The organism is Methylobacterium sp. CM6241, from assembly GCF_054817845.1.
This window is the reverse complement of the sequence record NZ_CM139246.1, coordinates 3,875,507-3,931,567: the sequence shown is the minus strand read 5'-3', so window position 1 is coordinate 3,931,567 and position 56,061 is coordinate 3,875,507. Positions and strand designations below refer to the sequence as shown.

General features: G+C 66.5%; 52 protein-coding genes (1 of these 52 running past the window's edge). 25 read left to right on the top strand and 27 right to left on the bottom strand.

What is annotated here, in order from left to right; translation table 11 throughout:
- Window positions 1-64: 64 nt before the first annotated feature.
- Both ACYQR9_RS18455 and ACYQR9_RS18450 read left to right on the top strand, forming a co-directional pair.
- Window positions 65-244 carry a hypothetical protein gene (locus ACYQR9_RS18455; protein ID WP_056427336.1) on the top strand — a complete coding sequence of 60 codons (180 nt, stop codon included), beginning with the start codon at window positions 65-67 and terminating at the stop codon, window positions 242-244.
- A 58-nt stretch (window positions 245-302) separates the two neighbouring features.
- On the top strand, window positions 303-677 hold the full coding sequence (locus tag ACYQR9_RS18450; protein WP_056427136.1) for a hypothetical protein: 375 nt from the start codon (window positions 303-305) through the stop codon (window positions 675-677).
- Window positions 678-690: 13 nt separating this feature from the next.
- On the opposite strand, the gene ACYQR9_RS18445 is transcribed toward ACYQR9_RS18450, so the two are convergent.
- The 5 genes from ACYQR9_RS18445 to ACYQR9_RS18425 form a co-directional block, all read right to left on the bottom strand.
- Complete coding sequence (locus ACYQR9_RS18445) at window positions 691-2,301, bottom strand: ABC transporter ATP-binding protein (protein WP_461227638.1); 1,611 nt, start codon at window positions 2,299-2,301, stop codon at window positions 691-693.
- A 2-nt stretch (window positions 2,302-2,303) separates the two neighbouring features.
- On the bottom strand, window positions 2,304-3,725 hold the full coding sequence (locus ACYQR9_RS18440) for a M20 family metallopeptidase (RefSeq protein ID WP_461227637.1): 1,422 nt from the start codon (window positions 3,723-3,725) through the stop codon (window positions 2,304-2,306).
- A gap of 44 nt (window positions 3,726-3,769) precedes the next feature.
- Window positions 3,770-4,735 carry an ABC transporter permease gene (locus tag ACYQR9_RS18435; RefSeq protein WP_419953683.1) on the bottom strand — a complete coding sequence of 322 codons (966 nt, stop codon included), beginning with the start codon at window positions 4,733-4,735 and terminating at the stop codon, window positions 3,770-3,772.
- Window positions 4,732-5,646: an ABC transporter permease gene (locus ACYQR9_RS18430; RefSeq protein ID WP_461227636.1), complete on the bottom strand. Its 915-nt coding sequence runs from the start codon at window positions 5,644-5,646 to the stop codon at window positions 4,732-4,734. The genes ACYQR9_RS18435 and ACYQR9_RS18430 overlap by 4 nt, the downstream gene beginning before the upstream one ends.
- 297 nt (window positions 5,647-5,943) lie before the next feature.
- Window positions 5,944-7,479, bottom strand: coding sequence for an ABC transporter substrate-binding protein (locus tag ACYQR9_RS18425; protein ID WP_461227635.1), 1,536 nt, complete (start codon window positions 7,477-7,479; stop codon window positions 5,944-5,946).
- A gap of 143 nt (window positions 7,480-7,622) precedes the next feature.
- Here ACYQR9_RS18425 and ACYQR9_RS18420 point away from each other — a divergent pair, with 143 nt between their 5' ends.
- Window positions 7,623-8,531 carry a LysR family transcriptional regulator gene (locus tag ACYQR9_RS18420; RefSeq protein WP_056427151.1) on the top strand — a complete coding sequence of 303 codons (909 nt, stop codon included), beginning with the start codon at window positions 7,623-7,625 and terminating at the stop codon, window positions 8,529-8,531.
- A gap of 10 nt (window positions 8,532-8,541) precedes the next feature.
- On the opposite strand, the gene ACYQR9_RS18415 is transcribed toward ACYQR9_RS18420, so the two are convergent.
- A complete protein-coding gene (locus tag ACYQR9_RS18415) occupies window positions 8,542-9,552 on the bottom strand; it encodes a 1-aminocyclopropane-1-carboxylate deaminase (protein ID WP_461227634.1) in 1,011 nt (336 codons plus the stop codon).
- Window positions 9,553-9,712: 160 nt separating this feature from the next.
- Between ACYQR9_RS18415 and ACYQR9_RS18410 the strand changes: the two genes are divergently transcribed.
- Window positions 9,713-10,177, top strand: a complete 465-nt coding sequence (locus ACYQR9_RS18410) for an Lrp/AsnC family transcriptional regulator (RefSeq protein WP_056146793.1) — start codon at window positions 9,713-9,715, stop codon at window positions 10,175-10,177.
- 58 nt (window positions 10,178-10,235) lie between these two features.
- Window positions 10,236-11,516, top strand: coding sequence for a D-serine ammonia-lyase (locus ACYQR9_RS18405; protein ID WP_461227633.1), 1,281 nt, complete (start codon window positions 10,236-10,238; stop codon window positions 11,514-11,516).
- 64 nt (window positions 11,517-11,580) lie between these two features.
- On the opposite strand, the gene ACYQR9_RS18400 is transcribed toward ACYQR9_RS18405, so the two are convergent.
- A complete protein-coding gene (locus ACYQR9_RS18400; RefSeq protein ID WP_207411930.1) occupies window positions 11,581-12,753 on the bottom strand; it encodes a zinc-dependent alcohol dehydrogenase in 1,173 nt (390 codons plus the stop codon).
- A gap of 441 nt (window positions 12,754-13,194) precedes the next feature.
- Here ACYQR9_RS18400 and ACYQR9_RS18395 point away from each other — a divergent pair, with 441 nt between their 5' ends.
- Entirely contained in the window at window positions 13,195-13,521 is a 327-nt protein-coding gene (locus ACYQR9_RS18395) for a four-helix bundle copper-binding protein (RefSeq protein WP_461227632.1), read from the top strand.
- Between the two features lie 17 nt (window positions 13,522-13,538).
- Here ACYQR9_RS18395 and ACYQR9_RS18390 read toward each other — a convergent pair whose 3' ends face one another.
- Together ACYQR9_RS18390 and ACYQR9_RS18385 are read right to left on the bottom strand one after the other, a co-directional pair.
- Entirely contained in the window at window positions 13,539-14,627 is a 1,089-nt protein-coding gene (locus ACYQR9_RS18390; protein ID WP_461227631.1) for a DUF2778 domain-containing protein, read from the bottom strand.
- A 325-nt stretch (window positions 14,628-14,952) separates the two neighbouring features.
- Window positions 14,953-15,252: a hypothetical protein gene (locus tag ACYQR9_RS18385; RefSeq protein ID WP_461227630.1), complete on the bottom strand. Its 300-nt coding sequence runs from the start codon at window positions 15,250-15,252 to the stop codon at window positions 14,953-14,955.
- A gap of 259 nt (window positions 15,253-15,511) precedes the next feature.
- Between ACYQR9_RS18385 and ACYQR9_RS18380 the strand changes: the two genes are divergently transcribed.
- Entirely contained in the window at window positions 15,512-16,501 is a 990-nt protein-coding gene (locus tag ACYQR9_RS18380; RefSeq protein ID WP_419953677.1) for an Ldh family oxidoreductase, read from the top strand.
- A gap of 87 nt (window positions 16,502-16,588) precedes the next feature.
- Window positions 16,589-17,782: an App1 family protein gene (locus tag ACYQR9_RS18375; RefSeq protein WP_461227629.1), complete on the top strand. Its 1,194-nt coding sequence runs from the start codon at window positions 16,589-16,591 to the stop codon at window positions 17,780-17,782.
- Window positions 17,783-17,800: 18 nt separating this feature from the next.
- On the opposite strand, the gene ACYQR9_RS18370 is transcribed toward ACYQR9_RS18375, so the two are convergent.
- The 10 genes from ACYQR9_RS18370 to mdcA form a co-directional block, all read right to left on the bottom strand.
- A complete protein-coding gene (locus ACYQR9_RS18370) occupies window positions 17,801-18,094 on the bottom strand; it encodes a hypothetical protein (RefSeq protein ID WP_056427179.1) in 294 nt (97 codons plus the stop codon).
- Window positions 18,095-18,172: 78 nt separating this feature from the next.
- Window positions 18,173-18,622, bottom strand: coding sequence for a GNAT family N-acetyltransferase (locus ACYQR9_RS18365; protein ID WP_461227628.1), 450 nt, complete (start codon window positions 18,620-18,622; stop codon window positions 18,173-18,175).
- A 236-nt stretch (window positions 18,623-18,858) separates the two neighbouring features.
- Window positions 18,859-19,110 carry a hypothetical protein gene (locus ACYQR9_RS18360; RefSeq protein WP_311276803.1) on the bottom strand — a complete coding sequence of 84 codons (252 nt, stop codon included), beginning with the start codon at window positions 19,108-19,110 and terminating at the stop codon, window positions 18,859-18,861.
- Between the two features lie 91 nt (window positions 19,111-19,201).
- The gene (locus tag ACYQR9_RS18355; RefSeq protein WP_461227627.1) at window positions 19,202-20,149 is read right to left on the bottom strand and encodes an ACP S-malonyltransferase; all 948 of its coding nucleotides are present in this window, start codon (window positions 20,147-20,149) and stop codon (window positions 19,202-19,204) included.
- Window positions 20,146-21,009: a triphosphoribosyl-dephospho-CoA synthase MdcB gene (mdcB, locus tag ACYQR9_RS18350; RefSeq protein WP_461227626.1), complete on the bottom strand. Its 864-nt coding sequence runs from the start codon at window positions 21,007-21,009 to the stop codon at window positions 20,146-20,148. The genes ACYQR9_RS18355 and mdcB overlap by 4 nt, the downstream gene beginning before the upstream one ends.
- The gene (gene mdcG, locus ACYQR9_RS18345) at window positions 21,006-21,677 is read right to left on the bottom strand and encodes a malonate decarboxylase holo-[acyl-carrier-protein] synthase (protein WP_461227625.1); all 672 of its coding nucleotides are present in this window, start codon (window positions 21,675-21,677) and stop codon (window positions 21,006-21,008) included. Before mdcG ends, mdcB begins: the two co-directional genes overlap by 4 nt.
- The gene (locus tag ACYQR9_RS18340) at window positions 21,670-22,404 is read right to left on the bottom strand and encodes a biotin-independent malonate decarboxylase subunit gamma (protein WP_461227624.1); all 735 of its coding nucleotides are present in this window, start codon (window positions 22,402-22,404) and stop codon (window positions 21,670-21,672) included. The genes mdcG and ACYQR9_RS18340 overlap by 8 nt, the downstream gene beginning before the upstream one ends.
- On the bottom strand, window positions 22,391-23,323 hold the full coding sequence (locus tag ACYQR9_RS18335; protein WP_461227623.1) for a biotin-independent malonate decarboxylase subunit beta: 933 nt from the start codon (window positions 23,321-23,323) through the stop codon (window positions 22,391-22,393). The genes ACYQR9_RS18340 and ACYQR9_RS18335 overlap by 14 nt, the downstream gene beginning before the upstream one ends.
- Window positions 23,323-23,634, bottom strand: coding sequence for a malonate decarboxylase acyl carrier protein (mdcC, locus tag ACYQR9_RS18330; RefSeq protein WP_461227622.1), 312 nt, complete (start codon window positions 23,632-23,634; stop codon window positions 23,323-23,325). The genes ACYQR9_RS18335 and mdcC overlap by 1 nt, the downstream gene beginning before the upstream one ends.
- A 12-nt stretch (window positions 23,635-23,646) precedes the next feature.
- Window positions 23,647-25,293 carry a malonate decarboxylase subunit alpha gene (gene mdcA / locus ACYQR9_RS18325; protein ID WP_056427207.1) on the bottom strand — a complete coding sequence of 549 codons (1,647 nt, stop codon included), beginning with the start codon at window positions 25,291-25,293 and terminating at the stop codon, window positions 23,647-23,649.
- A gap of 299 nt (window positions 25,294-25,592) precedes the next feature.
- Between mdcA and ACYQR9_RS18320 the strand changes: the two genes are divergently transcribed.
- The 6 genes from ACYQR9_RS18320 to ACYQR9_RS18295 all read left to right on the top strand — a co-directional run bounded on the left by ACYQR9_RS18320 (window position 25,593) and on the right by ACYQR9_RS18295 (window position 32,185).
- Window positions 25,593-26,261, top strand: coding sequence for a GntR family transcriptional regulator (locus ACYQR9_RS18320; protein WP_207411974.1), 669 nt, complete (start codon window positions 25,593-25,595; stop codon window positions 26,259-26,261).
- Window positions 26,262-26,429: 168 nt separating this feature from the next.
- Entirely contained in the window at window positions 26,430-27,419 is a 990-nt protein-coding gene (locus tag ACYQR9_RS18315) for a S41 family peptidase (RefSeq protein ID WP_461227621.1), read from the top strand.
- 152 nt (window positions 27,420-27,571) lie between these two features.
- A complete protein-coding gene (locus tag ACYQR9_RS18310) occupies window positions 27,572-27,934 on the top strand; it encodes a hypothetical protein (RefSeq protein ID WP_461227620.1) in 363 nt (120 codons plus the stop codon).
- A gap of 42 nt (window positions 27,935-27,976) precedes the next feature.
- The gene (locus ACYQR9_RS18305; RefSeq protein ID WP_461227619.1) at window positions 27,977-29,365 is read left to right on the top strand and encodes a PepSY-associated TM helix domain-containing protein; all 1,389 of its coding nucleotides are present in this window, start codon (window positions 27,977-27,979) and stop codon (window positions 29,363-29,365) included.
- A 25-nt stretch (window positions 29,366-29,390) separates the two neighbouring features.
- Window positions 29,391-29,801, top strand: a complete 411-nt coding sequence (locus ACYQR9_RS18300) for a hypothetical protein (RefSeq protein ID WP_461227618.1) — start codon at window positions 29,391-29,393, stop codon at window positions 29,799-29,801.
- Between the two features lie 62 nt (window positions 29,802-29,863).
- A complete protein-coding gene (locus ACYQR9_RS18295) occupies window positions 29,864-32,185 on the top strand; it encodes a TonB-dependent receptor family protein (RefSeq protein ID WP_461227617.1) in 2,322 nt (773 codons plus the stop codon).
- A gap of 80 nt (window positions 32,186-32,265) precedes the next feature.
- Here the strand turns inward: ACYQR9_RS18295 and ACYQR9_RS18290 are convergent, their stop codons facing one another.
- Window positions 32,266-34,482, bottom strand: coding sequence for a TonB-dependent siderophore receptor (locus ACYQR9_RS18290; protein WP_246747903.1), 2,217 nt, complete (start codon window positions 34,480-34,482; stop codon window positions 32,266-32,268).
- 475 nt (window positions 34,483-34,957) lie between these two features.
- On the opposite strand from ACYQR9_RS18290, the gene ACYQR9_RS18285 reads away from it, so the two are divergent.
- From ACYQR9_RS18285 to ACYQR9_RS18260, 6 genes are all read left to right on the top strand, one after another.
- A complete protein-coding gene (locus ACYQR9_RS18285) occupies window positions 34,958-35,755 on the top strand; it encodes a lytic murein transglycosylase (protein ID WP_056427226.1) in 798 nt (265 codons plus the stop codon).
- Window positions 35,756-35,909: 154 nt separating this feature from the next.
- Entirely contained in the window at window positions 35,910-36,371 is a 462-nt protein-coding gene (locus tag ACYQR9_RS18280; RefSeq protein ID WP_207411948.1) for a DUF4126 family protein, read from the top strand.
- A gap of 419 nt (window positions 36,372-36,790) precedes the next feature.
- Complete coding sequence (locus tag ACYQR9_RS18275) at window positions 36,791-37,171, top strand: response regulator (RefSeq protein WP_018043373.1); 381 nt, start codon at window positions 36,791-36,793, stop codon at window positions 37,169-37,171.
- Between the two features lie 84 nt (window positions 37,172-37,255).
- Complete coding sequence (locus ACYQR9_RS18270) at window positions 37,256-39,166, top strand: AI-2E family transporter (protein WP_461227616.1); 1,911 nt, start codon at window positions 37,256-37,258, stop codon at window positions 39,164-39,166.
- Between the two features lie 4 nt (window positions 39,167-39,170).
- On the top strand, window positions 39,171-40,559 hold the full coding sequence (locus ACYQR9_RS18265) for a pentapeptide repeat-containing protein (protein WP_420604510.1): 1,389 nt from the start codon (window positions 39,171-39,173) through the stop codon (window positions 40,557-40,559).
- Window positions 40,560-40,627: 68 nt separating this feature from the next.
- On the top strand, window positions 40,628-43,606 hold the full coding sequence (locus ACYQR9_RS18260) for a response regulator (protein ID WP_461227615.1): 2,979 nt from the start codon (window positions 40,628-40,630) through the stop codon (window positions 43,604-43,606).
- 139 nt (window positions 43,607-43,745) lie between these two features.
- Here the strand turns inward: ACYQR9_RS18260 and ACYQR9_RS18255 are convergent, their stop codons facing one another.
- Entirely contained in the window at window positions 43,746-44,078 is a 333-nt protein-coding gene (locus tag ACYQR9_RS18255) for a hypothetical protein (protein WP_056427239.1), read from the bottom strand.
- Between the two features lie 117 nt (window positions 44,079-44,195).
- Window positions 44,196-44,393, bottom strand: coding sequence for a hypothetical protein (locus tag ACYQR9_RS18250; protein ID WP_461227614.1), 198 nt, complete (start codon window positions 44,391-44,393; stop codon window positions 44,196-44,198).
- Window positions 44,394-44,666: 273 nt separating this feature from the next.
- Between ACYQR9_RS18250 and ACYQR9_RS18245 the strand changes: the two genes are divergently transcribed.
- Together ACYQR9_RS18245 and ACYQR9_RS18240 are read left to right on the top strand one after the other, a co-directional pair.
- The gene (locus tag ACYQR9_RS18245) at window positions 44,667-45,584 is read left to right on the top strand and encodes a glycosyltransferase (protein WP_461227613.1); all 918 of its coding nucleotides are present in this window, start codon (window positions 44,667-44,669) and stop codon (window positions 45,582-45,584) included.
- 42 nt (window positions 45,585-45,626) lie between these two features.
- The gene (locus ACYQR9_RS18240; RefSeq protein WP_461227612.1) at window positions 45,627-46,577 is read left to right on the top strand and encodes a rhamnan synthesis F family protein; all 951 of its coding nucleotides are present in this window, start codon (window positions 45,627-45,629) and stop codon (window positions 46,575-46,577) included.
- Window positions 46,578-47,131: 554 nt separating this feature from the next.
- Here ACYQR9_RS18240 and ACYQR9_RS18235 read toward each other — a convergent pair.
- The 4 genes from ACYQR9_RS18235 to ACYQR9_RS18220 form a co-directional block, all read right to left on the bottom strand.
- Window positions 47,132-51,343: a glycosyltransferase gene (locus ACYQR9_RS18235; protein ID WP_461227611.1), complete on the bottom strand. Its 4,212-nt coding sequence runs from the start codon at window positions 51,341-51,343 to the stop codon at window positions 47,132-47,134.
- Between the two features lie 136 nt (window positions 51,344-51,479).
- Window positions 51,480-52,235 carry an ABC transporter ATP-binding protein gene (locus ACYQR9_RS18230; protein WP_461227610.1) on the bottom strand — a complete coding sequence of 252 codons (756 nt, stop codon included), beginning with the start codon at window positions 52,233-52,235 and terminating at the stop codon, window positions 51,480-51,482.
- 7 nt (window positions 52,236-52,242) lie between these two features.
- Window positions 52,243-53,031: an ABC transporter permease gene (locus ACYQR9_RS18225; protein WP_156467756.1), complete on the bottom strand. Its 789-nt coding sequence runs from the start codon at window positions 53,029-53,031 to the stop codon at window positions 52,243-52,245.
- Between the two features lie 148 nt (window positions 53,032-53,179).
- Window positions 53,180-54,112 (bottom strand): LysR family transcriptional regulator, encoded by a 933-nt coding sequence (locus tag ACYQR9_RS18220; protein WP_056427262.1) that lies wholly within the window; start codon window positions 54,110-54,112, stop codon window positions 53,180-53,182.
- Window positions 54,113-54,211: 99 nt separating this feature from the next.
- Between ACYQR9_RS18220 and ACYQR9_RS18215 the strand changes: the two genes are divergently transcribed.
- The 3 genes from ACYQR9_RS18215 (at window position 54,212) to ACYQR9_RS18205 (ending at window position 55,882) form a co-directional block, all read left to right on the top strand.
- Window positions 54,212-54,574, top strand: coding sequence for a hypothetical protein (locus ACYQR9_RS18215; RefSeq protein WP_207411957.1), 363 nt, complete (start codon window positions 54,212-54,214; stop codon window positions 54,572-54,574).
- Between the two features lie 162 nt (window positions 54,575-54,736).
- Entirely contained in the window at window positions 54,737-54,919 is a 183-nt protein-coding gene (locus ACYQR9_RS18210) for a DUF3606 domain-containing protein (RefSeq protein ID WP_056427268.1), read from the top strand.
- A 111-nt stretch (window positions 54,920-55,030) separates the two neighbouring features.
- Complete coding sequence (locus ACYQR9_RS18205) at window positions 55,031-55,882, top strand: endonuclease/exonuclease/phosphatase family protein (RefSeq protein WP_244477999.1); 852 nt, start codon at window positions 55,031-55,033, stop codon at window positions 55,880-55,882.
- Here the strand turns inward: ACYQR9_RS18205 and cls are convergent.
- Window positions 55,773-56,061: the 3' end of a cardiolipin synthase gene (cls, locus tag ACYQR9_RS18200; protein ID WP_207411958.1), read on the bottom strand. The gene runs 1,148 nt beyond the window's last position; the window shows 289 of its 1,437 coding nt (coding positions 1,149-1,437); its start codon lies off the right edge, out of view — the gene reads right to left on this strand; the stop codon is at window positions 55,773-55,775. The genes ACYQR9_RS18205 and cls overlap by 110 nt on opposite strands.

Here is a 56,061-nt window from a genome sequence, read left to right as displayed (position 1 = left end):
CACATCGGTGTTTTTACCGGAAACAAATGTTGTCCATTGGGTGAGGCCCGGTTAAGTGCGGCTCATGCCTAAGCTCGAATCTCTCCTGGACCGTCTCAAAGCCCGCCAGCGCGCCCTCATCATGGAAGCGGCGGAGCACGAAACGATGCCGGCCGACAGCACGTTGCGCCGCATCGCGGAGCTGGAAAATGCGATCGCCGCGGTGGAAGCCATCCTCGACGAGACGCGGGCGCTTGCCCGCTAGCCCAGCCGGGCCGACGACGTATCCTCGATCAGGACGCCGAACGAGGCCTCATGCCCTGATGACCGCTGCGATCATGGCGGGCATCGCGGCATCGTCGGGTGCCATGGTTCAGGAAGTGACGGCGCAGGACGTGCCGACCGCCGGAGCCGATCTCGATCTCCTCGAACGGCGCTGGCACAAATGCGTGCGGCAGGCCTTTTCCGGGCAACCCGCCGGCCTGCCGACCCATGCCGCGCAGAAGGCGGCTCTGGCCGAGTGCAAACACCTGGAGAACAGTTACGTCTCGGCGATGCTGGTGGCCCAGGCGACCGAGGCCGAGGCCCGTCGGCAGGGCAAGCCATCGATCGGCGCGAGGGCGAGGGGCTGGGCCACCTCGCTTCTGTCCTACGTGGTCGAGCCGGTAACCTCCTTGATCGACGCCTGGCGCAAGTAACCCCTCTCGCGCCTCAGGCCCGCTCCATCTGCAATCCCGGCACGGCCGAGAGGAGGTCGCGCGTATAGGGATGGTCCGGCCGGCGGAACAGGTCGGCGGTCGGCCGCTGTTCCACGATCTCCCCCCGATGCATCACCGCGATCCGGTCGCAGATCTTGGCCGCGACGCGCAGGTCGTGGGTGATGAACAACATCGCGAGGTTCAGGCGCTGCTTCAGATCCTCGAGAAGGTCGAGCACCTGTGCCTGGACCGACACGTCGAGGGCCGAGACGGCCTCGTCGGCGACCAGCACGTCGGGCTCCATGGCCAGCGCGCGGGCGATGCCGATGCGCTGGCGCTGGCCGCCGGAGAAGGCATTGGGATAGCGCTCGGCGGCGCTGGGCGACAACCCGACGAGATCGAGCAGGTCGCGCGCCCGCGCCCTGGCCTCGCGGGCCGGAACACCATGGGCGATCGGCCCGGCGGTGATGATCTGCTCCACGGTCCGGCGCGGGTTGAGGGAGGCGAAGGGGTCCTGGAAGATCATCTGGATGCGCTTGCGCTCGGCGCGGAGCGCCCGCGGCCCCAGCGCCGTGTAATCGAGCGTGCCGAGGCGGACGGTGCCCTGGTCGGGGTCGATGAGCCGGATGGCGAGGCGCGCCGTGGTGGATTTGCCCGAGCCCGATTCACCGACGAGGCCCAGGGTCTCGCCGCGGCGGACGTCGAACGCCACCTCCTTGACCGCGTGGACGATGCGCGGCGGCCCGAACAGACCCCGGCGCGATGTGTAGGTCTTGGTGAGGCCGATGGCAGACAGAGCGATGGGCGCGCCTTCCCGTGATTCGCGCTCCGGCGGCACGATGCTGGGCACCGCCGCCAGCAGAGCCTTGGTGTAGGGATGCTGGGGTTTCCGCAAAACCTCGTCGGCGGAGCCCGATTCCACCAGCTTGCCGCGCTGGAGCACCGCCACATGGTCGGCGATATCCGCGACCACGCCGAAATCGTGGGTGATGAACAGGACGCTCATGCCCCGCCGCCGCTGCAGGTCGCGGACGAGTTTCAGGATCTGCGCCTGGGTGGTGACATCCAGCGCCGTGGTCGGCTCGTCGGCGACGAGGATCGAGGGCTCCAATGCCAGAGCCATGGCGATCATCGCGCGCTGGCGCTGTCCGCCCGACAGCTGATGCGGATAGGCACGCACGATCTGCGCCGGGTCGGGCAGGCCGACCTCGGTGGCGAGCGCGATGGCCTTGGCCCGCCGCTCGGCCTTGGTGAGAAGGCCGTGCGCCTCGAACATCTCGGCGATCTGGTCGCCGATCCGCATGACCGGGTTGAGCGCCGTCATGGGCTCCTGGAACACCATGGCGATGCGGCGCCCGCGCAAAGCACGCCAGTCGCGCTCGCCGAGGGTGAGCAGGTCCCGCCCCTCGAACACGATGCTGCCGCCGACGGGCGTGAGGGCACGCGGCAGCAGACCGGTGAGCGCATAGGCGCTCATGGATTTTCCCGAGCCCGATTCGCCGACGACGCAGAGGATCTTGCCCGGCATCAGGTCGAGGGAGAGATCCTCCACCGCATGCGGTCGGTCCGCCCCCTTCGGCAGGGCCAAGGTGAGGTTGCGGATGCTGACGACAGGCTCGCTCATGGTCAGGTCTCCGGTTTCGCGTCGCGCTGGCCCAGGATGACGGGTCCGGTCTCCCCGAGATCCCAGAACAGGCCCGCCATCAGCATCAGCGCCTCCCGGCTCATCGGCCCGAGCAGGTGCTCGTCCGGACCGTGCTGGAGGCAGGCCGGGTAGGAATGCGGCACCCACAGGGTCGGCAGGCCGAGGATCTCGGAAAAGGCGTCGTTGGGCAGCGAGCCACCGAGATTGGGCAGCAATGCCGGGCGCTTGCCCGTGCTGGCCTCGATGGAGGCCAGCGCCCAGCCGACCCAGGGATCTTCCACGGGAAGGCGGGTGGCGCGGAACACTTCCGAACGGGCCGCCCGCACTTCGACCATGGGGAAACCGTTGGCGTCGAGATGGGCGCGCACGGCCGGGATCAGGCCCTCCCAGTCGGTGCCGACGACGAAGCGCAGCTGCAGCGTCGCCTTGGCGTGGGGCGGCACCGCATTGAGCGGGCCGTCGGGGTCGCCGGTCTTGAAGGCCAGCACTTCGAGGGTGTTCCAGCCGAAGACGCGCTCGGCCGCATTGAGGCCGGGCTCGCCCCAATCCTCGTCGATCCTCGGCGCGGTGGGGTCGGTGCCCACCGCGATGTCGGCGAGCGCCGCCCGCACGCCCTCGGGGATCGCGGGTGGCCGCAGGGCATCGAGGAGGATCTTGCCGCGCCCGTCGACCAGGGTCGCGATGGCGTTGGCCAGCACCGTGCCGGGATTGCGCAGCAGGCCGCCCCAATTGCCCGAATGGTGGCTGCCCTCGCGCAGGTTCACGATGAGCTCGAACGTGTAACCGCCGCGCGAGCCGAGGAAGAGGGTGGGGCGCTCCGCGCTCACCCGTGGCCCGTCGGAGGCGATGAGCACATCGGCGGCGAGGGCGCGCGCCTCGGCCCGGCACAGGTCGCGCAGGCCCGGCGAGCCGGATTCCTCGCCCATTTCGATGAGGAGCTTGGTGTTGAAGCCGAGGCGTCCGCCTCTCGCCGCCATCACCGCCTCGAGCGCGCCGAGATTGATGATGTGCTGGCCCTTGTTGTCGGCGGTGCCGCGGCCGTACCAGCGGTCCCCCTCGACGACGATCGCCCATGGGTCGAGGCCGGCGCGCCATTGTTCGGGGTAGCCGCGCACGGTGTCGCCATGGCCGTAGATCAGCACGGTGGGCAGGTCGTCGCCCTCGTGCCGCTCGGCGATGAGGAAGGGGCCGTGCTCGCCGTCGGGATTGTCGAGGATGCGGCCGGTGAAACCCAGCGGCGCGATGGCGGGCATGAGGAAGTCGGACAGGTAGGCATGGAGCGCCGGCAATTGCCCTGTCGTCTGGCTCTCGGTGGGGCGGGCGACGGCATCCTGCAGGACGGCGCGGAACCCGCCTCCGTCGTAGTGGCGCGCGGCATGCGCGATCGCATCGTGTCGGGACATGGATCCACTCTGTGTCGGGTGAGAATGGGAGCCGAGGGAAGCGCTCAGCGCCGCCCCTCGGGTGCCGTGACGTCGCGCAATCCGTCGCCGAGGAGGTTGATGGCGAGAACGAGGACGAGGAGGGCGACGCCCGGGATGGTGATGACCCAGGGCTGGAAGAACATGTACGGCTTGCCCTCGGCGATCATCAGCCCCCAGGAGGGCAGGGGCGGCTGGACGCCGAGACCGAGGAACGACAGGGCCGCTTCCAGCAGGATCGCGTGCGCCATCTCCAGGGTCGCCACGACGATGAGCGCGTTGAAGATGTTGGGCAGGATTTCCTGGAACAGGATCCGAGCGTTCGAGAAGCCGGCGGCGCGGGCCGCCGCGACGAAATCCTGGTCCCGGATCTGACGGGTGGCGGCACGCGTCACCACGGCGAAGCGGTCCCAAAGCAGCAGGCCCAGCACCAGGACCACCACCTTCAGCGAGCCGCCCACCAGGGAGGCCATGGCCAAAGCCACCAGCACCACCGGCATGGCGAGGCGCGTGGTGACGACGTAGCTCACCACCGCGTCGACCTTGCCGCCGAAATAGCCGGCGCAGATGCCGAGGACGGTGCCGATCAGGCCGGAGATGCAGGCCGCCGCGATCCCGATGAGAAGGGAGATCTGGCTGCCGTAGATCAGGCGGCTGAGATAGTCGCGCCCGAGCTTGTCGGTGCCGAGCACATGGTCCCACGTCCCCTTCGCGTTCCAGATCGGCGGGATCAGGCGGCGCGAGACGTCCTGGGCATAGGGGTCGTGCGGGGCGATCAGGGGCGCGGCCAGGGCCGCGAGGACGATCCCGCCGAGGATCACGGCCCCGATCATGAAGCCGCCGTGATGGAGGCCGCGCCGGAGGGCCAGCGCCGTGGGCGAGCGCGACGCCGGCAGCGGCGCGTTCGCGTCGGGCACAGGACCGGCCTGAACCAGCAGATCGGTCGAGGGAAGGGTGGGAGCCACCGGGGAGGAGGACGGCTGAAGGGTCATTGGCGCAGCCGGGGATCGAGGAAAGCGTTGAGAAGGTCGGCCGCCAGCGTCAGGGCGATGTAGATCATCGCCAGGACGAGGACGATCGCCTGCACCACGGGGAAGTCGTTGCGGGCGATGCTCTCCCAGGCGAGCTGCCCGAGCCCCTGGAGCGAGAACACAGCCTCGATGACGATGGAGCCGCCGAGCATGAAGCCGAACTGCACGGCGGCGAGTGCGATCACCGGGATCACGGCGTTGCGGAGCGCATGCCGGATCAGGATTTTTCGCGGGGGCAGGCCCTTGGCCCGGGCGGTGCGGACATAGTCCGAGGCCAGCACTTCGAGCATGCCGTTGCGGGTGAGCCGCATCACGGCGGGCATGGCGTAATAGCCGAGCGCGATGGCCGGCAGCACGAAGTGCTTCCAGGTCGTGTTGCCCGAGACCGGCAGCCAACGCAGGTTCACTGAGAAGATCATGATCAGCGTCAGGCCGAACCAGAAGCTCGGCATCGCCTGACCCAGCACCGAGACCGACAAAGCGAGCCGGTCGATCCAGGTGTCTCGCTTCACCGCCGCCAGCACGCCGAGCGGGATCGCCACGAACAGGGCGACGGCCAGCGCCACCACGCCGAGGAACAGGGTGATCGGCATGCGGGAGGCGAGGAGGTCGACCACGCTTTCCCGGAAGTAGAAGGAATTGCCGAAATCGAAATGCAGCGCCTTCCACGCCCAGGCGGTGAATTGCGCCAGCATCGGCTGGTTCAGCCCGTACTGGACGCGGATCGCTTCGACCTGGGCGGAGGTGGCCTCGGGACCGGCAATGGCGGCGGCGAGGTCGCCGGAGAGGTGCAGCAGCATGAAGCTCGCCACCGACACCGTCACGGCAACCGCGATGGCGACGAAAATGCGTTGCAGCATGAACCTGAGCATGGGCCGGTTCCTTTGGTCCGTTACGGGTCGTGACGTTCGTCGTCCGGACGATTGTTCGGCTCTGCCGAGAGCGATCCGCGGGCTTCTCCCTCCCCCCTCTGCGGGGGAGGGTGGCCCTCGCGTCAGCGAGGGTCGGGAGAGGGGAGCGCGCTATCCGGAAGCGTCGCTCCCCTCTCCCGACCCGCTTCGCGGGCCACCCTCTCCCGCAAAGGGGAGAGGGGACGGCGCGGGCTGCATCCGCGATGAGTGAACGGGTACGCCTTCCATGAGCCGCGCTTCGCGCCTCGGATGCGACCCTTACTTCCAGCTCGCCGCGTAGAAGCGCGGCAGCTCGTCGGGCTGCGCCGTGAAGGTGAGGTCCGAGGTGAAGGCGTAGTTGGTCGAGTAGGAGAACAGCGGCAGGATGTAGGCCTGGGCCGCGATGCGCTTGAGCGCCTCGGCGTATTTCACCTTGCGCGCAGCCGGATCGGTGGCGCCGTCGCCGGCCTGGAGCGCCGCGATGGTCTCGGGATCCTTGGTCAGGTCCTCGTCACCGCCCTTGAGGTAGACGCCGGTGAAGGCCGAGACGTCGAGGACCGAGAACGAGCCCCAGGTCTGGAAGGCGATGGAGACCTTGCCGCTCCGGATCATGTCGCGCAGCGCCGCGTAGCGCAGGTAGTTGAGCCGGGCGGTGATGCCGACGGCGCGGAGATACCCGATGACGGCCTCGGCGTAGTCGCGCTCACGATAGGCGCCGAGATCGATCTCGAACCCGTCGGGATAGCCGGCCTCCTTCAGGAGCGCCTTGGCCTTGGCCGGATCGTAGGCGTAGCGCGGCACGCCCTCGTCGGTACAGCCGAACTGGTCGATGAAACAGGCCGCGTTCATGACGCGGCTGCCGCCGCGGACGAGGTTGTCGACCATCGCCTTGCGGTCGATGGCATAGGAGATCGCCTGGCGGACGCGGGGATCCTTCAGCGGCGAGTTTTCCTTCGCGCGGCCGAGCGTGTCGAATTGCAGGAAGCCGACTCGCATGGTCTCGGCGCTGAGCACGGTGACGTTGGGCGCGGCCTTGAGCTGGTCCGCCTGGTCGCTCGGCACGCGCCAGATCCAGTCGATGCCGCCGGTGACGAGTTCGGCCATGCGGCTGTCGGCATCGGGAATGACACGGAATTCGAGCTTGCCGATCTTTGGCGTGCCGATCGGGCTGCCGGGCCAATATTTGTCGTTCCGCTCCATCTTCACCCCACGTCCGTTCTCGACGCTGGTGATGCGATAGGGGCCGGTGCCGATGGGGGCCTTGGCAAAACCGTCGAGGCCGACCTTTTTGAAGTAAGCGGCCGGGAAGATCGGGGTCGGTCCGGCGAGGTATTCGAGAGCGGCCGGGAAGGCGGTCTTGAGGTGGATGCGGACGGTCTTGGCGTCCACCACCTCCGTCGACTTCATCCAGTCCACATTCTGCTTCGTCACCGTGCGCGCCTCGGGCGTCAGCACGTAGTTAAAGGTGAAGGCCACGTCCTCGGGGCCGAAGACATCGCCGTTATGGAAGGTCACGCCCTCGCGCAGGGTCAGTTCGAGGGTGGTCGGGTCGACCCATTTCCAGGCGGTGGCCAGCATCGGCTGATACGCGCCGGTCTTCGGATCGCGGTAGAGCAGGGTGTCCCAGACGTTGCGGGCGAGCACGACGCCCTCGCGGGCGCTGTTGTGATACGGGCTCACGTTTTCCGGCTCGGTATCCGAGGCATAGACCAGGGTATCGTTGGCCTTGCTGGCCAGCGCCGGAACGCTGAACGTCCCCAGCAGGAGAGCGAGCGCGGCGCCTGCCGCGGGAACATGTCTGCCCATGATCCGCATTCCTTCCGCTACCGGCTGCTCGGCGGCCCGTAGCCGATCTGCACTGCCGCTTTTTTCCTCGTGCCATGGTGTTGTGCATTCCACATCGCAACAAGTAGAATTTATCGATGGTTGCCGTGCCGTTTCGGCAATGGAACATGCCTATGCAGATGTCGGGCCTGCGCTACTTCCTCGCCGTCGCCAGGACCGGGTCCATCGCGGCGGCGTCGGCGCAACTCAACGTCGCCGCCTCCGCGATCAGCCGCCAGATCGCCAATCTCGAAGCGGAGCTCGATTGCGTCCTGTTCGAGCGCCGGCCGCGCGGCATGGTCCTGAGCCCGTCCGGCGAGTTGCTGGCCCAGCATGCGCGGCAGACTCTGGCGCGGGCCGAGCAGGTCGCCGCCGAAATCCAGGAACTGCGCGGGCTGGCGCGGGGCTTCATCCGCGTCGCCACCGCGGAGGGATTCGCCCTCGACCTGCTGCCGAACGCCATCGCCGAGTTCCATGCGCGCTATCCCGGCATCCGCTTCGAAATCCAGGTTCTCCCCCCGGCACAGGTCACGCAGGTCGTGGCCGCGGGCGACGCCGATATCGGCATCACCTTCGCGCTCGCGCCGACGAACCTCGTCACGGTGTTCTACGAGGCCGTGGTGGAGATGGTCGCGCTGGCCGCCCCCGACCATCCGCTCGCCGGCCGGGCGTCGATCCGGATCGGCGAACTCCAGGCCTACCCGATCGCGATGCCGCCCCTCGACACCACGGCGCGCCTCGTCTTCGACGCGGCTTGCCGGGCGGAAGGCATCGTCATCGAGCCGACGCTGACCTCCAACATCCTCACGGCGCTGCTTCCCTTCGTCCGAAGGACGAGGGGGATCGCGCTGATGTCGCCGCTTTCGGTGCAGACGCCGGTTCGGCTCGGGGAACTGGTCTGCATCCCGATCCAATCGCAGGCGAGCCTGCGGCGCGGCATTCAGGTCCAGCTGATGCGGGACCGCAAGCTGCCGCATGCGGCGCAGGCGTTCCTGCGCCAGCTCGTGGCCGCCCTGCCGCCGGCGGAGGCCGGCGGCGCATGAACCGTCCCGATCAGCCGTTCCGGAACGTGTAGCTGTAGCCGTTCAGGGCCGGCGCGCCGCCGAGATGGGCGTAGAGCACCTTCGAGCCCTTGGGGAAGAACCCCTTCCGGGTCAGATCGATCATCCCCTGCATCGACTTCCCCTCGTAGACCGGGTCGGTGATCATGGCTTCGAGCCGCGCCGAGAGGCGGATCGCCTCCACCGTCTCCTTCGAGGGCACGCCGTAGACCGGATAGGCGTAATCCTCGTTGAGGACCACGTCGTCCTCGGTGATGTCGGGGGCACCGATCAGCGCAGCGGTATTCTTTGCGATGTCGAGCACCTGCGCCTTGGTCTGGGCCGGGGTGCAGGAGGCGTCGATGCCGATGACGTTGCGGGCACGTCCATCGGCGGCGAAGCCCACCACCATGCCGGCATGGGTCGAGCCGGTGACGGTGCAGACGACGATGTAGTCGAAGCGCAGGCCCATCTCGGCCTCCTGGGCGCGCACCTCTTCGGCGAAGCCGACATAGCCGAGGCCGCCGAACTTGTGCACCGAGGCGCCGGCGGGGATGGCGTAGGGCTTGCCGCCCTTGGCCTTCACATCCTCCAAAGCCGCCTTCCAGCTCTCGCGGATGCCGATGTCGAACCCGTCATCCACGAGTTGCGTCTCCGCGCCCATGATGCGCGACAGCAGGATGTTGCCGACCCGGTCATAGACCGCATCCTCGTGCGGCACCCAGGCTTCCTGGATCAGCCGACACTTCATCCCGATCTTGGCAGCCACCGCCGCCACCATGCGGGTGTGGTTGGATTGCACGCCGCCGATGGAGACCAGCGTATCGGCTCCGCTCGCGATGGCATCGGGCACGATGTATTCGAGCTTGCGCAGCTTGTTACCGCCATAAGCCAGGCCGGAATTGCAATCCTCGCGCTTGGCGTAGATCTCGACATCGCCGCCGAGATGGTCGGTGAGACGCGACAGCTTCTCGATCGGGCTCGGGCCGAAGGTGAGGGGATAGCGCTCGAATTTCGACAGCATGGCTTGGCAACGTCCTCGCATCAGTGAGACCCGAACGCTAGCAAAACTCCCGTGAAAGGTGCTCTCGAATGACGATGAGATGTGCCACGAAATTTCATGGTTTTCCCGGTCAAGCTTGGTATGAACCATCGTTCCTGCTGGAAATACGGAAGGTTCTTCCATGTCGCCATCGCTCGATCGGATCGATCTCAAGATCCTGCGCCTGCTCCAGGCCGATGGGCGCATGAACAATGCCGAGATCGCCAAGCGGGTGAATACCAGCGCCGCCACCTGTCACCGCCGCACGCAGCGCCTGTTCGACGAGGGCTACATCCGCGGCGTCCATGCGCGGATCGCGCCGGAGAAGGTCGGGCGGGGGTCCCTCGTCATCGTCGGCGTCGTGCTCGACCGCTCGACGCCGGAGAGCTTCGCCGCGTTCGAGGCTGCCGCCCAGGCGATGCCAACCATGCTCGATTGCCATCTGGTGGCCGGGGATTTCGACTATTTCCTCAAGATCCGCGTCTCCGACATGGCGGATTTCAACCGCCTGCACAGCGAGACCCTGATCGCGCTGCCGGGGGTGCGGCAGACGCGGACCTTCTTCGTCATGAAGGAGGTGGTGGACAATGCGCCGATGGATCTCTGACGACGAGGCTTGCGCGAAGACCTCTCGCCGCCATCGCGATCACAGCAGAGTGGAATGCATGTGCATGAATGCCGACACGTCGCCCGCCCGGGCGCTCGATACCATCCCGACGAGCGTGCGGGAGGCGCGGCCCACCACCTGGCTCAATCCCCATCTCCGGCCGGCCGCCGAATTCCTGCCGAGCCTAGCTTTCTCCCTGGCCGATGTGGAGGCGGCGGAGGCACGCTGGCGCCGCTTCGATCCGCTTTTACGCCATCTCTTCGAGGATCTCGACACCGGGCGCATCGATTCGCCCCTGTTGCCCCTCTCCGACCCTGTGGCGCAGGCCATCACGGGTCCGACGGGCGGCGCGGTCTGGGTGAAGGCCGACCATGATCTGCCGGTCACCGGCTGCATCAAGGCGCGGGGCGGCGTCTACGAGGTGCTGGTCTATGCCGAGCGGCTCGGGCTCGAGAAGGGCCTGCTACGGCCGGGGGATTCCTATGCCCGGCTTGCGGAGCCGCAAGCCCGCGACGCGTTCGGTGCCCATACCGTCGCGGTCGGTAGCACCGGCAATCTCGGCTTCAGCGTCGGCGTCATGGCGCGGGCGCTGGGCTTCGCGGTCGAGGTCCACATGTCCCATGACGCCAAGGCGTGGAAGAAGCAGCGCCTGCGGGATATCGGCGCCCGGGTGGTCGAGCATCTGGGCGATTACGGCAGCGCGGTCGCGGCGGCACGCTCGGCCTTCGAGGGGCGGGCCGACGCCCATTTCGTCGATGACGAGAGCTCCGTCGACCTGTTCCTCGGCTATGCGGCAGCGGCCTTCGACCTGCGCCGCCAACTGGACGAGGCCGGGATCAGGGTCGATCCGGCCCACCCGCTCTGCGTCTATCTTCCCTGCGGCGTCGGCGGCGCGCCCGGCGGCGTCACGCTCGGCCTGAAGCTGCTGTTCGGCGACGCCATCCGCTGCATCTTCGTGGAGCCGGTCGCCTCGCCCTGCATGCTGGTGCAGCTCGCTGCCGGCCTGTCGCGCCCGGTGGACGTCTACGAGATCGGCCTCGACAATCGCACCGCCGCCGATGGGCTGGCGGTGGCGGGCGCCTCGATGCTGGTGGCGGGCACTGTGGGCCCGCTCATCGAGGCGGTGGTCACGGTCGCCGATGCCGACCTGTTTGCCTGGGTGAAACGCCTCTGGTCCGATCCGGGCCTGCGGCTCGAACCCTCGGCAGCGGCGGGGTTCGCCGCAATCCGGCCCTATCTCGACGCCGCCGCACCTGCGCAGGCGACGCATGTGGTCTGGACCACGGGCGGGGCGCTTCTGCCGGAGGCGGAGTTTCAGGACGCCCTGGCACGGGGATAGCGATGCAGGCCGAGGCCTATGACGGGACATGGCCTCGTTCCGGGCCATATCCCTGCCGATGCCGTCAGTTCGGGTGGAAGACCACCTTCACGCACCCGTCCTTCTTGTCCCGGAACGTCTTGTAGAGGTCGGGGCCGTCCGCGAGATTGGTGGAGCGGTGGGTTATCATCGAGGTCATGTCGATCTTCCCCTCCTGGATCAGCTTCGTCAGCGTCTCCAGGTAGCGTTTCACATGGGTCTGGCCGCTCTTCAGGGTCAGCCCCTTCTGCACGATCGAGCCCATATTGATGGGAAGCGGGCCACCATAGACACCGGGGATCGAGACGATCCCGCAGGGGCGCACGGCCTTGATCGCCTCCATGAGGACGTAGGGGCGCTCGGTCGAGGTCAGTTTCTCCTGCAGGGTGCTGATAATCCCTGCGACGCCGTGGCCGGCGGTGGCCTCCATGCCGACGCAATCGATCACGCCGTCGGCGCCCTCACCCTTGCTGATCTCCTTGATCCGCTCGAACACATCCTCCTTCATGAAATCGATGATGTCGGTGGCACCGTACTTCCGGGCGAGTTCGATCCGCTCCGGCACCGTCTCGATGGCGATGATGCGCTCGGCACCCATGATCTTGGCGGATTGGATCGCGAACAACCCCACCGGGCCGGCACCCCAGATCGCGATGATCTCGCCGCCCTTGATCTCGCAATGCTCGGCACCCTGCCATCCGGTGGGCAGGATATCGGTGAGGAACAGCAGCGACTCGTCGTCGACGCCTTCCGGCGCCAGCATCGGCCCCACATCGGCCATGGGTACGCGCACATATTCCGCCTGGCCGCCGGCATAGCCGCCGGTGAGGTGCGAATAGCCGAACAGGCCGGCGGTGGTGTAGCCGAACTGCGCGGCCGCCATCTCGGCATTGCGGTTCGAGCGCTGACAGACCGACCAGTTGCCGAGCTTGCACTGGCGGCACTCGCCGCAATTGATGTTGAAGGGCACGACGATGCGGTCGCCCTTCTTGAACTTGGTGAAGCCCTGGCCGACCTCGACCACCTCGCCCATGAATTCATGGCCGAGGACGTCGCCGCTCTCCATGGTCGGCATCTGGCCGTCCATCAGGTGGAGGTCCGAGCCGCAGATGGCGCAGGACGTCACCTTGATGATGACGTCGCGCGAATCCTCGATCCGGGGATCGGGCACCGTATCGCAGCGGATGTCACCCTTGCCGTGCCAACACAGTGCTTTCATTGCGCTCTTTCGAAACCGGAATGTCAGGACGAGCCCTGGACGCGCGTGGCGCAGCAGGGCAGCGGGGTCGAACCCCGAAGCAAGGGCTCCGATCGGAAACACCCCCCGAGTCCATGAGTTCCAGAGTTCCGAGCGCGTCATCTCAAGCACAATCAAGCTTGAGCTTACACTTCAGCGAACGCCGCCGATTAAATCAGGCTATTAACATCGGCGAACGCGAGCGACGAACATAAGTTATCTCTAAATCCGGCCTCCAAAGCCAGAACCCATGCGCCAGAGAATGCGTTGTCGTCGCTGATGTCCAAGCGGCGCCGGATCGACAACATCGGATCGGCATTCCGATCATCCGGGTTGGGCCACGAGCAGCGGCGGCACGATCGCCCGACGGCACCTTCGGCCGGGATGCACTGTCTTGCATGACCTCAACGGAGGAAGCTCTCGATGACGTCCCACGACATGAAGGCCTGTATCGACGAATGCCTGACCTGCTACCGGACTTGCCTCGGCATGGTGTCGGAGCATTGCCTTCCGGCCGGCGGCAAGCATGTCGAGCCGGAGTATGTCCGCCTCATGCTGGCCTGCGCGGAACTATGCCGGACGTCCGCGCACATGATGCTCCTCGGGGTCGCGGAGCACCGTCAGACGTGTCGGGCCTGCGCCGAGATCTGCGAGGCCTGCGCGGCGAGTTGCGAGGCGGTCGGCGACATGGAGACTTGTGTCGCCGGATGCCGCCGCTGCGCCGAGTCCTGCCGGGCGATGGCGGCCTGACCGGAGCCGCGACGGCTTCAGCGGCCGAACAGCTTCGCCGTGAGCGAGGCCGGTGCATCGCCCTTATAGCCGGCCACCACCACGAGGCGGCGGATGTCGCCCCGGAGATAGGCCTGCAGGAAGCGGTTGTAATCCTTGAACACCACGCAGCCATTGGACGCGCCGCTCGGTCCGAGCATGTAGGTATGGGCGAGGATGCCATCGCGGCCGTGTATGGCGGCGCTGCCGCCCACGGGGTTGAGGCGGATGGCGCGCACTCCGTGGAACAGGGCCTCGCGCTCGGTCAGATCGTAGGTGCCGGGCGGCGTCGCCCCACGCATGCGGACATGGACGAGACGCGGGTTGTCCATGTGCTGGCCGAGGCCGGAATGGGCCTCCAGCTGCTCCCCGCTCGGCAGGGTCACCGTGCTGGTGCTGATGTCGTAGATCGCGGTCCCGCCGCCCGCCGTCGCAGGCACGCGATCCAGGGCCCGGCGCTGGCTCAGATCGATGGCGCCCGTATCGGCGGAGGCATAGGCGAGGGCGAGAGCGGGGCTGCGCTCGGGATCACGCCGGCCGAACACCGTCTCGAAGAACGACCGCTCGGCTTCCACATCCTGCCGGGCCGCGACGACATTCCGCGACGAAGGCCGGCGGGTGGCGAGGCGCGGCTCGCGGGAAAGGGGCTTCAGGTCGATGGGGCGAGGAACCGGCGCGGGCATCGGCTGGACGAGGCGAGCGGTCTGCTGGAGCGGCCGTGCCGCTGGGACCGGCGCCACGGCGGCAAGCGCGATCCCGGGTGCGATCTCGACGGGGGAGGCCTTCGGCGTCTCGAACCCGGCCACCTGCATCGGCTCCGAGGCGCGCCAGTCCGGCGTCCAGACACCCAGGGCGGGGGAGGGGTCGAGCATCCACGCGAAGCTGCGGGCGACAGCGGCGGGCTGTGCCTCGGGGACAATCTGGCGGCTCGCGAGCGGTGCCGTCGCAGCGGGAACAGGCGCGTCCAACCCGGTCAGCCGGGGAAACGTCGCGACGAACAGCGCGACGACGGCCGTCTTCAAAAGGACACGGCTGCGCGGCCGGGAACGGCGGGGACGGCGGCGATAGGTGGACGCGTCGTCGATCATGCGGGCTGTACTCGGATACGCGTACCCTGCCCGCACGCCCCTCGAAGGACCTCACCAAGCTCATGCAAGAGCCCCGCAAAGGTCACGTCGACCGGCCATGTCGTTTTAGGGAACCATCAACCTCGATGCCTCCCATTCAGCGCGAAGTTGGTTAATCACCGATAAATCGCGCGCATATTTTTTGAAGGGATGTACTGGCTGCCCGGGTCATTCCCGGTCACCCCACATGAGATCGCCCCGCCTGCCTTTCGGCGGACGGGGCGACTTCCACTAATCAGACTATCCAGTTCCGGAGGCCCACGCCTCGAAACCTTACCCCCGCGCTTTACTTGCCGCTGGGAGCGGCTCCGCTGCCGGTGGCGGCGTTACCGCCATTCGAGCCGGCCGGCGCGCCCGGCGTCGCATTGGAGGGCACGTCGCGCGTCATGCCGGGTGCGGCAGTGGAACCGGTGGTGCTGGCGCCACCACCCATGCGCTCCATGCCCTTCTCGCTGTTGCTCTTCACGCTGCCGGGATTGTTCATGTTGCCCTCGGCGCTGGCACCACCAGCAGCAGTCTGAGCGAAAGCTGCGCCGCTCAGAGAAACGGCAAGGGCGGCCGCGACTGCGAATGTCATGATCTGCATAGTATATTTCCTCATGTCGTACGGACTTGGCTCAACAACGTCCCACGCCAAGCATGGTTCACAAAATAATCATTCGCCGTTGATCGAGGATAAATACAAGATTCCCGCGAGCCGAGAGCCACGGCTCAGCTTGTACGTGCGATCGCTCGTCTTTGTCCGATGGTCCTTGCGCCATCCAAACCATTACGGCTTGGCCATGCCCCGCGGCGAGGGGACTTCGCTCTCGACAGGTGACGGAGAGCTGGCTTAAGGCCACGCCATGCCGATCCTTCGCCTCGACGCCGCCCATCGCCTCGCCACGGACACCCTGGTCCGCTGCGGGACCGCGCTCATCCAGGCGGAGAGCGTCGCCAGGGCCCTGGTGGGCGCGGAGGCCGACGGGCTGAAGACCCACGGTCTCATGCGGCTCCTCGCCTATGGCGAACAGGTGCGGGCGGGCAAAGTCGTCGGCGATGCCGTCGTCACCACCGCGCGGCCGAAGCCGGGACTGCTCGCCATCGATGCGGCCCACGGCTTCGCCTATCCGGCCCTCGACACGGCCATCGCCCTCCTGCCCGAGATCGCCCGCGAACAGGGGATCGCCGCCGCCGCCATCCGCCGTTCGCATCATTGCGGGGCCGCGGGCCGGCCGGTGGAAGCTTTGGCCGAGCAGGGCCTCGTCGCCATCCTGTTCGCCAACGCCCCCGCCTCCATGGCGCCCTGGGGCGGAACCCGGCCGGTCTTCGGCACCAACCCGATCGCCTTCGCCTGCCCGTTGCCGGGGGCAGAGCCGATCATCGTCGATCTCTCCCTGTCGAAGGTGGCGCGGGGCAACATCATCACCGCCAAGCAGCGCGGCGAGACGATCCCCGAGGGCTGGGCCCTCGATGCCGAGGGCAACCCGACCACGGACCCCGTCGCGGCGCTCGCCGGCACCATGGTGCCGTTGGGCGACGCCAAGGGCACGGCCCTCGCCCTGATGGTGGAGCTTCTCGCCGCCGGCCTCACCGGAGCGCGGTTCGCCAGCGAAGCCACGTCCTTCCTCGATGCCGAGGGCGAGCCTCCCGCCACCGGCCAGCTCATCCTCGCCATCGATGCCACGGCCTTTGCCGGCAACGCGCTGGAACGCTTCGCCGTGATGGCCCGCTCGGTGGCGGAACAGGACGGCGCGCGGCTGCCCGGAACCCGCCGCTTCGCCGCCCGCGCCCGCGCCGCCGAGGAGGGGATCACCCTCTCCGACACGTTGCTGGCAGAGATCGAGCGGCTGTGACGCCCCTCGATCCGACCCGTCCCGCGCAACCTTCGGCCCTGACGACGGCTTGACCGCGATCACGATCGTATCGCGTCAGGCCGACTCATGACCTCACCTCCTCCGACCCCCGAACGGGCGACGCCGCGCTGGCGCAAGGCGGGCGGTCGCCTGCTGGCCCTCGTCGCCCGCCCGGTACGCCGGGCGCAGGGGACGGGCGGGACGGTGATCGAGGCCTATCGGGGCTACGGCTCGAGCAAGGAAATCTTCCTGATCGGCCGGGTCTTCCGGCAGGCGCGCCGCGACCCGGACCTCAAGGCCGACGATATCGCCGCCGACCTGCGTGACATCGCCCGGCGCATCCGCAGGCGCAAGGTCGCCGATGCGTCCGTCGTCGCGCGTTTCGGCGGAGCCGAGACGACCGCCGTGACCGACCGCGACGGCTATTTCCGGGTGAGCCTCAAACCCCCGAACGTGCCCACCGGCGAGGGCCATTGGCACGTCGTGGATCTCGAACTCGCAGCCGATCCGCCGGTGCGGGCGCAGGGGCGGGTGTTCATTCCGCCGGAGAAGTGCCGCTTCGTCGTCATCAGCGATATCGACGACACGATCATGCATACGGGCGTGGCCAACAAGCTGAAGATGCTGTGGCGTCTGTTCGTGGCCGATGCGGAGGACCGCGTCGCCTTCCCGGGTGCGGCGTCCCTGAGCCGGGCGCTGCATGCGGGCGCCACCGGCGATCAGTCGAACCCGATGCTCTACGTCTCTCGCGCCCCCTGGGGCATCTACGACATGCTGAGCGAGTTCTTCCGGCAGCACGGGATTCCGGCGGGGCCGGTGCTGTTCCTGCGGGAATGGGGCCTGTCCTGGCGCCATCCGCTGCCGCGCCGCGCCGAGGACCACAAGCGCGACCTGATCCGCCACATGCTGGCGCTCTACGGCGACCTGCCTTTCGTCCTCATCGGCGATAGCGGCCAGCACGACCCGGAAGTCTATGCCAAGATCGTCTCGGAGAATCCCGGACGGGTGCTCGCCGTCTACATCCGCAACGTCTCGCGCGATTCCTCCCGGGCCGAGCAGATCGAGCGCCTGTCGCAGGCGATCCTCGAGGCCGGCAGCAGCCTGGTGCTGGCCGGGGACACCACCATCATGGCCGAGCATGCCCTTTCGCTCGGGCTGATCGGCAAGGAAGGAGCGGACGCGATCCTGGCGGAATGCCGGTCACAGGTCATGCCGGAGACGGTGGAGCCGATCGTCATTGAGCCGGGCGACGACGCCGCCGCCCGTAAGGCTCCGGCCTGAGAGCGGGGCCGCGCCCCGTCAGTACCCGTATCCGTCATAGCCCCGGCGCGACGGGCGATAGCCGTATTCGCCCGCGCCGCCATAGGGACGGGGCGCGACGTAGCGCCGGCCGTAGGTCTGCAGATAGGGATCGAGCCGGGGATCGCGGTAATTGCCGTTGTTCACGCCGGCCGAGCGGTCGTTGCCGCTCAATGCCGAATAAGGCGAGAGTCCATCGCCACCACCGCCGGTGCCGCCGCGCGCCAGGGCGGCATCGGTGAGGCCGAGGATCAATGCCGAGGCGAGCGCCGCGCGAATGAGAGTCCGAGTCATGCCGGTCTCCTGATCGGGTCAAAGTGATCACTGGAGGCAACGACGCGGTGAATCCCACGGTTCCCGGAGTGACCGGCATCAGCTCTTCTTGCGCAGCGGCCGGGTGAATAGCGATCCGGCCGGCTCGAACCCCGTCCTGGCGCAGAATGCCCGCAGGCTCTCCTCGCCGGGCGAGGCGGCGAGTTCGAGGGTCGCGCATCCAGCCGAGCGAGCGGCCTGCGAGGCCGCCTTCAGCAGGAGACGGCCGATCCCGCGCCGGCGCTCGTCCGGTCCGACCATGAGGCCGGTGATCTGGGCGACGGGCTGAGCCGCCGTCAGGGAGCGATACCAGTGCAGGACGACAAGACCGCTCGGCGGCCCCCATTCGACGGCGATGAGGGCGGTCCCGCTCCCGAGGCGCAGGGAATCCAGCCGCTCGGCCAGATCGCTCGCCGCAATGGACTGTCCCGATGCCTGAAACAGGGAGGCAAGGCCCGCCGCGTCGGCAGCGGTAGCAGCCCGGATCTCGAGCCCATAGCGGCTAGCCAAACGCGTCTCCGGTGGATGTCACTCGGACATCCATAGACCACCGGCGGAAAACTCGGGACATCCCGTCTCGTCGCGCGACCCGTCCGCGCGGTCATGAAGACGGACGGAGCGGCGCACCATCGGCGCACCGCTCCGTCCATCCGCCACGCCTCGCTTGGGGGCAGTCGGAGCGCAGCGGATCCGTTTCGCGCCGCTCTGTTTCTGGATGATGTCCGGCCCTCGCCCGACCCGCCGATTCAGCGGTCGCAGCCGATGCAGATGTCGCGGACCACACGGTTGCGCATCGGGCCGGTCCTCTGGTTCGGAAGCTCGCCGCTGAAAGCATGGAGCTGCGGTCGCGCAGGAGGCTCGGGATGTCGGACGGGCTCACTCGGGCTGGCGTTCGCCGGCGGCGCGGGCGGTGTGAGCGCCATGTTCTGAGCGGCACAGGGGCCCGACGATGCGAGCGCGGCCCCCAGGATACCGGCCCCGTAGATCCATCTCGACATGGTCAAGCCTCCCCTACCACCGTCAACGCAGCGGCGGGGCTTGGGGTTCACACGGATGATGGCGCAACGAGGCAAAAGAGAACCGGGCGGGTCAGCCCGTGCCGGCATTCGCCGCGAGCCAGTCCATGAGCCCGGACAGGGAGCGGAAATCGGCGACGGCATGGACGGCCGCGTCCGGCATGGCGTCCCGCGCCATGGTCGCCAGGGCATGGCCGGGGCCGAGTTCGAGCACGGCCCGCGCCCCAGCCTCGCGGATGCCGTCGAGACAGGCCGCCCAATCGATGGTCCGCGAGATCGCTTCGGCCAGCTTGTCGAGCCCTTTGGCGGCGTCGAAGACCGGGGCACCATCGAGACCGCTGAGGAGGCGAGGCGGCGGCGACGGGCCGAGGCGAGACGGCGTCAGGATCTCGGCCCGCGCCACCTCCGCGTGAAACCGCGCACTGGCCGCCGCCAGGAGCGGCGTATGCGAGGGTGTATGGACCGGCAGAACCACCGCCCGCGCCGCCCCCGAGGCGAGAGCCCGAGCACAGAGCGATTCGAGATCGGCCACCGCCCCGCCGGCGACGACGCTGTCGGCGGCGTTGAGGATGGCGAGATGGCAGCCATGCTCCTCGACCAGGGCCGTCACGCGCGCGCGCGACAGGCCGCGAAGGCCCGCGAGCCCGTAGCCCGGCCCGCTGGCCTCATCCATCGCCTCGGCCCGTGCGGCGGCCAGATGCAGGATCGAAGCGGGCGAGAACCGCCCCGCGCAGCCCCAGGCAGCGAGATCGCCGATACTGTAGCCGGCAAGGACCACACGACCGGGATACCTCTCCCGTAGGACGCTCCATGCGGTGAGGCCGGCGACGCAGCACAGGATCTGACCGGTGCGGTTCCCGTGCAGGGCCGGGCCGCCCGTCCGGGCGAAGTCGCGCGGGTCGGCGCCGAGGAGGGGCGTCGCCGCCGCGAAGATGTCCTGCGCGGCGGGATGATCGGCCATGAGATCGAACATGGCGGGATTCTGCCCGCCCTGGCCCGAGAGCAGGACCGCGAAACTCATGCCGCCTCCATTCCGTCGACGAACAGGGTCATGGCGAGGAGGTCGGCGCTGCCGCCGGGGCTTAGGTTTCGGGCGACGAAGGCCCGGTGGACGGCCTCCGCTTGTGCCCGCCAATCGTCCCGCGCGACGCCTCCCCCGGCGAGGAAGGCGGTGGCCGTGGCGCGGGCGAAGGCATAGCCCGCCTCGCCGCCGCGATGGAGCAGGTTGGTATCCTCGAGATGGGCGATCAGGGCGAAGCAGGTCTCGACGCGAGCCGCCTCCTCATCGCCGAGGCGGAGATGCCGCGCCCGGCGCAGGGCGGGCAGCCCAATGGCGTAGAGGGTCGGAAATCCGGCCGCAGCCTCGGCGGGCGCGCCGCCGATTCCGTAGCGCCGCCGCGCCGCCGCTCCCGGCGCATGGAGCAGGACGGGTCCGGCGAGGATCGCGTCGCCGTAGCGCTCGCTCACGTGACGCCCGAGCGCTCCCGGCGGCAAGCGGCAGGCCGTGTGGGCGAGGGCGCCCGCGGCAGCGGTGAGCAGGCCGAGGCCGAAGATGGCGCCGCGATGGGTGTTCACCCCGCCCGTCGCCTCCCGCATGACGGTTTCGGCCTCGATACCGATCCGGCGAAGAGTGGACATGCCGCCCCCCGCAGCGCCGGCATCCGCCAACTCGGCGAAGTAGGGCAGGAGGGCCGTGGCACTGGCGCGAAAGGTGCCGGCATCCATGTCGGCATGGCTGCCGCGATCCACATGGCTGACGAGGCCGGGCTTCGGATAGGTCTCGACTTCGAGGCGCAGGGACTCGACCGCGCATTCCGCGATGTCGCCGGGGCTGAGCGGAATCCGGGCGTCCCTGACCGGAGAGCGGGCGCGGGCGATCATGACGCCGCCTCCCGGAGGAACGAGGCGGCGGGGCGCAGGGCCAGGCTCTCCCGCCCCTTGCACAGGACGGTTCCGCCCTCGGGGGCGTCGAGCAGTTCGCGCCAGTTGATGCCGACCCGGTCGGGCAGGACGATCTCGCCATCGAGGCGCATCGGCGCGCCTATCTCGATCCGCGCGAGGCCCTGCAGAAAGCGAGGATCGACCCGGCCAGAGACCGGCCAGAGCAGGTCGAGATCGGAGCCCGACCCGAGATAGGACAAGCCGGTCAGTGCCTGCCACAGCAGGCTTCCGAACACATTTGGCACGAGGCGGCACTCGCGGCCGAGAGCCATCACCTCATCGACCACCGGCCGCCAGGCCGGCGGTGCGGTCTCGCGCGCCCGATCCAGGGTGACCGGTGCAAGCCGGCTCGCGGCGGCGGCCGGCAAGGCGAGGCCGATCCGGCGCTTGCCAGCGGAAGGCGGCAGCGGCAGGCCGGCGGGGATGTGGTCCGCAGGCTCGCCAGGATCGCGGCGTCGGGTGATGACCGGCCAGCCGCGACGGGCCCATTCGGCGAGATGGGGGACGCCGTCGAGATCCTGGCGGCCGGCGACGAGGCGCTCCCAGGATGCCGGGTCGACGCGCAGGAGGTCGTGGCGGGCCAGACCCGACGCCTCGTCCTCAGTCACGGCGTGCCACGTCGCCCGTCGCCGCGCGTACCACCCGACCGGCGATGTCGCGGGCCATGAGCCGCCCGCCGCGCTCCAGGCCGAGAACGTCGCGGCCATCCGTTGTGGAACTCCCGGCGATGAGGGCTTCGATTTGGGGGCCGAGCGGTGCCGTGGGGTCGAGCACGGCATGGACCGCCCCCGCCTTCACCATGTTGTCGAGGCCGGGCGCGAAGACGGAGGTGGATGTCGCCATCTCCTCCAGCCGTTCGAGGGGGAGCTTCGTGACCCGCGCCACGGAGGGCAGATCCATCACGCTCGGATGGGCGCCGGGCAGGGCAGCGAGTACCCGCGTCGCCAGGGCGGTGGCGATGAAGGCACCGGCCGCCGTGTGCCCGTAGACGAGGCCGATCGTGGGGTGGCCGCTGGCATCGGCGAGCAGCAATGCCTTCGCCAGATGGGCGAGATATTCGTTGAGGCCGAGCAGCTCGTCACGGCGACTCATGCGCTGGCTGTCGGAATCCACGGCGACGAGGATCGGCGTCCCGCCGCCCCGGCGCACCACATCGAGAACGCGCCCGGCGAGGAGACAGGCCCCCTCGATCCCGAGCGGGGTGTTGCCGTCGATCCCGACCACCGCGAGACGGCCCGCCCCGAAAGGCCCTTCGCCGCCGATGAGGCCGTCCGCGACCTCGACGCCGTGCCGCCCCTCGGGAAACAGCGAGGCCAGGATTTCAGCGAGCGTCATGGGGCGCCTCCGGCAGTCGGGCGAGAAGGGCGTCGAACCGGTCCGTGTCCAAGCCCGGCACGGCGGCCGGATCGTTCACCCCGAGGCGGCCCCAGATCTCGGTGGCGTCCCGCGCATCGCCGAACCGGTCGAGGCGGGCTTCGAGGCGAGCCTGTTCGGCCTCCAGGGTGGCGAGATCGAAAGCCGGCGCCTTGCCGATCTGTTCGCGGGCGGCATCGCGAAACGCTCGGATCGTATCGTCCGCGAAAGCGTCCGCTCCGCCGATGAGGCGGCGGTGCTTTCCGCCCATGGTACGCCAGACCAGCGCCCGGTCGCGGGAATCGAACTCCTCGGCTCCCCTGTTGGTCTCGATCACCTCCGGGCCGGAGACGCTGATGCGTCCGCCCTCCGAGACCACGAGGCGCGAGCAGGTGCCGGCGATGAGGCCGCCGCCGCCGTAGCAGCCGGCGCGCCCGCCGATCAGCCCGATCACTGGCACGCCGGCCCGGCGCAGATCGGCGATGGCCCGCATGATCTCGGCGATGGCGGTCTCGCCGGCATTGGCCTCCTGCAGCCGGACGCCGCCGGTATCGAACAGGATCAACACCGCCGCCGGCTTCACCTGGAGGGCCGCCCGCAGCAGGCCGACGAGCTTCGCGCCATGGATCTCGCCGAAGGCCCCGCCCATGAACCGGCCCTCCTGCGCGGCCAGGAGGACGAGCGAACCGTCGAGGCGCCCGCGTCCCACCACGATGCCATCGTCGAAGGCGCGCGGCAGGTCGAAGGCGGGCAGGTGCGGGCTCATCACCCGCTGTTCGGGGCCGAGGAACTCCTCGAACGTGCCAGGATCGACGAGGGCGTCGAGGCGGGCGCGGGCGCTGGCCTCGTACCAACTCTGGTCGAGGGGATCGGCGGAGAGGGAGACGGGGCTCATCGCCATCACACGGCCTCCATCAGCCGGGCGCCCTGGAGCAGGCGCAGGGTCACGGTGTCGGGCCGTGCCCCGCCATCGTTGATGGTGATGCGCAGGCCGCCGGGCTGTCGGCGCGCCACGAAATCGGAGACCACGGCCTCCCAGACCGATCCATAGCCGTTGATCGCGGTATCGATCTCGACGGTGCATTCGTCGGGCGCGAGACTGCGCTCCATCAGCACTTCGAGGTTGCCCGAGGCGACCACGCCGGTGATCGCCTGGGCCTTGGTGCCGGGCAGGGGCTTTGCCGTCCGATGCCGGAAGGTCAGCTTTTCCATGGGGGCGCTCCCTCACCAGTTCCGGAACTTGGCCGGCGGCTCGTAGAGGCCGCCCGACCAGTGCACGAGGTCCTTGATCGACCGCGCGGCCAGGAGCGAGCGGTCGGCGTCCAGGGGATCGATGCCGAGATCCTCCGGCCGGCGGATGATTTTTCGCGCCCGCAGGGACTCGACCGTGGCGTTGTCGCGGCCGCGCCCGACATCGGTGTAGCCGGCGACCCCGCGGATCGCCTGCTCGCGCTCGTCGAGCGTCCGGCACAGGAGCAGGTTGGCGATACCCTCTTCCGTGACGATGTGGGTCACGTCGTCGGCGTAGACCATGACGGGAGCGAGTTCGAGATCGAGCTTGCGCGCCAGTTCGAGAGCGTCGAGCCGCTCCACGAAGGCCGGGACCAGCTTGTCGCCAAAGGTCTCGACCAGCTGCACCACGAGCTTGCGGCCCCGGCGTAGCGCCGGATCGCCGGTGCCGCCGGCCTCCTCGCCCGCCTTCATCCAGGGGTCCGAGGGGTGCCGCCTGCCATGGGGATCGGAACCCATGTTCGGCGCGCCGCCGAACCCCGCCACCCGGTTGGTGGTGACGGTGGAGGAATTGCCCTGGAGGTCGATCTGCAGGGTCGAGCCGATGAAGAGATCGCAGGCATAGAGCCCCGCCGTCTGGCAGAAGGCGCGGTTGGAGCGCAGGCTTCCGTCCGAGCCGGTGAAGAACACGTCCGGCCGCTCGCGGATGTAGCGGTCCATCCCGACTTCCGAGCCGAAACAGTGGATCTGCTCGACCCAGCCCGATTCGATCGCCGGGATCAGGCTCGGATGCGGGTTGAGTGCCCAGTGGGTGGCGATCTTGCCCTTGAGACCGAGCCGCTCGGCGAAGGTCGGCAGCAGCAATTCGATGGCGGCGGTGCCGAAGCCGATGCCGTGGTTGAGGCGGCGGATGCCGTATTCGGCGTAGATCCCCTTGATCGCCATCATGGCCATCAGGATCTGCGTTTCGGTGACCGCCGCCGGATCGCGGGTGAAGAGCGGCTCCACGTAGAACGGCCTGTCGGCCTCGACGACGAAATCCACCCGGTCGCCGGGGATGTCGACACGGGGCACCCGGTCGACGATTGCGTTCACCTGCGCGATCACGACGCCGTTCTTGAAGGCGGTCGCCTCCACCACCGTCGGCGTGTCCTCGGTGTTGGGGCCGGTATAGAGGTTGCCGTCACGATCCGCCGAGACGCCCGCGATGAGGGCGACGTTGGGTGTGAGATCGATGAAGTAGCGTGCGAAAAGCTCGAGATAGGTGTGCACCGCGCCGAGCGCGATCTGCCCGCCATAGAGCATCCGGGCGATGCGCGCGCCCTGCGGCCCGGAATAGGAATAGTCCAGGCGACGGGCGATGCCCTGCTCGAAAATGTCGAGATGCTCGGGCAGCACGATGCCGGATTGGACCATGTGCAGGTCGTGGACCCGTGCCGGGTCGCAGGCGCTCAGGCCCCTGGCGAGGCAATCCGCCTGTTTCTGGTTGTCGCCTTCGAGGCAGACCCGGTCGCCGGGCAGCAGCACCGCCTCCAGCAGGTCGACCACCGCCGAAGCGGACACGACTTTGCCCTCGGCATGGGCGCGGCCGCGCTCGATCCGCGCGTCCCTGGCCTTCCGCTGCACCCGCCAATCGGCCATCCGATCCGCCTCTCGTCATCCGGCCCCGCATCGGCGGAGACCGTGGGAACGCGCGGCCAGCGACAGGTCGCGGACCGTCCCGTATCGCGCCATGCGTACCCCGTCTGGCGACCAAGTCAATTCTGGGTATACCGATATGGGTTATCGGCGAGGTAAAGAATACGAGAGAGCCGGATGGCAAGGCCTCGGCATTCCGGGCGTGCTAGGATCATCCCTCTCCCGCTTGACGATCCGCCCCATCTGGGATGAGGGACATCGTGAGGTGGTCCGGCAATACAAGCGGGGAGGGGACGACGATCATGGACGGCATCGCCGAGGAGCGGGGGCTTCTCTCCGACCTGATCCGCAACGCCCTGACCGACGAGATCGCGGCCGGCACCCTGAGCGCGGGCACGGCCCTCGACGAACAGGACCTCGCCGACCGCTTCGGCGCTTCCCGGACGCCGGTGCGGGAGGCGTTGCGCCAGCTCGCCTTCAACGGGCTCGTGGAGTTGCGGCCCCGCCGGGGCGTCGTCGTCACCCGGATGACGCCGGAGCGGATCATGGACATGTTCGAGGCCACCGCCGAGTTCGAGGCGATGTGCGTGCGCCTCGCCACCTACCGGATGACACCGCTCGAGCGCAGCCACCTCATGGACCTGCATGCCCAATCGGAGGCGATGGTGGAGGCGGGCGATGTGGACGCCTACGACACGCTGAACCGCGGCTTCCACGAGGCCCTCTACGGCGCCACCCATAACGGCTTCCTGCTGGAACAGGCGCTCGCCTTGCGCACGCGGCTCTCGGGGTTTCGCCGCACGCAGCTGCGCCATGGCGAGCGGATCAGGACCTCCCGCGCCGAGCACGGCGAGATCCTGGCGGCCATCGCCGAGGGCGACGGCGACGCCGCCGCGAGGCGGATGCGCGCCCACATGCTCAACGCCGCCAGTGCCATCGGCCATTACATCGCCGAGCATGCCGGCGCGTGAAGCGATCAATCGCGACGGCGGACGGGATGGGTTCCGCCAGTCGTACTTTGGTTTGGAATTTGCTCTGGGCCAGCGGCGGCGTTCGAGCCTTGCGAAAAGTCGGGCGACCTCGCTGGCCCTTGCCCATGGCGGACAATATGGTTGCCGGGAATCGTTGGAGGTTTAGCCATGCGCCGTCGTCGATCCGTTGTCGCAGCAGTATTTTGCACAACTATACTTGTGATCGCGGCGAACCCTTCCGTTTCCATGGCTGATGTTTCGTCGAAAAGCTTGAAGCCTGTACCCCTCGCCCCAGATACGGTCAGGAAGGTCGTGAGCGGCATCGCCACCGAGCTGAGGGAAGGATACGTATTCCCCGATCTGGGAAAGCAGGCCGCGGATGCAATCCAACGTGATCTGGATGCCCATGCCTATGCGAAGGCGAGCGATCCCGGCGAGTTCGCCACGCAACTCACCGAACGCCTGCGGTCGCTGACCAGCGACAACCACGTGAGGGTGATCCATGGCGATCCCTTCGCGAACCGGCCCAAGCCTTTGGACATGCGAGGGGCCGGCTTTCAGGTGAAGCGGTTGGCTGGCAATGTCGGATACATCCACCTCGCCAGCTTCGTTCCGCCCGGGGATTTCAAGCCGGCCGCCGACAAGGCGATGCAGGACCTATCGGACACCGCTGCGCTCATCGTCGACATGCGCGACAATGGCGGCGGCCATCCGGCTTCCGTCGCCTACCTCGTCAGCTTCTTTCTCGATCCAAGCCAGCGCGTTCACATCAATGATCTGATCTGGCGCAATCGCGGGACGACGAGTTTCCGAACGGAGTCGTTCTGGAGTTCGCCCACCCGCGTGAGCTACCTCGGCAAGCCGGTCTACGTGTTGGTCGGTCCCAAGACATATTCGGCAGGCGAGGAGTTCGCCTACGATCTACAGGCCTTGAAACGCGCGACCATCGTCGGTGAGAAAACGCGCGGGGGCGCCAATCCGGGTGGCCTCAACGAGCTCGGCTCGGATTTCTTCGTCGTCGTGCCGACCGGCAGGGCAGCGAATCCGATAACGGGCGGCAACTGGGGCGGTGTCGGCGTGAGCCCGAATGTGGCGGCCACCTCCGAGGTCACGCAAGAAGCGGCGCTGGCTTTGGCGACGCGCGACAGCAAGTTGTAGGGCCGGCACGTGCACTTTCAGCTCGTCCTTTCGGGAAAGCAGAAAGGAAAGACATCACCCGCTCCGTCGCCCACAGCCATACCGCACACCGAGACACCACCGATCCGCTCGCCACGTTGACGGCGCGCGAACCCGTGCCGTAAGGCCTCATCATGCGGAAGCTCTCGCCAGGGACGGCCGGCCTGCGCGCGATCATCGCCATGATCGCGCTCTACGGCCTGTGCCTCCAGGCCTTCCTCGGCACGATGACGCCACCGGCCCCGGCGGGATGGGGAAGCGCCCTCTGCGGGCATGACGCGCCGGGCGATCCCGCCGATGCGAGCCCGGCCTGCGCGCATGCGTGCTGCACGGCGGCCCATGCGGGACCGCAGGCGCCGGGACCGGACACGGCCTTCGCGACGGTGGTCTGGCAGGCTCGCCCCACCCCGCTTCCGCCACGTCCGGATGTGGTGGTCCCCGCCGCGCGGGCACCGCCCGACCAATCCATCGGATCGCGAGGTCCGCCATCCGCCTGAGAGATCAGACCGTTTCGATCGCTCAGACCCGGATTGTTCCCGATGACCCCATCGTCCCAGGGCGGCGCCCACGCATTTCGCGGGTCCGACGCCATGCGCGTGTCCCGCGACGGCATCTATCGCGCCGTCTGGCGCTGGCACTTCTACGCCGGCCTGCTGTGCCTACCCTTTCTCGTCCTGCTCTCGACGACCGGCGCGATCTACCTGTTCAAGGACGAGATCAACGCCACGCTCTTCGCCCACCGGACCGAGGTGGCGGCGCAGAACCGAGCGCCCGTGAGCGCGAGCCGCCTCGTCTACACCGCCTCCGAAGCGGTTCCGGGCGGTGTGCCGGTCTCCTTCACCGGCCCGGCCTCCGCGACCGCCTCCACCCTCGTGACCATGCGGGAAGGCGCCAGCCGGATTCAGGTTTACCTCAACCCCTACAACGCCGACGTCCTCGACGTCGTGAACACCGAGAACGACCCGATGATGGTGGTGAGGCGCCTGCACAGCCTCAGCTATTTCGGCACGGTCGCCAACGGGATCGTGGAGGTAGTGGCAGGCTTCGCGATCATCCTCGTCGTCACCGGCACCTATCTGTGGTGGCCGCGCAGGCAGGGGGGTGGTGTCGTGACGATCCGCGCGAGGCCGTCCAAGCGGGTCTGGTGGCGGGACCTGCATGCGGTGACGGGCCTCGTGGCCGGCGCCGGCCTGTTCTTCCTCGCGATCACCGGATTGCCCTGGTCGGTCTGGTGGGGCCAGCAGGTCCGCGCCCTGTCCAACGAGGCGGGGCTCGGCCAGCCGCGCGCCTTGTGGGCGGGGAGGGCGGTGTCCGCCGTGCCGATGAAGGACCGGCTGACCCAGGCGGGCTGGACCATGGAGGACGCGCCGATGCCGGTCTCGCAACCGGCGGACGCGCCCGCCATCGGCCTCGACCGGGCCCTGGCCATCCTCGACGGCCTCGGCATGCCACGCGGCTACGAGGTCGCGCTGCCCGAGGGACCCACCGGAATCTATGCCGCCGCGATCTACCCGCGCGACGTCGACCGCCAGCGGCTGATCTCCCTCGACCAATATACCGGCGCCCCTCTGGTGGACGTGGCCTTCGCCGATCTCGGCGGCGTCGGGCAGGCGATCCAGTACGGAATCGGCCTGCACAAGGGCGAGTATTGGGGCCGCCTGAACCAGTTGGCGATGCTCTCCTTCTGCCTCGCCACGATCCTGCTCAGCGTCACAGCCGGAACTATGTGGTGGAAGCGGCGGCCGGCGGGCGGTCTCGGCGTCCCGCCCTGGCCGCGTGACCGCCGGATCGCCGCCACGGTCACCGCCCTGGTCCTCGGGCTGGGCGCGCTGTTTCCGCTGACCGGCCTCGCCATCCTCGCCATGATCGGGCTCGATCTCGGCATCCAGGTCCTGCGGCGCCAAGCGCGGCGACCGGCGGTCGCCTGACGTCATCGACGCGGGAGCAGCCCCCGTGACCGACCTCATCCGCCAGTTTCGCGCCCTGCGCGCCATGCGCCTCTGCCTCGGCAGCGGGTTGATCCTGCTCGCCCTGTGGGGACAGGCGATCGCACCGCTGGCCGGCTTGCGGATGATGGCGGACCACGCCGTAGCGGGAACCTCGGTCGACCCGCTCGTGCTCTCGGCGATCTGCGGTCATGCGGAGGGCTCCCCCGCCATCGGGGATCAGTCTCCCGCCGCGCCGGCCTGCAAGGCCTGCCCGCTCTGCGCGGTCGGGCTGTCGAGCCCCCTCGTTCCCCAAGCGCCATCGGTGGCGCGGCGCCAGGGATGGCACGCGCTGGCCTGGCCGATCCCGCCGCCATCCGAGCCGGCCCGTCCACATCGCCCGGCCGGCCAGCCGCGCGCACCGCCGAATGCGTCCTGATCCAGCGCGCGCCGTCTCCCCACGGCGCATCCCCTCTGCCGCGATCCGGAATGCTCCCCTCGATGTCATCCTCCCGTCCCCCTCATGCCGCCCGCCGCATCGGCGCCCGGCATGCCCTCCTCGCCCTCGCCGCCCTGCCGCTCGCGAATGCCGACGCCCTGGCGCAAGCCGCCGAGGACGGCGTCACGCTGCCGGAACTCTCCGTTATCGGAGAGCCAGGCCGGAGCGGCTTCGGCGTCGCCTCGCCCCAGGGCTCGGCCCCCAGCGTCATCGAACAGCCCGTAGGGCAGGTGGTGACGCAGGTCGGGCGCAGCGGGACGATCGACAATCGCCCAGCCACCGATATCGGCTCGGTCCTCGTCAACAGCCCGGGCGTCACCGTGCGCCAGGGCAACGGCGCGCGCGACGTCGTCATCTCGATCCGGGGCAACAACGCCCGCTCCACCGGCGTCACCAAGAACATGGTGGTTCTGGAGGACGGGTTCATCCTGACGCAGCCGGACGGGGCCTCCCGCTTCGATCTCGTCGATCCGCGCGCCTATTCCCGCATCGACGTGTTTCGCGGGCCGCAATCGGCCCTGTTCGGCAATTACGCCACCGGCGGCGCGCTGGCCTTCCGGACGCGGACGGGCCGCGAGATCAACGGCTACGAGATCGGCACCGAGGCGGGCAGCTTCGGCTATCTGAGCAATTACTTCACCGTTGGCGGCGCCAGTGGTCCGGTGGAGATCAGCCTGTTCGCCAGCGACGCGCGCGGCAATGGCTACCAGGGCCATTCCTCCTACGACACCCAGACCATCAACCTGCTGGCGAGCTACACGCCCACCCCGGACAACCGCTTCACCCTGAAGGTGATCAACAACCAGGTGAACGCGGACCTTCCCGCCCGCTCCTCCCTCGACCAGTTCGGCATCAATCCCTACCAGCGCAGCTGCGCGGCTGCGGCCACCGCCGCCCCGGGCTGCACGCTCACGAACCTGCGCATCAACGGGGCCTTCGGCGCCACCGTGCCGGTGACGGCGGACGAGGGCGCCTTCGGGCGTAAGGACCGCCGCACCATCGTGGCGGCGCGCTGGGAGCACGATATCGACGCGCAGACCACGTGGCGCACGCAGCTCGGCTTCGACGAGCGCAACTTCAACCAGCCCTTCTATACGTCCTCGTCGCGCGGCTCCTATCCGTCCTGGAACTTCCTCACCGACCTGACCCGGCGCGGCGACCTCTTCGGCCTGCCGGCGGTGGGCTACGTGGCGCTCGCCTACAACACCATCGACAACCACATCACCACCTTTAACCGCGCCCCCTATGGCGGACCGACGCTCGGCGCGCTGATCGGCGACCAGGAGGCGGTGCAATCGAATCTCGGTGGCCGTGCAAGGACGGAGGTCACACTCTCGGATCAGTGGACGGGTGTCCTCGGCATCGCGGCGGAGAACACCACCATCACCGGGCGCAACCTCGCCTACGGCTATTCGGCGGCGGGACGGACGACGACGGTGGCGACGACCGACCGCAGCTTCCTCAACGTCGCGCCCGAACTCGCCCTGGTCTACCGGCCGAACGCCGCCTGGGCCTTCCGGGGGCGGGCCGCCACGGGATACACCACGCCGGCGGCGAGCAACCTGTTCATCACCCCCGCCGGCCTTCCGGGCAGCAACACCCAGCTCCAGACCCAGGAGAATCTCGGCTTCGATCTCGGCGCCGACTGGACTCCGACAGAAAATCTGCGCCTCAGCCTGACCGGTTTCTACGAGTTCTTCCGCAACGAGCTCGTCTCGCAATCCCCCGGTGCCGGGCTTCTGAGCTACACGTTCAACGCCCCGGCCTCGGAGCATCGCGGCATCGAGTTCGCGGCGGACTGGGCCTTCTCACCCGGATGGCGCGCGGTCGCCGCCTACACGTTCGACGACCAGATCTATACGACATACACCGAGCAACTCAGCGCCGGAGCCTTCACCGAAAGGTTCGACCGCGCCGGCAACGCCATCCCGGGCGTGCCCGCCCACCAGCTCCTCGCCCGCATCGGCTACGACCAGCCGACAGGGCCGCTCGCCGGCCTCGGTGCCTATGTGGAAGCGGTGGTCCAGGACGGCTTCTTCCTCGACAACGCCAACCAGTTGAAGGCGCCGGGCTACACCATCGTCAATGCCAACGTGCATTACGCGGCTGACCTCCCCGGCGGATACGCCAAACGCATCAGCCTCTATGCGGAAGTCCGCAACGTCTTCGACGAGACCTACGTCTCCTCGGCCCAGAACCTCGCGAACTCCCTCAGCGCCACGAGCGGCCTGCAGAACGGTGCGGGCGTGCTCGCCGCCACCACGGGCTCGGTCTTCGCCGGGGCGCCGCGCAACGTGGTCGCGGGAATGAGACTTTCCTTCTGACGATGGCGGCGGGCCGGATGCTACACCCGGCCCGCCGCCATCGGGGCTGATCGTGAAATCTGCCTATCGGCGGATTGCCGTCACCACGTCACGCGCGCCGTCACCAGGGCCTGGAACGGCTCGCCCACGGCCACCAGCAGGTTGCTGGCCGCCGATGACGTATAATAGGTCTCGTCGAACAGGTTCTTGAGGTTGAGCTGGATCGTCGTCGCCCGACCGTTCACCGCCGTGCGATAGGCCAGGAAGGCATCGCAGACGAGGTAGTGAGGCATGGTGAAGGTGTTGGCGGCATCGCCCGGGCGCTCGCCGATGTAACGGGTACCGAAGCCGGCCTCGAGGAAACCGGGGCCGAGGCGCATGGAGCCGAGCTCGCCCTCCCGCGTCACCGCGCCGAACTGGTGGGTGAGGAAGGCGGAGGCCGTCACGCGCGGCGTGTTCTGAAGCTCCTTGCCCGCGAGGATGGGATCCTCGGTCACGAGGGCCTGGGTGAAGCCGTAGCTGCCGATCACCGCCCAATCGGGCAGGATCTGGCCGGCGAAATCGAGTTCGAACCCGCGCGAACGGGCCTTGCCGGCGGTGGTGGCGAGCCGTGCCCCGTCCACCACCTGGGTGACCAGCACATTGGCCTTCTCGACGTCGAACATGGCTCCCGTCACGGTGAGGCCGGGGCCGAGATCCGCCTTCACACCGACCTCGTAGGCCTCGCCTTCCTCGGGGGCGAGGGAGCCGTTGGTCTCGAGATCGGTGACGTTGGGTCGGAACGAGCGGCTGAAGCTGCCATAGAGCGAGAGATCGGGCGTCAGCTTGTAGACGATCCCGGCACGCGGGACCGGCTGCACGCCGTTGATGTCGGTGGTGACCACGGACGGTCGTCCGGCATAGGCGAGCTGATCGTAGATCTGCGCGCTGATTCCGGCCACCAGGATGAGCTGGTCGGTGAGGTGGAACGAGTCCTGGAGATAGAGGCTGGTGTTGTTGAGCCGGTCGCGGACGTCACTCCCCGTGAGCGAAACCTGGCTCGACGGGCCGAGGCGATCATAGATCGGGTCGAAGACGTTGAAGCCGCCCTGGTTCGCTCCGCGAATGGTGGTCTTGCGGAAGTAATCCACCCGCTCGTACATCGCGCCGGCCAGGATGTCGTGCCGCAGGCCGAACGTGTCGACGCGTCCGGTCAGGTCGAGGCGTGCCACATGCGCGTTGAAGTCGCCGCCCTGGGTCGAGTCGGCCCTTCGGGTCAGCATGCCCCTCTCGGCATTGTACGAGACCGCGCGGACCTGATTGTCGTCGTAGCCGAGATGGCTGAAGCTGTAGCCGAAATGCAGCCGCCAATCGTCGTTGAAGCGATGCTCGATGTCGAGGCTGGCGAGATGGCTCGTGGCGTCGACGCTGCTGAAGCGTTCGTCGAAGCGGCGGTCGCGCGGGACCTTCAGGGGACGGCCGGTGCGCGGATCGAAGATGGTGCCGCGGTCGAATGGAATATTATAATGCGAGAACTCGTAGGCCACCGTCACCTTGGTGTCGTCGCCCTTCCAGGTGAGTGATGGTGCCACGACCTGTCGTTCGATCGCTCCGAAATTGCGCCAGTATTGATAATCCTGGAAATCGCCGACCACCCGGTAGGCGAGGTTGGTGCCTTCGATCGGCCCGGTCACGTCGGCCTGGACGAGACCGCCGCCGAAGCTCGTCCCGGTGATGCCGAGGGCGCCGTGTGACGTGAATTCGGGACGCTTCGAGACGAGGTTGATGAGACCTCCAGGCTCCGAGATGCCGTAAAGCAGGGAGGCGGGCCCTTTCAGCACCTCCACCTGCTCGATGGCGTAATTGAAGTTCTGCTGCAGGACCGTACGGCGGCCATCCCGCAGGATCGAGCTGTCCCGCGTGGTCCCGAATCCGCGCCGGATCACGCCTTCCTGCGTGCCCCCGAGGCTGTTGGCCTGGGCGGTGCCGCTGACGTTCCGCAGGGCCTCGTCGAGGGAGAGGACGGCCTGGTCGCGCAGGACCGTGGCGGGCACCACGGCGATGTTGGCGGGCGTGTCGAGGAGCGAGGTGTCCGACCCGGCCCCGAAACTGGTGCGCCGGGGCTGATACCCGATGGTCCTCCGGCCATCGCCGTCGACGGTGATCTGATCGAGGGACACGGCCATCGGGGACGCGGCCTGCACCACGGGGCCGTTCTGGGCCCAGGCCGTGTCCGCGAGGACGAGGGCGGCTCCGCCCGCCAGCAACCACGGCAAGCGGTTGGCGGCTCGGCGGTCGAGCCCCACCGCGTTTGTCAGGCATCCTGTTTGGTCTTGCATTGTCGGCTCCGGAAACACTCCGGGATCACAAGTATTACCAATGATATATTCTGACAATATCCAGTAGAAACATTGTAATTCTTCTAAATATGCAATTTAGTGACGAATAAATAGGTGATATTTTTCATATTAACCGATATTTCATGCGCCAATAAATTTCCACTGCTTTTCCTTGCATGCACAATAGCCTGATTATCGACGGCGCGAGGCGATGTGCGTCCGATCGCATCCCCCTCGGAGGCGAGCGGAATCGAGCGCATCGCGGAGTCGGCGGATTGTGCAACGCGGCCGGATCGAGCTCAGGCAGGGCACTCGCGGACGGTCAGGGTGGTAACCGTAAGATCACATCTTGTCGGGAACTGGGACCGGGTGCCCCGACACCTCAGCAAGGTTGTAGCCTTCCCATGCGGAACGGCTTAGGGCGATCGGCAAAGCCGGCGGTCTCCTGAGAGCTGCCGCGACGAAGGAGTTTCGGATGACCAGACGCGGCTACAAGGGGGCCATCATCGCCGCCGGCCTCGGTGCCCTGGCCTGCATGGCCGGCACGGCGCAGGCGGCCCAGTGCGGCAACACGGCCAGCGGTTTCGAGGCGTGGAAGACCCAGTTCGCGCAGGAAGCGAAGGGACGCGCCAGCGCCGCGAGCCTCGCCGCCCTGATGGAGACCTCCTATTCCGGCGCCACCATCTCTGCCGACCGGGGCCAGAAGAGCTTCCGCCTGACTCTCGACCAGTTCCTGGCCAAGCGCGGCGGCCCCACCATCGTCGCGCGCGGCCGCAAGCTGAAACAGACCAACGCGGCGTTGTTCGCCTCGATCGAGCAGCGCTACGGCGTGCCGGCCGGCCCGCTCCTGGCGATCTGGGGCATGGAGACGGGCTTCGGCGCCGTTCGCGGCAATATCAATACGCTCTCCGCCGTGGCGACCCTCGCCTACGATTGCCGCCGTTCGGACTTCTTCACCGACCAGCTCTACGCGGCCCTCACCCTCGTCGATCGTGGCATCCTCAACGCCTCGACCCGCGGCGCCGCCCATGGCGAGGTCGGCCACACCCAGTTCCTGCCCAAGAACGTGCTGACCTACAGCACCGGCGGAAGCCTCGACAGCGCCCCCAACGCGCTCAACGCCACCGCGAACTTCCTCAAGGGCCACGGCTGGAGGGCCGGAGCCGGTTACCAGCCGGGCGAGCCGAACTTCGCGGCCATCCAGGGATGGAACGCCGCCACCGTCTACCAGAAGGCGATTGCCCAGCTCGGACGCCAGATCGACGGCGAGTGACGGATTTTCGGGGCCCTGCGGGGCCCCGTTTTCGTTCGGTCGAGCCGATCGTTTCGGGGACACGCGCGGCGCCGCTTCCCTAAGCCCACCTTGACTTGGCCCGTGCCCGGTCGATCTTCCGGCTTCGACGATGGCGTCGCAGCAGGAAAACTCCATGGCCGGGATCGTTCTCGCGGGATTGATCGGGATGGTGGCGGGTCTGCGGACCTTGACCGCGCCGGCGGCCGTCGCCTGGGCGGCGCATCTCGGTTGGATCTCCCTCGACGGGAGCTGGCTCGCCTTTCTCGGCTACCGCTCGACGGCCGTCATCCTCACCCTCCTCGCACTCGCCGAGTTCGTCACGGACACGCTTCCCGCCACGCCGAGCCGCACCGTGCCCGTGCAGTTCGCCGCGCGGATCGCGAGCGGCGCCCTTTGCGGCGGTGCGATCGGGACGGGCCTCGGACAGCCCGTCGCCGGAGCCCTGGCGGGCGCGGCGGGCGCCGTCATCGGAACGCTGGTCGGCTCCCGGGCGAGGGCATGGATGGCCGCCTCCTTCGGTTCGGACCGGCCGGCCGCCTTCATCGAGGATGCCGTCGCCGTCATCGCCGCGATCCTTGTCACGAGCGCAATTTAGCACCGCGTCCGGGCTTCGCCTCCCGGCCCCGCCGACGGATTCGATCTCTTCCCGGCTTGCCGCTTCGTATCTCGTCCGTGACGGACGATAGAATTGTCGGCATCGAGGACCGGAAGCGCGATTGGTGCGTTGCAGTTCATCGTCACGCCTGACACCAGGACGCTCCGCCGTGGGGAGCGACCATCCGGGGCCGGGCGAGGAGAGGGCGATGACCTTTGCACCCCTCCGCCGCACGGCCGGACATGTCCGGCTCCAGCCGGCGGCGGAGGGGGCAGGGACGTCGTGGCCGGGCCGGCAGGCACGGAGACCGATGTCTTCAACACGAGTGGTCGTGCGAGAGGGATCCAGGCCTCCCGAACGAACGATCACGCAAGCGCAGGCCCGAAGAGTCGGGTCGAGATGATGCCGGAGTTCCGTTGATGGCCAAGATCCTGCTGGTGGAAGATCATGAAGAGATCTGGGACTTCCTGTCCCGCCGTCTCAAGCGACGTGGCTACGACGTCATCCTGGCCCATGACGGCGAGGCCGGCGTGCAGCAGGCCCGCGCCGGACGGCCGGACGTGATCCTTCTCGACATGAACCTGCCCATCCTCGACGGCTGGTCGGCGGCCCGCGCCCTGAAATCCAGCGGCGACACCCGGGACATCCCGATCATCGCGCTCACCGCCCACGCCATGCTGGGCGACCGCGACAAGGCGATCCAGGCCGGCTGCGACGATTACCATCCGAAGCCCATCGACTTCTCCAAGCTCCTCACCCAGATCGGCGCGGCTTTGGGCGGCGCGGAAACGCCGGCCTGACCGACGGTCCGATCCAGGACTTCGCGCGTCCCGTCGGGACGGGGCTTCCACTGACACGCGTCGAGACGAGAAGACCCATCCTCCATGAGTGACGATCCCATCACCGCGCGCCTGATGCGGCAGGCGATGCCGGTGTTCACGATCCTGGCCTCGTGCCTGCTGGTCGTCACCATCGCGTCGATGCTGTATTTCGGCCGCGACATCATCGTACCCGTAGTCCTGGCGATCCTCCTGAGCTTCGTCCTGGTGCCCGCCGTGCGCGTGCTGAGGCGGGCGATGGTGCCGCGCGCCGCGGCGGCGCCCCTCGTGGTGGTGGCGGCTTTCGCGGCGATCATCGGGGTCGGGCTGCTCATCACCACCGAGGCGGGCCAGCTCGCCTCCGACCTGCCGCGCTACCAGATCACCATCCGCGAGAAGATCGCCTCGGTGAAGGAGGCGACCTCGGGCAGCGGAACCCTGTCTCGCATCGTCGACATGGTGCAGGACCTCGGCGAGGAACTGCAGCCCGCGGCCCCGAAGGACGAAGATCTTCCGGGCCGATCGGGCAGCCGCGCCAACCCCCTCCACGTGGTGGTCGCGACCCCGCAGGCCGCCCTCGCCACGACGCTCGGCGCCTTCGTCGGACCGATCCTGCACCCGCTCGCCACAGCAGGCCTGATCCTCCTGTTCACGATCTTCATCCTGCTGCAGCGGGAGGACCTGCGGAACCGCGCCATCCGGCTCGCCGGCTCCGGCGACCTGCGCCGCACCACGGCGGCCATCGACGACGCCACCAGCCGGCTGAGCCGGTTCTTCCTGGCGCAGCTCGCCCTCAACATCGCCTTCGGCGCGGTCATCGGCACCGGCCTCTGGTTCATCGGGGTGCCGAGCCCGATCCTGTTCGGCGTGCTGGCGGCGATCCTGCGCTTCGTGCCCTATATCGGTGGCGCGATCAGCGCCCTTCTGCCCCTGATCCTGGCCGCTGCGGTGGATCCCGGCTGGTCGATGGTCATCGCCACCGCGCTCCTGTTCCTCATCGTCGAGCCCATCGCCGGCCATGTGGTCGAACCGCTGCTCTACGGCCATTCCACCGGCCTCTCGCCGCTGGCGGTCATCCTGGCGGCCACGGTGTGGACCTTCCTCTGGGGACCGATCGGCCTCGTCCTCGCGACGCCGATCACGGTCTGTCTCGTCGTCCTCGGCCGCCACGTGGACCGGCTCTGGTTCCTCGACGTCATCCTCGGCGACCAGCCCGCTTTGGCGCCGCCCGAAATCTTCTACCAGCGCATGCTCGCCGGAGACCCCGCCGAGGCGATCGAGCAGGGCCGGCAGGTGCTGAAGGCGCGGGCGCTGGTGACCTATTACGACGAGGTCGTGCTGGCGGGCCTTCGCCTCGCGCAGGACGACCTCGCCCGCGGGGCCCTCGACCGGTCGCGCCAGAGCGAGGTCGGCGCGGCGATCCGCACCGTGGTCGACAGGCTCAAGCTCGCGCCGATCAAGCGGTCGGGCTCCGCCGCGAATGCCGAAGCGGCGGCGGCCATCGCCGCCGCCGGACCGGATCGCAGCAGCGCCGGCATCGTCCTGGCGCGGGACGATCTCGCTACGAACTGGCGCGGCACCACCCCGATCCTCTGCGTCTCGAGCCGCGGTCCCTTCGACGAGGCGGCGACCCTGATGCTCAGCCAGATCCTCGGTCGCCATGGTCTGGCCGCCCAGATGACCTCGCTGGCCGACCTGCGCGCAGACAAGCGGCCGGAGCGCACCGACGAGATTGCGATGATCTGCTTCTCCTATCTCGAACCGGTCAGCCTCTCGCAGATCCGCCTCACCGTCCGCCAGGCCCGTAAGGAGCTTCCCGGTGTGAAGGTGCTCGTCGGGTTCTGGCGCGAGCGCGATCCCTCGACCCTCGACCGCCTTCGCCGGACCACCTCCGCCGACGTGCTGGTGACCTCCCTCAACGATGCCCTCGACGCGGCCCTGCGCTATGCCGCGCCGGAGCGGGCGGGACGCGGCTGAGGCCATGACCGCTCGCGACCCCGCCCAATCTCATGCCGCCACCGATGGGCTTCTGGCCGGGATCACGGAGGCGGATGGGCGTCCTTTCCGCGCGGATGAGGACCGGCTCGCCTTGTCCGGCCTCCGGGCCGGGCGCGAGGATCTGCTGGCGCGCATCCCGACCGGCGAAGCGGCTCCCCCATGGTGGGACGGCAGGCATCGCGGCCTCGGCCTGTCCCGCGCGCATCTCGACGGAGCCGATCTCGTCGAGGCCGACCTGTCCGGCGCCAACCTGTCCGGCGCCTCCCTCGTCGGGGCACTGGCGCGCTCGGCCCGGTTCGAGGGCGCGATCCTGGAGGAAGCGAATTTCAGCGAGGCCGATTGCAGCGGCGCGGATTTCACCGGCATCGTCGGCGGCGAAGCGCATTTCTCCGACGCCATGCTGGAGGACGCCAACTTCACGGGCGCGACGATGCGCTTCGCCCGGATGCAGCGTGCTCTGCTGGACGGCGCGACCTTCGCCCGCGCCGATCTCTGGGGAGCCGACTTCACCGGAGCGGATGCCGATTACAGCCGGTTCGATGGCGGCCGCCTCGATGAGGCGAACCTCTCCGACATGAACCTGACCTTCGCCAATTTCGACGGGGCGAGCCTCAAGAAGGCGCGTCTCACTGGCTCGCGCCTGCGCGGCGCCAGCCTCGCCGGCGTCGCCCTCGACGGGGCCGACCTGTCGGGGGCCGATCTGTCCGACACCAACCTCGTGCGCCTCAACCTGATGTCGTGCCGTCTGCGCCATGCGCGGTTCTCCGGGGCGCTCCTCACCGGCGTCCGCTTTCGGGTGGATCAGCTCGGCGGCGCGGTCGGTGAGGAGATCGCGGGCGAATACGAGGCCGCTCAGGCGAGCTATCTCGCCATCGAGCACAACATGAAGAGCATCGGCAGCCATGACGAGGCGAGCTGGGCCTACAAGCGCGGCCGGCGCATGGGCCGGCTCCATGCCGGCGCCGAGGCGCGGGCGGCCTGGGCCCGACGGACCCGGGCGCCCCAAACCTGGAAGCCCGTCCTGCAATCGGGATATCGCTGGGTCGCCGACCGGTTCGTGGAATGGCTGTGCGATTACGGGGAGAGCCTGTCGCGCATCGCCCGTGCCTTCGTGATCCTGATCTTCGTCTTCGGCGCCCTGTTCGGCATCGCCGGCGGGCTGATCCCCGAGGGCGGCAGCGGGAGCGCGACGTACAATCCCCTCGACCTCCTCAGCTACAGCGCCCTCAACATGATGACGGCGAACCCTCCCGAGATCGGCGTCAAGCCGGTCGGGAGGTTCACCAACCTCCTCGTCGGGATCGAAGGCGCCGCCGGGATCATCCTGATGGGCCTGTTCGGCTTCGTGCTGGGCAACCGGCTGCGACGATAGGCATTCGCCGGACGCGCCGTCCCCCGCACACCACCGATCCGTCATCGACATCACCGCGAGCCGCCCCGATGAGCACCCCGACCTCCTCCCGTCGCCTCTGGCGCTGGCGCAGCCCCAAGACGGTTCCCACCGCCCTGAAGGGGATCCCCGGATCACCCGTCGCCTTCGCCCTGTTCGCGGTCGCCCTCATCGCGGGCCTCGCCAACTACGTGTTCGCCGAGCGCAGCCGAACGGAAGCCACCCGCCAGCACGACATCATCACGCTGAACGAGCGCCTGCTCTCGACCATGAAGGACCTCGAGACGGGCATGCGCGGCTACACCCTGACGGGGCTGCCGAACTACCTCACGCCCTACAAACGGGCGCTCGACACCCTCGACGGACAGATCGGCGAGCTCGACCGGCTGGAATCGGAATCCGCCGATCCCGGAACCGCCCGGCGCCAGGAATTGCGGACCCTCATCACGGGTGAACGGGATTTCGCCCGCCGGGTGGTGGAAGCGCGGGATGCCAGCGGCTTCGAAGCGGCCGTGACCCTCGTCCGGACCGGGGAGGGCAAGCGCATGATGGACGGCATCCGCGAAGCCACCCGGGTCGGCCAGGACCATGCCCGCGACAGCCTCGCCCGCTCCGAGACGACGGAATTCTGGCGCGGGCTGATCCTGTCCCTCGTCTGCGCGGCCTCGGCCCTGGCTGCGATGGCGCTCCTCGGCCGCATCGCCCTGCTGCGCCGCCGTGACAGCCAGCGCATGACGGCTTTGCTCGACGGAGTTCTGGCCAACGCCCCCGTGGGCCTCGGCTTCCTCGACCACACCCTGTCGATCCGCCACATGAACCGCGCCCTGGAAACGATGAACGCGCGCGGATTCCAGGCGTCCCTCGGCGGCCCGATCTGGGCCGCCCTCCCGGAACTCGAAGACTTGCTCCGTCCGAAATTCGAGGCGGCGCGCGACAACGGCCTGATCACGCCCGATATCGACGTCGCGGTGCCGACCCCGAGTGCGCCGGGCGGCGTCCGCCATCTCCAGATCAGCGTCTATCCGCTGCCGGGCGCGGCGGGCCTCTCCGACGGGACGGTGGACGGCGTCGGTTTCGTCGTCACCGACGAGACCCTGCGCAAGCTCACGGAGGAGCGCACGCGCCAGAGCGAGCAGCGCTTCCGCTCTCTCACCGAGGCTACCTCTTCCATCGTCTGGGCGACTCCGCCGGATGGCGGCTTCACGGTCGCGCCGTCCGAATGGACCCGCTTCACCGGCCAGACTCCGAAGGAGGCCGCCGGCCACGGCTTCCTCGCGGCGATCCACCCCGATGACCGCGAGAAGACGCAACTCGCCTGGGATCATGCGGTCACCCACGTCACCCTCTACGAGATCGAGCACCGCCTGCGCCGCCATGACGGCCTGTGGCGCTACATGGCCGTGCGCGGCGTCCCCATCCTCGACGAGGCGGGGACGGTCCGCGAATGGGTCGGCGCCCATACCGACATCACCGCGCGCAAGGAGGCCGAGCAGGCGCTGGAAGCCGCCAAGGAAGCGGCCGAAGAAGCCAACCGCGCGAAAAGCCAGTTCCTGGCCAATATGAGCCACGAGCTGCGCACGCCGCTCTCGGCGGTGATCGGCTATTCCGAGATGCTGCAGGAGGAGATGGAGGATCTCGGCCAGGAGAGCCTGCTCGCCGACATGCGCAAGATCGAGTCGAATGCCCGTCATCTCCTCGGCCTGATCAACGACGTCCTCGACCTCTCGAAGATCGAAGCCGAGCGGATGGAGATCTATGCCGAGGCCTTTCCCGTGGGCGAGATGGTGCGGGAAGTGGCCTCCACCGTGGACGCCCTCGTGGCCAAGAAGGGCAATACCCTGGTCCTCGATCTCGCGGACGATCTCGGCATCGCCCATACCGACCAGACCAAGCTGCGCCAGTGCTTGATCAACCTTCTCAGCAACGCGGCGAAATTCACCGAGAACGGGCAGATCACCCTCTCGGCCGTCCAGGAAGGCATCGCCGGCTCCACCTCACTTGTCTTCCGCGTGACGGATACCGGCATCGGCATGAGCCCGGAGCAGCAAGCCAAGCTGTTCGAGCGCTTCACCCAGGCGGATGCCTCGACGACGCGCCGCTTCGGCGGGACAGGCCTCGGTCTCGCCATCACGCGGGCCTTCGCCACCATGCTCGGCGGACAGATCGACGTGGCGAGCCGGGAAGGGGAGGGAACCACCTTCACCATCCGGATCCCCGCACAATACCGGGAGACCGCCACCGAGGCTCGGGAAGAGGCCCCCGACGGCTCCCCGGCGCAGCCGGCAGCCACGCCGAAGACCGGCGACCGGGTCCTGATCATCGACGACGACCCCGCCACGCGGGACCTGCTCACCCGCTTCCTCGAGAAGGAGGGTTTCCGGGTCGCGAGCGCGGCCGACGGCCGCGAGGGGCTGGAGCTCGCGCGCAGCCTGCGGCCCCGCGTGATCCTCCTCGACGTGACCATGCCGCGCATGGACGGCTGGTCGGTGCTGCGGGCCCTGCGCGCCGACCCCGATCTCGGGGCGACGCCGGTGATCATGGTGACGGTTCTCGACGAACAGAGCCTCGCCTTTTCCCTCGGCGCCACCGACTACCTGCACAAGCCCATCGAATGGGGGCACCTGAAGGAGGCGATGGAGCGTTTCAAGGCAGGGGCATCCGACGGGCCGGTGCTCGTCGTCGACGACGATGCAGACGTGCGCGAGCGGATGACCGCGATGCTCACCCGCGAGGGCTGGCGCGTGGCCTCGGCCGAGCATGGCCGGGCCGGGCTGGAAGCGGTGGCCGTGAAGAAACCCTGCCTGATCCTTCTCGACCTGATGATGCCGGAGATGGACGGGTTCGGCTTCCTGCGCGCGCTGCGGGCGAAACCGGAATGGCGCGACATCCCCGTCGTCGTTCTGACCGCCAAGGACGTCACCGCCGACGACCGCCGGCGTCTCGCCGGCCAGGCCGACCGAGTGCTGCAGAAGGGCCAGCTCAGCCTGTCCGACCTCTCCGACGCCCTGCGATCCCTCGTAGCCTCATAAAAAGGGTGGAGCTCGACTCCGACGCCGCGGCCGGCCGCGGCGTCGGCTCTGAAGCAGCGGGCGACGCCTCGATCCGCGGGCAGAGGTCCCCGTCGAACATCGGCGGTCATCCTCAGGCGGGCAGACGGTTCGCGTCGGTTCAGATCGACTCGTAGGCGAAGAGGAGCGTGATCGTGGACAGGCCGATGAGGCCGATGACGAAGCAGATATCGGCGATCCGCTCCAACCGGAGAGCGAAGGGACGGCCATCGTCGAGGCGCATCGAGAGATACGAAGCCGCCGCACTGGCGAGAAACAGGATCGCCGTCAGGGAAACGGCCTCGTCCACATGGCTCGGGCCGATCCGGGCCTCGGCGATCTTCACCAATCCCACCAGCGTCGTGCAGACCCCGATCATCGTTCCCGCAGCGGGCAGGATGTGCCGAGAGAGGGCGCGGGTGCCGTACCCGCCCTTCGGGCTTCGTCCGTTCATGCGGAACTCCGGCGCTTGGAGGGTCGAGACCGCACGATCGCTGTCCCGTCGAGACCTGGGCACGACGACAGCGAAACGGGAAGGCCGGCCGGACATTTCCGGCCGGACGGCGGACGGTCAGGTCAGGTTCTGCGGATCGATGGTTCCCGCTTCGGTCTCGGTTTCGCCGCCGGGGGCTTCGTCGAAGGCCTGCATCCAAGCTGCGTGATCGTCGCTTCCCTCGGAATAGGGGCAGCTTTCGCGTGTCCTGCCGTAGAGGCGGGCGTTCCGCCCCTTGATGAAAGGGCTGTCGCTTGCGGTGGCACCGTCGCTCATGGTTCGTGTCCCATCCCGGATGTTACTGGAACCTGGGAAACGCGGTAGCGGCGGTGAGGATCGATTGCGCCGTCACCCTGCGACGAAAAACCCGCCGCGGCGTGAGCCGGGCGGGTGAAGGGAGAGTCTCTTAGCTGAACCATAACGGGCTCGCTCGCGGCAGGTTCCGTCATTCGCCCGGACGAACCGTTTCCCGCGACGCGACGTCCGCAGCTTGCGCGGCGCTCACCGGAATGGCAGTCCCGCCTCTACGTACCGCAACGGGAAGCCACCTTGTCCGCGCAAACGCAGACGATAGCCGGGATCGTCATCTATCATCCCGACCAGGCGAACCTTCTCCGTCTCGTCGGCGTGCTAGCGCCCGACGTTCGGGAAATCGTGATCTATGCGAATTCCGCATTCTCCCAGCAAGACGAGGAAACCCTCCGCGCGGCGGCACACGGGACGGATCTGTCGGTGATGCGCCCCGGCAGCAATCTCGGCCTCGGTGTCGCCTATAACGCGCTTCTGGATCATACCCGCCAGCAGGGCGCCAATTTCCTGTTCCTTCTCGATCAGGATAGCCTGCCAGAAGAGGGCACGATCCCACGGCTCGCAGCACTTCATGGACATCTGTATGCAGCGGGCGAACGCCCCGCCATCGTTGGCCCGCGACCGACGGATTGGTCCGGCAAGCCTCTGAGGGCGCCCCCGGTTGAGGCGAGCGACAATGACGAGGCGCATGTCACGCGTGTGCAGTTCGTCATCTCCTCGGGCTCCCTCGTGGATTGCGAGGCAGCGCTGCCGATCGGCCCCTTCCGCGCGGATTTCTTCATCGACGCCATCGACATCGAGTGGTGCATGCGCGCCAATCACCTCGGCTACTCGATCTGGATGGCGGACGATGTCCTGATGGCGCATGAACTCGGGCGCGGCCTGATCCGGCTCCCTTTCGGCCTGTTACTCACCGACCAGCCGCCGCGACGGCTCTACACCTTCCTGCGCAACCAATTGGCGATGCTCCGCATGGCGCACGTGCCGCTCGCCCACAAAGCCAAGACACTGTTGGCCCTCCCCCTGCGCGTCGTCGCATACCTCGTCCATAACCGCTTCTCGAGGGATACACGGAATGCTCTCTGGCACGGCCTGATCGACGGGGCCCGCGGCAAGCTCGAAACGCGAGAGAGCGTGCTCGGGAAATCCTCGCCATGATAATTTTCTCAATTACAGTTCAATTACCCCTTGGATAGTTAAATGTTTCGGAACTTATGCCTCTTCGCACACTTTGATCAAGACAATATTCTTGCAGATTATGTCCCTTATTACTTAGAGGCGATCCGGGCTGCGGGCTTCGACATTGTCGTCATTTCTACCTCGGACCTCTCTGCCGACGATATATTACGCCTCCGGTCTGTCGCCCACGACGTCATTCTGCGTGAGAACAACGGCCATGATTTCGCATCATGGGCGCTCGGTATCGAGAGGTACGCAAGCCTCGTTTCCGGGCAACTCATGATCGCGAATGATAGCGTTTACGGCCCGATCGGCGATCTGATCCGGGCTATCGAACGCCTTACCAGCGTGTCGTCAGATGTTTACGGGATGATCGAAAGCAGAGAAATCAATCGCCATCTGCAAAGCTGGTTCATTATCTTCGAGCCGCACGTCCACGCAAGCTTGGCGTTCCGAAGCGTGTTCAGGCAACCGTTTCACCAGATGTCGAAGTCAGAGATCATCCGAAAGGGCGAAGTGGGACTTTCGCAGAGTTTGATTGCAAACGGCTATAATATAAGAGCGTTGTTTGACGGCAACTTCAATAATGGTCAAAGATTAAGAATATCATCTAACACCAGTCATTTTCTATGGCGCGAGCTTATCGAAAATGAGGATATACCGTTCCTCAAAATTGAACTCCTCCGCGTAAACCCTTGCCGCATCGGTTCGATCTCCAGATGGATAGACGTCGTCGCGGCGAAGCGTCCCGAACTGGTACCGATGATTAAAGACCATCTTGTCCGCACGTCTAAGGGCCGAAAGGACGATGCCGCATCCCCACGTTGCGAACCGGCTTCCCGAAATGATCCCCAATTCTTCGTAGCGCGAGATTATGCTTACGCCGCAGCGGGACGCAGAGCAGCAAGCCTGTTCAACTATATTTATAGTAGATTTTATTCACTAAAACGCGTGATTCTGCGTCATATTTAGAATAAAACCAATCTTACATGGCATATTTTTGCAGAATAAAAGCAACGCTACGACCGCATATCGACGATTAACCTTTAGGTAAACTAACAGAATAGCACCGGGAGCGTCGGCGTCCCTTGGTATGACTTTGCCGGCACCCCTCGCTTTGACAATTCCTTGCATGAGGTCGTACCGCTGCTTCAACGGCCGTCAGACGACCATGGCTCTATCGAGAACCGTGCGACCGGCATCCCGTTCGTGCTGCGCTCCGGCTTGTCCTGGGAGATCCTGCCGGCAGGGAAGGCCTCTGGCTGCAGCCTGAGCGAGTGGTGGAAGGCCAGGCGCGTGGGCGCGCCTGAACAGGGTACTGCCGGAGTGACTTAACGGAGCCGATCAGCGCGACTTGATGGGAGCGCATCCCTCAGCGGCGGCTATCATGGTCGGTTTTGGCGCCACCGGGCTGGGATTGCTCGCGCTGTTCCTTACAATCCGTAGCCAGCCGCCTCGGCGATGTTCGCAAGATCTTTTCCGGGTGCGGCAACCGCCGCCCCCGATCGATCGCGTGAATCCGACTATCAGGGTTCGACCAGTCTTGGGGATACAGTTGGCTCGATTTCGAGATGGTCCTCCATCAGCGCAGCAAAACGTTCCGCAAAGATTTCCAGCGAAAGTTCCTTTTCGAACACCCGGCGCGCTGCGGCTCCCATCTGGCTTATCGTATCACGTTGCATGAAGGCCGAACGCATCTGCTCAGCGAGAGACAGGGCATCACCTGTCTCAAACTTGAAGCTAGAATCTCGATCGAACAGCGTGGAAACCCCCACCGCGTCACTCAGGATAATTGGCGTCGAAAGCATGGCGGCCTCGGCAACGACAAGTGAAAATGACTCGTCCCGAGAACAGCATACCAACACATCGGCGCCTGCCATGACTTCGAGCTGCGCCTTGTGATCCAGCACACCAATATATTCGATCTCGGGCATTCTCACCATCTGAGCCTTGATATTCTCCCAGTACTCATGATGGTGTGACCAAAATTTTCCGGTGAGAATAAAACGACACTGTAGACGAATCTCTTCAGGCAGCGCTGCGATCGCCTCTACGAAGATATCCTGGCCCTTGCGAGGCTCGACCGTACCGGACACCAGGAATGTGAATCGCGACGTCGGATCTACACGCTCGCTGAGGCTGCGCTGATCCGGAATGCCGTTGTGCAGAATCTTGACATTGATGTCACTCGACATGAACCGCCGAGCATAATCGCTGACACATACCGCCTGAATGCGCTCCCAGGAAACGCCCTTCATTTCGCTCTGTCGTCCAGCGAGCATTTTCGCTTCGTGCAGCCACCATATGGTACGAAGAATGGGAACGCGCGACAGCTGCTTCACCAACTCCACAGTTTCCATGGTATTGGCGACAACGAGGTCAAAATTTCGGGCGAAGCGCTCAACCAAGAAATGGTGATTGTTCATAGACGCGTCGATTATGACGACGATGCCCTCCTGCACGAGTTCATGACGCAAGGGGCCATCGCTCGGAGCCACGACCACAGGAAACCCTCCGCGTTCTTTCACTATTTTCGCAGCATGAAACAACATGCGCGGCGCGCCCGTCATCGTGAGTTCATGCGAAGCGAAGAGAACGTCTGGACCAGAGTATTGAAGGTGCGGATCAATATGATCAGCAAATATCCTATATTCAAACGTGAAATCACGATACAGAACCGCCTTCATTGATTCCGTGAAGTTCGGATCCCGTGAAAGAAGCGATCCCCAGCGCTTGAGAGCGAATATATCAGCTTTGTATTTAGATTTTTTGCTTCCCCACGAGTGATTTCCAATATGACGGAGCACTGCATGCGGATTATAAACGCAACGCAGACCCGATTCGATCAGCTTGTAGCTGAGATCCATATCGGAGTGGCCGTCGGGCGTGTTCACCTCATCGAAGGCCCCAATCTGCAGGAACGTCTCTTTTCGCAGAGCGCAACACGCGCCCGAAAGGATTGAAACGTTCCTGATCCACTGATGCATGGTGAGGAAAGAGTCAAAGCTGTTGACATGCACATGATTGTACGCCGTGCCACAAAGGCCCGGCGTTCCCGAGATCATGCCCGCGTACTGGATCGTGTCGTCTTCGTAGAGTAATTTAGGCGAAACACCCCCTACTCCTGGGATCCAGAGGCATTCAATAAGGCGCTCGATCCAATCGTTCTGCATAGGAAATACATCGTCATTGTAAAAAACAACAATATCTCCATGCGCCGCTCGTGCACCTTCGTTGCATTTGTCAGAAAAATTGTATTTTTTATCATATTTGATGAAACGTGCCGACTTCCAATCGGCGTACTCCTCGCTGAGGAGTTCGGCCACCGGTCCGTTGCAAACCACTACGACTTCATAGTTCGGATACCCGGTGCCGACTCGAATAGCATCCAATGCAAGGCGCAGGTTCCTAGCGGAGTCCGAGGGAATGACGATAGAAACTTTTGTACTGTCGAAGGGCAAGTCAAAATTGGGAATATTGGCTAGAGGGCCAGGCTGCGCTTCGGCGGGAATGCCGCGGCGTCGAAACGAGTCATTGAGTGCTGCAATGTTCGACTCGCGCGCATAATCCTTTCCACCGCTTGCGGCAGATCCGGGAATCGCACGCCAGAGATAGAGAACACGTTCGATGTGAACAATGCGATCGGTAGCCTCCGACATTCGGAGAGCGAGGTCGTAGTCTTGCGAAAAATCGTACTCGCCCCGGAACCCGCCGACGGATTCCACCAAATTTCTGCGATAGACCGTCAGATGACCAGTAACCATGCTATTCAGCATAACTTCAGGAGACCAGTCCGGCTTGAAAACAAAATGGAACAGCTTACTCTGCTCTGTATCGTCCACCTTGCACTCGTCTGAGTACAAAAAGTCGGCATCGGGATTTTGATTCAGCGCTTCGACAACGCGGAAGAATGCATCGGGCGTGAGTTCGTCGTCATGATCTACCAAGGCGATAAATTCGCCGCGAGCCATCTGGAGCGAAACATTGGACGCCGCGGAAATACCTCCGTTCTTCTCCATCACAGAGAAGCGCACCCGTGGATCGCCTGCGGCAAGCTCCTTTAATAGATTGCGTTGTTCATCGGTCGGCGAGCAATCATCGACCGCGCATAGCTCCCAGCGACCATAGTATTGCGCTTGCAAAGACTCTACTACGCGCCTTAACCACTTCACTGGCGTTTTATAGACTGGCATTATTACCGAAATTAGCGGCTGGCATACAAAGGTCTTCTGGAGCTCGACGGCTTGGGCAATCGTGAGTTCCGATTGTTGCTTGGCAAAAATGTCTCGAGCAGTGTCATTGGGATCGCACGGGGATAGACCCAAATCTGTGATTATTGTCCCCGTTTCGAGCGAACGTAATTTGGCCCGAACACCACCGACACCATCGGCAAGCAATGTCCGAACGCCTAAACGTGCTAAATTTATTGGTCCACCGGCGCGCTGGCTCATGGCTGGGACCAGCCGGGCGATACGCCGGACCCGCCCGCTCTGAAGAGCGATCCACCCATGACGAGCCTTCCGCTGACCGCCCAGGCGCTGCATGGCGAGACTGACACCTCGCATCGGCGCTGTCACACGCCAAGATGTCGATAAGAGAAGAGCCTCACGATGCGCCTTCGCTAACGACAGGGGTCCTTCGATGCTCTCCAACTCATCCCGCAAACGCGCGCTCAGTTCGTTCAGGTGCGCGTAGTCCAGGGCCGCTTGTTCCGCGCGCGTACGGAGGACATAGACTTCCGCTTTTAGTTCGTCGCGCTCGGTCTCCCATGCCTCCTTCGCGGAGGACAAATCGGCCAGCGCGGCAGCATGTGTCTCTGCGCGTGTGCGGAGAACGCAGGCTTCCGCTTTTAGTTGGTCGCGCTCGGTTTCCCATACCTCCCTCACGGAGCGGAAATCGGTCAGTTCGCGCTCGAGACGATCTTGCGACGACACCAATTGGGCAACTTCGGCGGCGAGTGTCGCGGAGTCGGCGCGCGCCTTCCGAAGTTCGAATTCCGCCTGCACCGCCGCACCGCGTGCTGCAAAAAAGCTTCGGACGCCCTGGAGATCGCTTCGATTGTCGACGGACTCAAACAGATGACGGATCGGCGCGGGAAGATGAGTTCCGACGCCGAGTACCCCAAGGCCATAACCATGCAGGAATTCGAAGTGAGGATAATCAGCAGCGAGCTCGTTCCATAATCTCCAGACGCCGAAATCGCCCTGCCTAACATTTGTATCGTGAAACAGTACAACGGCAGCTTTTGAAAGCTTAGGCTTCCACCCTTCAAAATCATTTCTCGCGGCTTCATAAGTATGAAGCCCATCGATATGCAAAACGTCGATCTCACCATCCGCAAAGTGCGTGATAGCCTCGTCGAACGTTGTGCGCATGAGCGACGAAAAGCGTTTGTATCGCTGATCGTTTAAAGAGCTGACTACGGAAAAAACAGATTCATCATAATAACCGGCGTGCTGGTCACCCTTCCATGTATCTACAGCAAAGCAATTCGTATCGAGATGCAACGATTCGACCGCCTGACAAAAGCCGGCGTATGATGTCCCCTTGTCAGTGCCGAGTTCGACGAGCATCCTCGGGCGCAGAATTTTCATGAGCCAGAAAGCAAAAGGAAGGTGCTCTATCCAAGCGCTCATCGCGAGGTGCTCGGGAGGCCAATCCACTTCCGACCCAATACTAAGGCGAAGAATCATTTCACCCATATTTTCTGCATCGTAGGAGTGCTCATTGATGGGCATAAACAAATCCTTTTCCGGCGATCCACATTAGTTTATGCTCTCGATCTATTTAAATTATCGATTTTAATTTCTAGATGCAGGGCAACTCTGCGAAACAGTTAGAGTAAATCACTCCTCCGCGCAGATTATTCCCCCTTCAGCCGGCCCCGTCCGCCGCATACGCCGCCAACACCTCGTCCGGCGCGCCATCCATCATCAGCGTGCCGCCCTTCATCCAGAGCGTGCGGTTGCAGAAGCGCTTGATCGAGGCGTTGTCGTGGGAGGCGAGGAACATGATGCTGGCCTTCTGGATCATGCCGTGCAGACGTTTCTCGGCGCGTTCCGCGAAAGAGGCGTCGCCGACGCCGATCACTTCGTCGAGGATCAGGATGTCGGGATGGACGGCCGTGCTGACCGCGAAGGCGAGCCGCAGCATCATGCCGCTGGAATAGGTGCGGATCGGCAGAGAGAGGAACTCGCCGAGTTGGCTGAATTCCTCGACGTCGGGGACGATCGCTTGGGCCTGCTTGTGGCTCAGCCCCAGCATGATGCTGCGCATCTCGATATTGTCGTAGCCCGTGGCATCGCCGTCCATGCCCATGGACAGGTCGATCAGGGACGAGATGCGCCCCTCGATGGTGGCGGTCCCCGAGGTCGGCGGATAGACCCGGCTGAGCACCCGCAGGAGCGTCGTCTTGCCGGCGCCGTTGCCGCCGACGAGACCGATCCGGTCACCATCGCGCGCTTCGAAGCTGACCGCGTTCAGCGCCTTCACCACCTGGACGCTGCTGTCGCGGTCGTTCTGCAGGCCTCCGCCGACCGTGCGACGCAGAATCTCGCTCTTCAGGGCACGGCCGCGCGAATTGTAGACGGCGAGCTCGACGCTCGCCTTGTCGAGGACGATATGAGCCATCCTGCCCTCAGAGCCAGTACACGACGCGGTGCGAATATTTGCCCGAGAATGCCAGGGCGATCAGCCAGCCAATGACCAGCAGGCCGAGCAGGATGAGATAGGACGTTGCGCTCGGCAGATGGCCCAGCAGAGGCTCGCGCATCACGTCCAGCATGCTGGCAAAGGGGTTCAGAATGAGCACGGGATGGTCGACCCGCAATTGAGAAGGCTTGAACACGACCGGCGAGACGAAGAAGGCGACTTGTACGACGCTCGCGACGATCTGCGGAATGTCGCGGAACCGCGCCGACAGGATGGCCAGGAGGTAGCCAATCCAGGCCAGGTTGGCGAGCACGAGCAGCAGGCCGGGAACGAACAACAGGATGTGCCAGTCGATCACCGTGCCGGTGACGAGGAACAGGACCGGCAGGATGATCAGGTTGTGCGCGAAGATGAAGAGGTTCCGGGCCATCGTCCGCAACAGGTAGGTGAACCGCGGCAGCGCGACCTGCCGGATGATGCTGTCGTTATCGGTAAAACTCGAACAGCTTTCGTTGATGGTCTGCGACATCAACCCCCAGAGCACGAGGCCTGTGCCGAGATGGGGCAGGTAATCGGCCATCGAGGTGCCGAAGAGCGAGGCGTAGATCCCGCCCATGCCGAAGATCATCACGGCCATGCTGAGGGTCAGCCACAGCTGGCCGACGCGCGAGCGGCGATACCGACGGATCACGTCGTTCTTGGCCAGCATCCACCACATGCGCCACGCGCCGAAGCCTCCGACGACGTCGGCGACCCCTCCTGCTACCAAACCCATGCGGCCTCTTTCCCGGAGCCCTGCTCCTGCGGAGCAGCCGATGCCGGCCCTCCCAAAGCACGCGCCTGCGCGCATTGGCAAGTTTTGGGTCGCCGGGGGCAGGAGATCTGGACCGGACGTGGTGCCGGGCCGCGCGAGTCGAAGCGTCTCAACCGACCTGTGCCGCGTCGTCGGCGAGAGCGAGAAGCGTCTGGCGCAACCAGCGATGGGCCGGGTCGTCGTCATAGGAGGCGTGCCACAGCATCGAGATCGCCACCTCGTCGAGGGCCAGCGGCGCCGGGCTGACGGCGAGGCCGAGGGTTCCGGCAAAGAGGGTGGCGAGGCGCTCCTGCATGGTGGTGAGAACGGGCGCGCTCCGCACGAGGAAGGGCACGGCGAGGAAGCGTGGCGTCGTCACCGCAAGGTCGCGGCGAAGGCCGAGGAGGGCGAGAGCGTCGTCCACCACGCCATGCGCCGTTTCCTTCAGGCTGGTGAGCACGTGGGGAAAGCGCAGGTAATCGTCCAGCGAGATCGGCGGAGTGAGCCCGACGAGGTCGGCGTTGAACAGGCAGACGTAGCGGTCCCGGTAGAGCAGCCTCTGCTTGTGGTGGGTCTGGCCGTGGCTGAACGTGCCGATGCCGAGATCGACCCTGTCCGCATCGAGTTCCTGCAGGATGCGGATACGGTCGATGGAGCGCAGGAGCAGGCTGATCCCCGGTGCGTGCCGCCGCAGATAGGCCAGGAGCCGCGGACCGAGCAGCACCTCGGTCGAATCGGGCAGGCCGATGGTAAAGGTGCGCGTTACGCTGCGCGGATCGAACGCCTCGTCGCGCCGGACCAGCGACTGGATCTGGCGCAGCAGGGTACGGACGGGTTCGGCGAGGGCGAGGGCGCGAGGGGTGGCGCGCATCCCCTCCGGTGCCCGGGTGAGGAGTTCGTCGCCGAAGGTGGTGCGGAGCCGGGCGAGGCTGCTGCTCATGGCCGATTGGCCGATGCCGATCCGGGCGGCGGCGCGGGTGACGCTGCGCTCCGCCAGCAAGGCATCGAGGGCCACGAGGAGATTGAGATCGATGCGCGACAGATCGACGTGATCAATAGTCATTATCGATTCTATCTTTTTGATCCATGCTGCAGCGCACGGCATATTCGGTCTCGAAGCAAGGGCGCGCCGCGCCCCGCCCAACGAGCGAGTCCAGATACCATGACCTTTCGCAACCTCATCACCAGCGCCGCCCTCACCAGTGCCCTTCTCGCCGGCCAAGCTTCCGCCGAGACGATCAGGCCCCTGGGGGGCGGCAGCGTCAGCCTCGGCGATCTTTCCGGCGTGGCCTATTATACCACCGAACCCAAGGGCTACCGGGTCGTCGTGACCCTGGCCCGCACCGAAACCAGTCGCGCCGTGCGGTTCGAGACGATCCTGGCTTCCGGCCAGAGCGTGACCCTCTCGACGCCGCAGGAACTCGGTGCAACGGCCGATTCCATCGAGATCACCCGCTCCGGCGACACGGTCGCGGTGAGTAGGCCCCGGCCCGAGCCGCGACGGGAGGCCGCCGCCCGCGATTGAGGCAACACCAGACGACGATGAGTGTGGCTCATCGTCGTCTGCCCGGGCGATTGCTCGGAAGCGTGCGGGGGCACTCTTCACGAAGCCTGTCCTGCGGGGCAGAACCGTCCATCATCGCTTGGGCTTTCTCCGCGAGGTGGAATTCATGGTGGGACAGGATTCATGGCAGGACTGAAGGACAAGCGCGGCTTCATCGACAAGGACAGGCTCGATCTGTCCGAGCGGCAGGCCGTGGAGCACTGGATGAAACGCTGGGGTGTCACGCGCGATCAATTGATCGCCGCCCACCGCAAAGCGGGCCATATGGTCAAGGACATCGCCGCCGAACTCGGCAAGAAGCGCTGATCGGGCGGATGCCGGCCAGAGGTCGCCGGCACGAGACGCAGCGGGACGGGAAACGTCGGGACCACGAGGCGCGTTGAGACGCGGCGACGGGCGAGAGCGGGAGGCGGGCGGGTGCCACTGAAGAGACACGGGCTGCTCCCCTGGGGCGGCATGCTGAACGACCGCCGCTACGCCGTCTCAGAATCCGCCCGCAGCGCCGACCTGCGCGCCCTCAGTGCACCGGACCGTGGCCGTTTCCGCAAGATCGTGAGCTGGAACCTGCTTCGGCGCACGGGTGCCAAGGTCGACAGCATCGTCGAACTCGTCCTACGCGAGCAGCCCGATCTCCTGCTGATGCAGGAGGCCACGAAAGAGATCGCATCGATAAAAGAGCGGCTCGGAGGCGACTATGCCTGGGCTCCGCTGCCCGGCCGTATCCATGGCCTCGCCATGTGGAGCCCGGTGGCCTGGGCCGCGCCTCCGATCGTCATCAAGCTGCCGTCCGGCGCCTTGGTCGACCGCGTCTGCCAGATTCTCGACATGGGGGATTTCGGGGTCGCCAATGTCCATCTCTCGCATGGGCAGGTGCTCAACCGGCGGCAATTGCGGCGGATCGAGCAGAGCCTTCCGGCGCGCGCGGCGGTGATCGGCGATTACAATCTCATCGGTCCGGCCCTGCTGCCGGGTTTTCGCGATGCCGGGCCGCGCATTCCCACGCATGCCATGGTGGACCTCGTGCCCCTGCGCATCGACCGCTGCCTCGTACGCGGCCTCGCCTGCCTCGGGCGTACGGTACTGCCGCGCGGCGCTTCCGATCACCGGCCCATCGTCGTGCACCTCGCCCCGGCCCCGGCGCAGCCGACGGCGCACGATATCAGAGGTATGGCAGCATTAGTCGCACGGCTGCGTCGCGCAGCCGGACGGGAAGCGACCGCCGCGCCAGTTCTTCGGACGTCAGGCGCGCCTCCATCTTCGTCCGCATGAACCGGTCGAGCCGGTCGGCGAAGGCGCGGTCATAGACCTCGACATTGAGCTCGAAGTTCAGTCGGAAGCTACGCATGTCCCAGTTCGCACTGCCGACGAAACTCCACTCGCCATCCACCACCAGCAGCTTCGAATGGTCGAAGGGCGGCTCGTCGAGCCAGATCCGCACACCGCTCTCG

Excerpts from the sequence above, each read along its gene's own strand:
- mdcA (WP_056427207.1), bottom strand. The coding sequence starts at position 25,293 with ATGGCCGATTGGCGGGTGCAGCGGAAGGCCAGGGACGCGCGGATCGAG.
- ACYQR9_RS18215 (WP_207411957.1), top strand. The coding sequence starts at position 54,212 with ATGACCTTTCGCAACCTCATCACCAGCGCCGCCCTCACCAGTGCCCTT.
- ACYQR9_RS18455 (WP_056427336.1), top strand. The coding sequence starts at position 65 with ATGCCTAAGCTCGAATCTCTCCTGGACCGTCTCAAAGCCCGCCAGCGC.
- ACYQR9_RS18220 (WP_056427262.1), bottom strand. The coding sequence starts at position 54,112 with ATGACTATTGATCACGTCGATCTGTCGCGCATCGATCTCAATCTCCTC.
- ACYQR9_RS18295 (WP_461227617.1), top strand. The coding sequence starts at position 29,864 with ATGTCATCCTCCCGTCCCCCTCATGCCGCCCGCCGCATCGGCGCCCGG.
- ACYQR9_RS18435 (WP_419953683.1), bottom strand. The coding sequence starts at position 4,735 with ATGACCCTTCAGCCGTCCTCCTCCCCGGTGGCTCCCACCCTTCCCTCG.
- ACYQR9_RS18275 (WP_018043373.1), top strand. The coding sequence starts at position 36,791 with ATGGCCAAGATCCTGCTGGTGGAAGATCATGAAGAGATCTGGGACTTC.
- ACYQR9_RS18290 (WP_246747903.1), bottom strand. The coding sequence starts at position 34,482 with ATGCAAGACCAAACAGGATGCCTGACAAACGCGGTGGGGCTCGACCGC.
- ACYQR9_RS18240 (WP_461227612.1), top strand. The coding sequence starts at position 45,627 with ATGTTTCGGAACTTATGCCTCTTCGCACACTTTGATCAAGACAATATT.
- ACYQR9_RS18235 (WP_461227611.1), bottom strand. The coding sequence starts at position 51,343 with ATGCCCATCAATGAGCACTCCTACGATGCAGAAAATATGGGTGAAATG.
- ACYQR9_RS18210 (WP_056427268.1), top strand. The coding sequence starts at position 54,737 with ATGGCAGGACTGAAGGACAAGCGCGGCTTCATCGACAAGGACAGGCTC.
- ACYQR9_RS18420 (WP_056427151.1), top strand. The coding sequence starts at position 7,623 with ATGCAGATGTCGGGCCTGCGCTACTTCCTCGCCGTCGCCAGGACCGGG.
- ACYQR9_RS18320 (WP_207411974.1), top strand. The coding sequence starts at position 25,593 with ATGGACGGCATCGCCGAGGAGCGGGGGCTTCTCTCCGACCTGATCCGC.
- mdcC (WP_461227622.1), bottom strand. The coding sequence starts at position 23,634 with ATGGAAAAGCTGACCTTCCGGCATCGGACGGCAAAGCCCCTGCCCGGC.
- ACYQR9_RS18445 (WP_461227638.1), bottom strand. The coding sequence starts at position 2,301 with ATGAGCGAGCCTGTCGTCAGCATCCGCAACCTCACCTTGGCCCTGCCG.
- ACYQR9_RS18370 (WP_056427179.1), bottom strand. The coding sequence starts at position 18,094 with ATGACTCGGACTCTCATTCGCGCGGCGCTCGCCTCGGCATTGATCCTC.
- ACYQR9_RS18260 (WP_461227615.1), top strand. The coding sequence starts at position 40,628 with ATGAGCACCCCGACCTCCTCCCGTCGCCTCTGGCGCTGGCGCAGCCCC.
- ACYQR9_RS18405 (WP_461227633.1), top strand. The coding sequence starts at position 10,236 with ATGTGCATGAATGCCGACACGTCGCCCGCCCGGGCGCTCGATACCATC.
- ACYQR9_RS18305 (WP_461227619.1), top strand. The coding sequence starts at position 27,977 with ATGACCCCATCGTCCCAGGGCGGCGCCCACGCATTTCGCGGGTCCGAC.
- ACYQR9_RS18270 (WP_461227616.1), top strand. The coding sequence starts at position 37,256 with ATGAGTGACGATCCCATCACCGCGCGCCTGATGCGGCAGGCGATGCCG.
- ACYQR9_RS18255 (WP_056427239.1), bottom strand. The coding sequence starts at position 44,078 with ATGAACGGACGAAGCCCGAAGGGCGGGTACGGCACCCGCGCCCTCTCT.
- ACYQR9_RS18450 (WP_056427136.1), top strand. The coding sequence starts at position 303 with ATGACCGCTGCGATCATGGCGGGCATCGCGGCATCGTCGGGTGCCATG.
- ACYQR9_RS18430 (WP_461227636.1), bottom strand. The coding sequence starts at position 5,646 with ATGCTCAGGTTCATGCTGCAACGCATTTTCGTCGCCATCGCGGTTGCC.
- ACYQR9_RS18360 (WP_311276803.1), bottom strand. The coding sequence starts at position 19,110 with ATGTCGAGATGGATCTACGGGGCCGGTATCCTGGGGGCCGCGCTCGCA.
- ACYQR9_RS18225 (WP_156467756.1), bottom strand. The coding sequence starts at position 53,031 with ATGGGTTTGGTAGCAGGAGGGGTCGCCGACGTCGTCGGAGGCTTCGGC.
- ACYQR9_RS18425 (WP_461227635.1), bottom strand. The coding sequence starts at position 7,479 with ATGCGGATCATGGGCAGACATGTTCCCGCGGCAGGCGCCGCGCTCGCT.
- ACYQR9_RS18340 (WP_461227624.1), bottom strand. The coding sequence starts at position 22,404 with ATGACGCTCGCTGAAATCCTGGCCTCGCTGTTTCCCGAGGGGCGGCAC.
- ACYQR9_RS18310 (WP_461227620.1), top strand. The coding sequence starts at position 27,572 with ATGCGGAAGCTCTCGCCAGGGACGGCCGGCCTGCGCGCGATCATCGCC.
- ACYQR9_RS18265 (WP_420604510.1), top strand. The coding sequence starts at position 39,171 with ATGACCGCTCGCGACCCCGCCCAATCTCATGCCGCCACCGATGGGCTT.
- ACYQR9_RS18385 (WP_461227630.1), bottom strand. The coding sequence starts at position 15,252 with ATGCAGATCATGACATTCGCAGTCGCGGCCGCCCTTGCCGTTTCTCTG.
- ACYQR9_RS18395 (WP_461227632.1), top strand. The coding sequence starts at position 13,195 with ATGACGTCCCACGACATGAAGGCCTGTATCGACGAATGCCTGACCTGC.
- ACYQR9_RS18285 (WP_056427226.1), top strand. The coding sequence starts at position 34,958 with ATGACCAGACGCGGCTACAAGGGGGCCATCATCGCCGCCGGCCTCGGT.
- ACYQR9_RS18230 (WP_461227610.1), bottom strand. The coding sequence starts at position 52,235 with ATGGCTCATATCGTCCTCGACAAGGCGAGCGTCGAGCTCGCCGTCTAC.
- ACYQR9_RS18410 (WP_056146793.1), top strand. The coding sequence starts at position 9,713 with ATGTCGCCATCGCTCGATCGGATCGATCTCAAGATCCTGCGCCTGCTC.
- ACYQR9_RS18250 (WP_461227614.1), bottom strand. The coding sequence starts at position 44,393 with ATGAGCGACGGTGCCACCGCAAGCGACAGCCCTTTCATCAAGGGGCGG.
- ACYQR9_RS18390 (WP_461227631.1), bottom strand. The coding sequence starts at position 14,627 with ATGATCGACGACGCGTCCACCTATCGCCGCCGTCCCCGCCGTTCCCGG.
- ACYQR9_RS18355 (WP_461227627.1), bottom strand. The coding sequence starts at position 20,149 with ATGAGTTTCGCGGTCCTGCTCTCGGGCCAGGGCGGGCAGAATCCCGCC.
- ACYQR9_RS18400 (WP_207411930.1), bottom strand. The coding sequence starts at position 12,753 with ATGAAAGCACTGTGTTGGCACGGCAAGGGTGACATCCGCTGCGATACG.
- ACYQR9_RS18335 (WP_461227623.1), bottom strand. The coding sequence starts at position 23,323 with ATGGCGATGAGCCCCGTCTCCCTCTCCGCCGATCCCCTCGACCAGAGT.
- ACYQR9_RS18380 (WP_419953677.1), top strand. The coding sequence starts at position 15,512 with ATGCCGATCCTTCGCCTCGACGCCGCCCATCGCCTCGCCACGGACACC.
- ACYQR9_RS18280 (WP_207411948.1), top strand. The coding sequence starts at position 35,910 with ATGGCCGGGATCGTTCTCGCGGGATTGATCGGGATGGTGGCGGGTCTG.
- ACYQR9_RS18315 (WP_461227621.1), top strand. The coding sequence starts at position 26,430 with ATGCGCCGTCGTCGATCCGTTGTCGCAGCAGTATTTTGCACAACTATA.
- mdcB (WP_461227626.1), bottom strand. The coding sequence starts at position 21,009 with ATGATCGCCCGCGCCCGCTCTCCGGTCAGGGACGCCCGGATTCCGCTC.
- ACYQR9_RS18375 (WP_461227629.1), top strand. The coding sequence starts at position 16,589 with ATGACCTCACCTCCTCCGACCCCCGAACGGGCGACGCCGCGCTGGCGC.
- ACYQR9_RS18440 (WP_461227637.1), bottom strand. The coding sequence starts at position 3,725 with ATGTCCCGACACGATGCGATCGCGCATGCCGCGCGCCACTACGACGGA.
- ACYQR9_RS18415 (WP_461227634.1), bottom strand. The coding sequence starts at position 9,552 with ATGCTGTCGAAATTCGAGCGCTATCCCCTCACCTTCGGCCCGAGCCCG.